This is a genomic window from Massilia sp. Root351 (assembly GCF_001425045.1).
GTDB lineage: Bacteria > Pseudomonadota > Gammaproteobacteria > Burkholderiales > Burkholderiaceae_D > Rugamonas.
On the sequence record NZ_LMDJ01000031.1, the window covers coordinates 340,275 to 397,144 of the forward strand.

Below are 56,870 nucleotides of genomic sequence, written 5' to 3' on the forward strand. Positions count from 1 at the left end.
TGGCGCCGGCTTCTACCTGATCGAATTTAACGTAAACGGCGTACAACGCGCCTACAGCGGGCAAACCGGCAATCTGCGCCGCCGGCTCCAGCAGCATGCGCTGTGCGGGCAGATGATGGGCTTGCCGCTGGCGTCGCACTCGGTCTACGTGGCCCAATCCAGCCTGCCCGAGCCGCAGCGCCGCGCCGTCGAATATCGCATCCACGACGACATGTTCCGCACCAGCGCCGGCGTGCTGACCAACCAGCGCCGCGAACTGGAAGCCGAGTTGTTCGGCAATGAATGGCGCTGACCGCAGAATCGACAAAGGAGAGCATCATGTACTGCAAACAATGCAACTGCACGTCCTGCCGCAGCACCACTGCCGGCGGCTTCGAAGTCATGGAATTTGGCGTGGCGCAGGAAGGCCCGTTCAACGAGGCGCAGGAAATGGAACTGGCGCTGGAGCTCATGTCGGTGACCAGCGAAGCCGAACTGGATCAGTTCCTGGGGGGGCTGTTCAAAGGCGCGCTGAAGGGCCTGAAGAAAGTCGGCTCGGCCATCGGCAAGGTGGCCAAGCCGCTGGGCGGCGCCTTGAAGGGCATCGCCAAGAAGGCGCTGCCTTTCGTTGGTGGCGCGCTGGGGTCGTTCATTCCGATACCCGGCGTGGGCACCGCAATCGGCTCCGCGCTGGGCGGGGCGGTGGCCAAGGCGCTGGAACTGGAATTCAGCGGCATGGAATACGAACAGCAGGAATTCGAAATGGCGCGCCGCTTCGTGCGCATAGCCGGGACGGCGGCGCAGCTGGCCGCATCCAGCGATGGCAGTCCGCAAGCGGTGCGCAAGGCGCTGGGCGAAGCGCTGGTGCAGCATGTGCCGCACTACGAACTGGCAGGCGAGGAGGAGGGTGAAGCCTACGGCGGGCGCTGGCGCAAGCGCCGCGCGCAGCGCGGGTATGGCTACGGCGGCGGCTACGGCACCCCCTACAATGGCGGCGACGGATGGTGAGGCTGCCGTGATCATCGACTGTCACTGCCATGCCGGCCCGGGAGACGGCTTGAGCGGGCCGTGGGACAGCAATGCCGGGCTGGGGCGCTACCTGCGCCGCGCCCGCGCTGCCGGTATAGAGCGCAGCGCGCTGCTGGCGACCTTCCATAGCGACTACGCGCGAGCCAACGCCGAGGTGGCACGGCTGGCCGCGGCGCGTCCGAAGCAGTTCTATGCCTACGCATTCGTGCACGCGGTGCGCGACCGGGGCCGGATCGCCGCCATGGTGCGCACGGCGGTGCAGGACTACGGCTTCATCGGCATCAAGGTGCACCGGCACGACGCGCGCATCAGCGGCGAAGTGTGCCAAGCGGCGCGCGTGTTCGGTGTGCCGGTGCTGTACGATCCGATGGGGGAGGTGGCGGTGGCGGAACTGCTGGCGGCGCAGTATCCGGACGTTAATTTCATCATCCCGCATCTGGGCAGTTTCGGTGACGACTGGGCCGCGCAACTGGCGCTGATCGACCACTTGGTGCGGCACAAGAACATCTACGCGGACAGCTCCGGCGTGCGGCGCTTCGACCTGCTGGAGCAGGCGGTGCGCCGCGCCGGAGCGCACAAGATGCTGTTCGGTTCGGACGGGCCATGGCTGCATCCGGGCCTGGAGCTGGAGAAGATCCGGCTGCTGCACCTGCCCGAGAGCGACGAACGGCTGATCCTGGGCGAGAATTTCATGCGTCTGACCGGGCAGGCTTAGCGCGGCGCGCCCTGCGGCTGCGGCGCGAGGCCTGCCGCCTCTCCCCAGGCCTTGCGCCGCAACTGCAGCGCGCGGTCGGTGACGCCCAGGCGCGCCGCCGCGCGCTGGTTGTTGTCGTGTTCCTGTTCCAGCACCATCTGGATCGCCATGTCGCCGGCTGCCTGCGTGATGCGCCCCAGTCCCATCCCCATATCGACCGCGTGCCGGATGGCGTTGGCGAAGCAGCTGTCCGGCCACGCGGGGGCGCCGCATGGGCGTTCGTCCGGCGGCACATCGCCTATCGTTACCGGCCCCGGGCCGCAATGCCGGTGCCAGATGCGCGCCACCGTCTGGCGCAGGTCGCGCACGTTGCCGGGATATTCGCGCGTGAGCAGGTAAGCCTTCACGGCGGGGTCCAGCTCGCAGCGCGCCCCGTCCTGCGCCAGCTGGCCGATAAAGTGCTCGGCCAGCGGCAGGATGTCGCTCTGGCGTTCGCGCAGCGGCGGCGGGCGGCAGCGCCAGCCCGCGATGCGGTAATACAGGTCGGCCCGGAAGCTGCCGTCGGCCACTCCCGCCTCGAGGTCGCGGTTGGTAGCGCAGACCAGGCGGAAGCGGGTGGGCTGCCAGGTGTTGCTGCCGAGCCGCTTGTACTTCTGCTCCTGTATCACGCGCAGCAGTTGCGCCTGCATGGCCAGCGGCAGCTCGCCCACCTCGTCCAGGAACAGCACGCCGCCGTCGGCCAGCGCGAAGGCGCCGTCGCGGGCGTTGGCCGCACCGGTGAAGGCGCCGCGCTCGTGGCCGAAGAATTCGCTGCCGGCCAGCTCGGCCGACAAGGTGGTGCAGTCCAGCACCACCAGCTCGCCGCGCGCACCGCTGAGCCGGTGGATCAGCTGCGCGATCTGCTCCTTGCCGGTGCCGGTTTCGCCCGTGATCAGCACCGACGACTGCGAGAACGCCGCCACCTCCACCACGTTGCGCACCAGCGCGCGCCAGGGCGGGCTGTCGCCGACCAGGCTGGCCTGCACGGTGCTCGACTCCATGATGCGCTGCACCGCCTGCCAGCGCCGCAGCCTGGCTGCGGCCTGTGCCGCGACAGCCTGCGCCAGCGCGGCCGTGCCTGTCGCAACAGTGCAGGCAAGCGGGGCAGGCGAGGCCGGCGCCGCGCCTGCCGGCCACTGCAGCAAATCGGCCGCCCCCGCCGCAAGCGCGGCCCACATTGCGTCCGGCGCCAGCGGTTCGCTTCCGCAAGCGATGGCCAGCACGGTGGCGCGGGCCGACAGCGCCGCCAGCTGCGCCGCGAGCGCGTCGTTCCACAGGCTGAACAGCACAATCCCAAGGCTGCCTGCCGGCACGGCCGGCAGCGTCCCCGGCTGCGCCCCGACGCCCAGCCTGTCAAGCTCAGCCACCAACGCCGGGCCAATATCCGCCTGTGTCTGTTCGACCATATGCAGCCACACGGCAAGCGCATCCAGGCGTTCCATAGCAGTTTCGGCGAGGCGAAGGCAGCACTATATGCCCATCCGCCCACCGTCGCTTTGACCGGCGCCAAACGTGCACGCCGCGCGCCGGGCCTGCCGCAAAGCAAAATGGGGTCAGGGTTAATTAAATAATCAACCCTGACCCCATTTGTCTTTACGGAAACTTACTGTTTATTGCTTGACGCAGTCGACGAAGTAGTCGCGCTTGCCGTTCACTTCACGCTTGACCAGGCCGTGCACGTCGGTCTCGAAGCCGGGGAAGCGTTCGTTGAAGTCGCGCGCGAAGCGCAGGTAGTCGACGATGGTCTTGTTGAAGCGCTCGCCCGGGATCAGCAGCGGAATGCCTGGCGGGTACGGCGTCAGCAGGATGGACGTGATGCGGCCTTCCAGCTCGTCGATCGCCACGCGCTCGATTTCGCGGTGCGCCATCTTGGCGAAGGCGTCCGACGGCTTCATGGCCGGGATCATGTCCGACAGATACATCTCGGTCGTCAGGCGCGCCACGTCGTACGCCTTGTAGAAGTCGTGGATCTGCTGGCACAGGTCGCGCAGACCCATCTGCTCGTAGCGCGGGTTCGCTTGCGAGAACTCCGGCAGGATGCGCCACAGCGGCATGTTCTTGTCGTAGTCGTCCTTGAACTGCTGCAGCGCGGTCAGCAGCGTGTTCCAGCGGCCTTTCGTGATGCCGATGGTGAACATGATGAAGAAGGAGTACAGGCCGCACTTCTCGACGATCACGCCGTGCTCAGCCAGGTACTTGGTCACGATCGAGGCCGGAATGCCGGTGTCGCCGAATTGGCCGTCCAGCGACAGGCCGGGGTTGACGATGGTCGCCTTGATCGGGTCAAGCATGTTGAAGCCCGGCGCCAGCTTGCCGAAGCCGTGCCATTCCTGGCTGTCGGCGCTGAAGATCCAGTCTTCCTGCGAGCCGATGCCTTCTTCGGCGAACTCGTTCGGGCCCCAGACCTTGAACCACCAGTCTTTGCCCCATTCTTCGTCGATCTTGCGCATCGCGCGGCGGAAGTCCAGCGCTTCCAGGATCGATTCCTCCACCAGCGCGGTGCCGCCGGGCGCTTCCATCATGGCCGCGGCCACGTCGCACGAGGCGATGATGGAGTACTGCGGCGAGGTGGACGTATGCATCAGGTAGGCCTCGTTGAAGGCGTCCTTGTCCAGCTTGACCGATTCCGATTCGCGCACCAGCACCTGCGAGGCCTGCGACAGGCCCGCCAGCAGCTTGTGCGTGGACTGGGTGGAGAAGATCATCGATTCCTTGGCGCGCGGACGGTCCTTGCCGATGGCGTGCATGTTCTTGTAGAAATCGTGGAAGGTGGCGTGCGGCAGCCACGCTTCGTCGAAGTGCAGGGTGTCGATTTTACCGTCCAGCATTTCGCGCAAGGTCTCGACGTTGTACACCACGCCGTCGTAGGTCGACTGGGTGATGGTCAGGATGCGCGGCTTCTTGTTCTTGGCGTCGCGTGCGAACGGGTTGGCGTCGATCTTGCGCTGGATGCTCTCCATCGAGAACTCTTCCAGCGGGATCGGACCGATGATGCCGAGGTGGTTGCGGGTCGGCATCAGGAATACGGGAATCGCGCCGCACATGATGATCGAGTGCAGGATGGACTTGTGGCAGTTGCGGTCCACCACCACGATGTCGCCCGGCGCCACCGTCGAGTGCCACACCATCTTGTTCGAGGTGGAGGTGCCGTTGGTGACGAAGTAGCAGTGGTCGGCGTTGTAGATGCGGGCGGCGTTGCGCTCGGAGGCGGCCACCGGGCCGGTGTGGTCCAGCAGCTGGCCCAGTTCTTCCACCGCGTTGCAGACGTCGGCGCGCAGCATGTTCTCGCCGAAGAACTGGTGGAACATCTGGCCGATGGGCGACTTCAGGAAGGCCACGCCGCCGGAGTGGCCGGGGCAGTGCCAGGAATAGGAGCCGTCGTTGGCGTAGTGCACCAGCGCGCGGAAGAAGGGCGGCGAAAGGCCGTCCAGGTAGGACTTGGCTTCGCGGATGATGTGGCGCGCCACGAATTCCGGGGTATCCTCGAACATGTGGATGAAGCCGTGCAGCTCGCGCAGGATATCGTTGGGGATATGGCGCGAGGTGCGCGTTTCGCCGTACAGGTAGATCGGGATGTCCGAGTTCTTGTAGCGGATCTCTTCGACGAAGGCGCGCAGCGACTTCAGGGCGTGGTCGGTTTCTTCCACCGTACCGCCGCCGAACTCCTCGTCGTCGATGGACAGCACGAAGGCCGAGGCGCGCGACTGCTGTTGCGCGAACTGGGACAGGTCGCCGTAGCTGGTTACGCCCAGCACTTCCATGCCTTCTTTTTCCATCGCGGCGGCCAGGGCGCGGATGCCCAGGCCGGACGTGTTCTCAGAGCGAAAATCCTCGTCAATGATGACGATGGGGAAACGAAATTTCATTACTTGTCTCCAAAAAGAAGAACCGCCCCGGGCTATCTATGGCCGGAGCGGGCTGGGCGAAAAAAAATAAGAACGGGATTCTCGCAGAAAATGCTGCCAACGGGGAAAAAAATTACGATGTTGGCAGCATCCTCTTTCATATCGATGCCTGGTGGTGCTTAATGGTGCCCGGCGGCCGCGCCGCCGCTCAGGAGCGCGCCGATCGGGTCGATGTGCAGGGCCGCGAACAGCCCCAGCGCGATCCCGGCGCCGGCCACCGCGTACGCAGTGTACAGCAGCCAGCGGCGATGCGTCAGAAGGGTGATCGCCGCCAGCGAAATGGCGATCTGTTCGGCCGTGGTGGCCAGCGCCCACTGGTGGTGCTGGTGCAGCGCGGCATCGGACTTCTGGTTCCACTCCGCCGAAGAGGCTTCCCACTTCTCGGCGTCTTTCTTGATCACTTCCTTCTCGCTGCGGTAGCGCGCCACCTCGGCCTTGAACTGCTCCGGGTTCACATTGGGCAAGGTCATGGCCAGTTCGGCCAGGTTCTGCTTGTTGGACTTGGCCTGGTAGTAATTCCAGCTGTTGGCGGCCTGGGTCTTGTCGATGGCGGCGTTATTCTTGTACAGGGCCGCTTCGTTCTGCGTGGCGCCGCCCTGGTAGCCGAACAGCGCGCCAAGCGTGGCCAGGATGGCAGTGGTAACGGCGATGTTGCCGGAGAATTTGTCGTTGCTGTGGGCGGCATGCTCCACAGCGTGGTCGTGCGGGCCGTGGACGTGAAAACCGTGTCCTGACATTGATGGTTCCTTTGTTGCTTGTTGATGAACAGGTAGTGCCTACCGCGGCCTGCGGCGCAAGGTGACGAATGCGTAGCGCAGGCCGCTGGCGGCGGTGTACTGCTGGCGCTCCATTTCCTCCCATTCTGCACCCAGCGGCGGGAAATGGGCGTCGCATTGGAAAGCCTGGCCGATTTCGGTCTGGATGACCTGGTCCGCCAGGCCTGCGGCCAGCGCCTCGGCGTAGATCTGGGCGCCGCCGATGATGAAGGCTTCGGCCGCGTCCTGCACCAGCGCGCGCGCCTGTTGCAGCGACTGCGCCGTCTCGACGCCGTCGGCGCGCCATTCGGCGCTGCGGGTGACCACGATGTTGCGGCGGTTGGGCAGCGGGCGGCCGATGGACTGGTAGGTTTTGCGGCCCATGATGACGGGGTGGCCGGTGGTCAGGCGCTTGAAGTGGGCCATGTCTTCCGGCAGTTTCCACGGCAGCGTGTTGTTGATGCCGATGCCGCGCTGGGCGTCGGTGGCGACGATGATGGTGAGCAGTGTCATGTGGCCTTGCAGGGCAGTGGGTGCTAGGCCCGACATTATAGCTGGCGGCCGCCGGGGCGTCTTCTTGCCGCGCGCCATTGAAATGGTAGTGGTGTAATTGGCGGGTTTGCCTTTTAATCAATGGCCGGACGCCGGTCCGCCGGATTTACCTTTCAGGAGGCATGATGAGCACATCGAAATGGACAGGGGCACTGTTTCTGGCGGCGGGCATGGCGCTGCCTGGCCCCGTGCATGCGGTATCCGCACGCGCCAGCGTGACAGGATTTGGCATACAGCTGATCGACTTGAACCCCACGGACGGCATCGCGCCGGCCTTGCGCATGGACGGCATTACCGTCGGCGCCTACATCAGTGCCTTTGGTCCCGCCGGACCGGATAGCGTCCAGGTGGAGGAGTATGGCTCGGTGCAGCGCGAATATTCATTTGGCAGCGCTTTCAGTTCCGCCGCGCCGGATACCTTCCTCAGCGAGATTTTGTTGGTGGGGCGCGGCTTCTATAACTCGGCGCACAGCAACCAGTTTGTTCTGGAGTTCGAGCTGACGCCTGACACGGCGGCGATATTCAGCGCCGGCCTGGCCATCAGCACGGACGGCGAGTATGGCTACGCCAGCTACGCCGATGCGTTCATGGGCGCGTACATCGATGGGACGGGGAACGTGGGCGGGAGTATCGATACGGACAATCTGAGCGGCGACGAGAGCCGCAGCGATACGGTCCGTTTCGAAGTACGCGCAGGCAGCCAGGCGCTGAAGGGGGGCTTCCTGAACGTGGGCACCTACGTCTATGCCAACGCCCTTCCGGTTCCCGAACCCGTTACCTGGACCATGCTGGCCGCGGGGCTGGGCGTTGTTGGCGCCGCGTTCCGCCGGCAAGGGCGCACGCCATGCTTTGCGCATTATCAAACACCGTATTTAATTGACGGGATTTTTCATTCCTCCGCTGATTAAATGGATGAGCACCGTCTTGCATTTTGCCTGGGCGGGCCAATCATTTTCCGGAGGAATTATGTTTAATAGAAACTCAGTATTGGCGGCGCTGTTCTGCGCGCTGGCCATGGGGAATGTTTTCGCGTCCTCGGCCCGTGCCGACATTACGGGATTCAAGATCGAATTAATCGATATGGATGCGTCGGACGGCATTGCGCCGGCGATCGCCTTTCCTTATGACCCATGGGTGCAGGCATTTATCGGTATTTACAACCGCAGCGACTATTACGAGGAATACAGCGGTTATTACGGCACGCTGCATGGCGCAAACGGGACGGGCATCGCCATCACCGCCGTCTTGCCCGACAGCGGCAGCAGCAGGGTGCAGGCATTTACCGCCGATTCGCTGGCCTACAGCAGCGGCAGCCAGACCATGCCGTTTGTGCTCACGCCCAATACCCTGGCGCTGTTCGGTGTGGAATTCGCGGTGGGCATGGACCGCGAAGCCGGCGATACGACCTACGCCATCGCCAGCCTGGAAGCGGATCTGATGGGAGAACAGCGCTTCAGCGGACGCCTGCGGACGGGCGACGGCCTGCATGAGGACGCGAGCCGCCTGTTCTATGGTGAACTGCTTAGCGGCGCCGGCGAGGGAGAGGGATCGTTCAGGCTGGATACCGTGGCCTCTGCCCTGAACGCGGTGGCGCCCGTGCCGGAGCCTGGCAGCTGGACCATGCTGACGGCGGGGTTGGCCGCGCTTGGCGGCGCACAGTGGTGCCGCCGGCGCGCACGGGAATGTGAGAAAAATCAACCATGACGCATTTTCATTTTTTTGAATTGGGAATATTGTCCAAGACGGGAATTGAATATCGCGCGACTATTCATTTGGCGCCCACGCCTGCATCGGCAAGATTGTCAGCGGGGCCAGTCTTTTATCAGGCGGGCAAATTAAATTAAAGTTTGATCAACGAACGTTGCGTAATTGCATCAAGGAAATAAGTTTGTTCAGGACGGTGCCCGGGATATTCCCCTGGGCGTGAGGATTGGAGAGAATTACCCTCGTCTTTTTCCCGTATTGTGACATCCAGCGGTAGCCGGCTTCCCACTTGGGCAAGCGAAAACCGAATGAATTGTTAAATGGATGTCATGGAGGAGACGGCAATGAAACATCCACTCAAGCATGCCTTGGGCGAAGTAGAACACGCGGTTCTGGCGCTTGCCGACGGAACTTTATTTCAAGGCGTTGCAATCGGCGCCGCAGGTCACACCAGCGGCGAAGTGGTGTTCAATACCGCGATGACGGGTTACCAGGAGATCCTGAGCGACCCCAGCTATAGCCGCCAGATCGTTACCCTGACCTATCCCCATATCGGCAACACCGGCGTGAACGGCGAGGATGGCGAATCGCCGCGCATCCACGCCGCCGGCCTGGTGATCAAGGATTTGCCGCTGCTGGCGTCCAACTTCCGTTCCTCGCAAAGCCTGTCCGAGTGGCTGCGCGTGCAGAACATCGTGGCCATCGCCGGCATCGACACGCGCAGGCTGACCCGCATCCTGCGCGAGGGCGGCGCCCAGAACGGCGCCATCGTCACCGGGCATGCGGAGGGCCAGCTGGCCGACCAGGCCATGGCGCTGGCGCGCGCCTTCCCGGGCTTGTCCGGCATGGACCTGGCACGCACCGTCAGCACCGACAGCGCCTACGAATGGCACGCGACCGAGTGGCGCCTGGGCAGAGGCTACGGCCGGGTGGACAATCCGCGCTTCCATGTGGTGGCGTACGACTATGGCGTCAAGACCAATATCCTGCGCATGCTGTCCGAGCGCGGCTGCCGCGTCACCGTGCTGCCGGCCGAGGCGGGCGCGCAGGCCGCGCTGGCGCTGAACCCGGACGGCATCTTCCTGTCCAACGGGCCCGGCGACCCGCAGCCCTGCGGCTACGCGATCGAGGCGGCGCGCGAGCTGATCGAGCGCGGTATCCCCACCTTCGGCATCTGCCTGGGGCATCAGATCATGGCGCTCGCCTCGGGCGCGCGCACCCTGAAGATGAAGTTCGGCCACCACGGCGCCAACCACCCGGTGCAGGACCTGGCCACCGGCAAGGTGATGATCACATCCCAGAACCATGGCTTCGCGGTGGACCCGGAGTCCCTGCCCGAGAATTGCCGCATTACCCATATCTCGCTGTTCGACGGCTCGCTGCAAGGCTTCATGCGTACCGACCGGCCGGCATTCTGCTTCCAGGGACACCCGGAAGCCTCGCCCGGTCCACACGACCTGGCGCCCTTATTCGACCGTTTCGTCAATCTGATGGGAGGCCAGCAGCATGCCTAAGCGTACCGACATCGACAGCATCCTCATTATCGGCGCCGGCCCCATCGTCATCGGCCAGGCCTGCGAGTTCGACTATTCCGGCGCCCAGGCGTGCAAGGCGCTGCGCGAGGAGGGCTACAAGGTCATCCTGGTCAACAGCAACCCGGCCACCATCATGACCGACCCCGATATGGCGGACGTTACCTATATCGAACCGATCACCTGGGAAGTGGTGGCGCGCATCATCGAACAAGACCGTCCGCAGGCCGTGCTGCCCACCATGGGCGGCCAGACTGCGCTCAACTGTGCGCTCGACCTGCACCGCCACGGCGTGCTGGAACAGTTCGGCGTGGAACTGATCGGCGCTACCCCGGAAGCCATCGACAAGGCCGAGGACCGCGCCAAGTTCAAGGCCTGCATGAGCAAGATCGGCCTGGAATCGGCGCGCTCGGGCATCGCCCACAACATGGCCGAAGCCTGGGCCGCGCAGGAGGAACTGGGCTTCCCGGTCATCATCCGCCCCTCGTTCACCATGGGCGGCAGCGGCGGCGGCATCGCGCACGACGCGGCCCAGTTCAACGAGATCTGCCTGCGCGGGCTGGAGCTGTCGCCCAGCTGCGAGCTGCTGATCGAGGAATCGCTGATTGGCTGGAAGGAATTCGAGATGGAGGTGGTGCGCGACAGGGCGGACAATTGCATCATCGTCTGCTCCATCGAAAACCTGGACCCGATGGGCGTGCACACCGGCGACTCCATCACGGTGGCCCCGGCGCAGACGCTCACCGACAAGGAATACCAGATCATGCGCAACGCCTCGCTGGCGGTGCTGCGCAAGATCGGCGTGGACACGGGCGGCTCGAATGTGCAGTTCGCCCTGAACCCGGCCGACGGCCGCATGATCGTTATCGAAATGAACCCGCGCGTGTCGCGTTCCTCGGCGCTGGCCTCGAAAGCCACCGGCTTTCCGATCGCGCGCGTGGCGGCCAAGCTGGCTGTCGGTTTCACTCTCGATGAACTGCAGAACGACATCACCGGCGGCGCCACCCCGGCGTCCTTCGAACCCTCCATCGACTACGTGGTGACCAAGGTGCCGCGTTTCGCCTTCGAGAAGTTCCCCGGCGCCGACGAGCGCCTGACCACGCAGATGAAATCCGTCGGCGAGGTGATGGCCATGGGCCGCACCTTCCAGGAATCGTTCCAGAAGGCCTTGCGCGGCCTGGACATCGGCCTGGACGGCCTGCGCCGCCCCAGCACGGGCGCCGCCGTCATTTCCGAGCAGCTGTCCTCGCCCGGCCCGCAGCGCATCTGGTATGTGGGCGAAGCTTTTGCCCAGGGCATGACGCAGGAAGAGGTGCACCGCCTGTCCGGCATCGATCCCTGGTTCCTGGCCCAGATCCACGACCTGGTGGAAGTGGAGCAGTGGGTGCAGACGCAAACCCTGGAGGGGCTGGACAAGCCGGTGCTGTTCCGCCTCAAGCAGCAGGGCTTCGGCGACCGCCGCCTGGCTGCACTGCTGGGCGTGGCCGAGCAGGCCGTGCGTACCCACCGCCAGCTGCTGGGCGTACGCCCGGTGTATAAGCGCGTGGACACCTGCGCCGCCGAATTCGCCACCCGCACCGCCTATATGTACTCGACCTACGACGAGGAATGCGAATCGCTGCCCACCGATGCGCGCAAGATCATGGTGCTGGGCGGCGGACCCAACCGCATCGGCCAGGGCATCGAGTTCGATTACTGCTGCGTACACGCGGCGCTGGCCATGCGCGAGGACGGCTACGAGACCATCATGGTCAACTGCAATCCGGAAACCGTGTCCACCGACTACGACACCTCCGACCGCCTGTACTTCGAATCGCTGACGCTGGAGGACGTGCTGGAGATCGTCGCCATCGAGCGCCCGGTGGGCGTCATCGTGCAGTATGGCGGGCAGACCCCGCTGAAGCTGGCGCTGGACCTGGAAGCGAACGGCGTGCCCATCATCGGCACCTCGCCGGACATGATCGACGCCGCCGAGGACCGCGAGCGCTTCCAGCAGCTGCTGCACCAGCTGGACCTGCGCCAGCCGCCCAACCGCACCGCGCGCACCGAGCAGGACGCGGTGATGCTGGCCGAGGAAATCGGCTATCCGCTGGTGGTGCGTCCTTCCTACGTGCTGGGCGGCCGCGCGATGGAGATCGTGCACGAGCGCGCCGACCTGGAACGCTACATGCGCGAAGCGGTGAAAGTGTCGCACGACTCGCCCGTGCTGCTGGACCGCTTCCTGAACGACGCCATCGAAGTGGACGTGGACTGCGTGTCCGACGGCGCCCAGGTGATCATTGGCGGCGTGATGGAGCACATCGAGCAGGCCGGCATCCATTCCGGCGACTCGGCCTGCTCGCTGCCGCCGTACTCGCTGGCGCACGACACCGTGGCCGAGATCAAGCGCCAGAGCGAGCGCCTGGCGCGCGGCCTGCACGTGGTGGGGCTGATGAACGTGCAGTTCGCGGTCCAGCGCAACAAGGTGGACGGCCGCGTGCGCGACCAGATCTTCGTGCTGGAAGTCAATCCGCGCGCTTCGCGCACAGTGCCCTTCGTGTCCAAGGCCACCGGCCTGGCGCTGGCCAAGGTGGCGGCGCGCTGCATGGCAGGCCAGTCGCTGGCGCAGCAGGGTGTCACGGCCGAAGTCGTGCCGCCGTATTTCAGCGTGAAGGAAGCCGTGCTGCCGTTCGCCAAATTCCTCGGCGTGGACACCGTCCTCGGCCCCGAGATGAAATCCACCGGCGAGGTGATGGGTTGCGGCCCGACCTTCGGCGAGGCGTATTTCAAGGCCTTGCTGGGCGCCGGCGTGCGCTTGCCGCGCGGCGGCCGGGCCTATCTGCGGGTGCGCAAGGGCGACCAGGCGCGCGCGGTGGGGCTGGCGCGCGACCTGTCGGCGCTGGGTTTTGAGCTGCTGGCCAGCCACGTGACGGCGCTGGTGATCGGCGCGGCCGAGATTCCGGTGCGCGAACTGCAGGACGAGCAAGCCATGGCCATGCTGGCCAACAAGGAAATCGGCCTGGTGGTGGTGACGGTGGACGAGAAACGCAGCGCCATCGGCGCCTCGCGCGCGCTGCGCGTGGCCACGCTGGCATCCGGTGCGGCCTACTTCACCACCATTGCCGCCGCCGAGGCGTCGCTGGACGCCATGCGGCACGCGGACGACAACACGCTGCACTCGCTGCAGGCCTTGCACCGGCAGGCCGCCAGGGCGCACCTGGAAGAGCATGTCGCGCAGGCCGCGCGCGACGCCATCGCCGTGGCCAGTTCGGCGGCGCGGGCGCGCCGCGAACCGGGCGCCGCCGACCTGGCCGCTGCTGCCGCCGAACTGCCCGAGCGGCGCGGCAGCGCGCGCGAGCGCAGCGTGGGCGTGCCGCCGCTGCGGCTGTTCATCCGCCAGCCGTTCACGGAATCGGACCAGCGGCAACAGCGCATGGTCGCCGACATCCTGGAACTGATCGACAGCGCCAACGGCCTGCCGCATCCGTTCCAGTACCTGACCGGCACCGAGGCCGAGAGCGCGGATACCTTCCGCATCTCGTTCGAACGCAAGCAGCAGCTGCCGTTTACGCCGAAGAACTTCCGCCGCCACCGGCTGCAGATGCTGCAGCAGGCGGATGTGATGATCAACATCCGCGTCGGCATGAGCGAAAGCAGCGCCTTCGAGCTGGCCTACCACATCTTCCAGGGCCGCCGCACGCCGGTGCTGTTCCTGGTGTGGAAGGGCGCGCCGATCAAGACCACCTTGCTGCGCGAGCTGGACGACCTGTGCGACGTGACCTACATCGAGTTCGACGAAGTGGAAGAACTGAGGAGCGGCTTGCACCGCTTCTTCGGCAATACGGCATTAAAAATCCAAGACTAAGCAAGGAGTATCACATGTTGGCTAATATGAAGATCAAGAACCTGGTCGTAATCGCGCTGGCCATTCTGATTTCACTGATCATGGCGATCGGCGCGATGGGTATCTACAGCGCCAATCGCTCGGTCAACCTGCTCAAGGACGTCACCCTGAGCGATCAGGCCAACGCCAACGAGCGCAACGCCATACGGCTGGATATGGAAACCAGCCGCAGCCAGATCCTGCAGGCGCTGCAGCACAACACCGCATTCGAATGGTCCAAGCTGCACGACCATGCGCTCACCGTCCACTGGGGCATCATCGACGATGCCTCGGCGCGCGTGGCCAGGCGCTGGGAGCACTACCTGGGCAGCATCAAGTCCGAGGAAGAGAAAAAGCTGGCGCAGGACTGGTACGAGAAAAGCGCGGGCCTGGGGCTGGAGCACATCAGGGCAGCCGCCACGGCGATCCGGGCCGACAAGTGGGATGACGCGGAGATGGTGCTGATCAAGAAGATCAACCCGTCTTACCGTGTCGGCGACGTGGCGCTGAAAGCGCTGGCCGAGTACAGCGACCAGCGCGGCAAGGTCAACGACGTGGCGGTGCAGGCGGGCCTGGACAGCGCGCGCACCACCACCATCGTGGTGCTGGTGGCGGGCGTGGCGTTGTCGGCGTTTGTCGGCATGCTGCTGGTGAAAGCCATTTCGGCACCGCTGCAGCAAGCCATGGATATCGCTATCCAGGTGGCCGACGGCGACCTGACCGGGCAGGTGGAACAGCGCAGCACCAGCGAGATTGGCTTGCTGCTGACGGCACTGGACAAGATGAAGACCAACCTGGCGGCCATCGTGGCAGAGGTGCGCGGCAGCACCGACACCATCTCCAGCGCCTCCGGCCAGATCGCCGCCGGCAATATGGACTTGTCGGACCGCACCGGCCAGCAAGCCGGTTCGCTGGAGGAAACCGCGTCGTCAATGGAGGAACTCACCGGCACCGTCAAGCAGAACGCGGAAAATTCTCGCCAGGCCAATTTGCTGGCGCAGTCGGCCTCGGAAGTGGCCATCAAGGGCGGCGTGGTGGTGTCGCAAGTGGTGGACACCATGGGCTCGATCAACGATTCGTCCAAGAAGATCGTCGACATTATCGGCGTCATCGACGGCATCGCCTTCCAGACCAACATCCTTGCATTGAATGCTGCGGTTGAAGCGGCGCGGGCGGGCGAGCAGGGCAGGGGCTTCGCGGTGGTGGCCTCCGAAGTGCGCAACCTGGCGCAACGTTCGGCGGCGGCGGCCAAGGAGATCAAGGCCCTGATCGACGATTCGGTGGACAAGGTGGGCAGCGGCGCCAAGCTGGTGGACCAGGCCGGCGCCACGATGCAGGAGATCGTGACCAGCATCCAGCGCGTGACCAGCATCATGAGCGAGATCACGCAGGCCAGCCAGGAGCAGACCATGGGACTGGACCAGATCCATGCCGCCATCACGCAGATGGATGGCTTGACGCAGCAAAACGTGGCGCTGGTTGAGGAGGCAGCAGCCGCAGCCGATTCCCTGAACGAGCGTGCCCAGGGCCTGACCCGCGTGGTCAGCGTGTTCAAGCTCGATGGCAGGCAGGCCGTTGCTTTTGCCCCTGCGGCTGGTTCGGTTCCCACCGCCAAGGTGCGCCCGCTGCCGGTCGCCAAGCCCGCCGCGCCGGTGCGCAAGCTGGCTGGCGGGCCGGTATCCAGGCCCGCCGCCAAGGCAATGCCGAAGCCGCGCGTCGCCAACGGCGCCGAAAGCGACTGGGAAGAGTTCTGACGCCCGGCTCAGAACTTGTGCGTAATGCCCACGCCGAAGCCTGACGGGTCCTGCCCGGCAGCCAAGCCCGGTACCGGGTTGGCGGACAGGTTGTACATGGCGCGGGCTTCGTTGCGCGTGCGGGTGTAGGCCGCCCAAAGCTCGCTGCGCCTGGACAAGGCATAGCCATAGCCTGCGGTGTACTGCGCCGCGCCCGTCCCCGGCCCTGGCTTGCCGGCGCCACCCACGCCCGTGGTGGCGTTGCCCTTGGTGTCCAGCGCGCGGGTCAGCGAGGCGCGCCAGATGTGCGGGCCGCTGTTGTGCGTGGCGGCCAGTTGCCAGGCGTTGCGGCTCAGGTGCTGGCCCGGCGCCGGCGCGTAGCGCAGCCGTTCGAAGGCGGCGCGCAGGCGGGTGCCGCCCAGACTGTAGGCCAGGCCCAGCTTGTGGCCGATGTCCTTGCCCTTGGTGGCGAAGTAGTCGCGGTGGCGTTCCACGCCATAGGCCAGGTAGAGTTTCTCATCCTCATACGTCACCAGGGCGGCCTCCATGCCGGGATTGGCGGCGCCATTCTTTTCTTCGCGCGCGCTGGCCGCCACGCGCGCATTCCAGCCCCTGTAGGACGGCGTCGAATACTGCACCAGGTTCTTCTGGCGGCGGTCGAACGAGGCCGGCACCACGGCGTTGGCCGCCGTGGCAAAGCCATTCCCCATGATGGCGTTGGAGGCGAAGATACCCGCTGCAAAAGGGTCTATCGCATACACCGACGCATAGCGGTAGGGGGATTCCCATATCCCCAGCAGCACCTGGCCGAAGCTGCCGCGCAGGCCGACGGCGGTGTTGCGCGTGAAGTCCCCGCCGCCGCCGGTATCGACCGCCACCGGCATTTCTATCTGGAAGAAGCCTTGCAGACCGCCGCCCAGGTCTTCCGTACCACGGAAACCGAGCACCGACAAGTCGTTCGATACCCGCTGCTGGCGGGCGCCGCCCGCAGCCACGCTCTCCACGTTGACTTTCAGGAAGCCGTAGATGCGCATGTTGTCCGCTGCGCGTGCGCCGCAGCTTGCGAATGCCGTTGCGCCTGCCAGCGCCGCGATGGCCCATCTCGTCATGTTGTCCTCCATTGATGTTGGTGACCGCGATCATAGACGCTTGCTTTTCATCTGTATACATATAAGTGTCCATGTATTTAAATGTATACATATAAATTTCACCTCGTTAGAATGGAGCGGCAGATCAACCACAACACTGGAGAAACCATGAGCACCAAGCTGCGCCACATCGCCATTTCCGTTCCCGATCCATGGAAGACGGCCGAGTTTTACATCAACGCTTTCGGCTTCCGCAAGGTGGGCGAAACCGATTCCTCGCTTGCGCGCGGGGTGTACCTGAGCGACGGCGTGATGTCGATCGCGCTGCTGAACTACAAGACCGACGAGGCGGCGGGGGAGCGCGGCCGCGACTTCGTGGGCCTGCACCACATCGGCATGTGGGTCGACGAAATCGGCGCCGCGCGCGCCAGCGCGGAGGCAGCCGGCGGCACCTACTACATGGGCGAAGTGCCGGTGAAGGGCAATATCTTCTATGAAGTGAAATACCGCGATCCGAACGGCGTGATCGTCGACCTGACCGACCATGGCTGGGGCGGCGCTGTGAAGGACGTGGGCGCCGACGCGAGCAGTGCCGGCCCCGCGTTGCGCAATCCGGACCTGGTTGCGGACCGCGCCGGGATCGTTGGCGGCGCTACGTAAGCGCGTGCCGCAAGGCGCCGCCGGCGAAGTGTGCGGCGAGGTTGGCCAGCAGGACTTCATGCTGCGCCAGCTGCGCTTCCGGCGAGCGGCCCGAGATGTGCGGCGTCAGGATCAGCGTATCCAGCAGGGCTGCTCCCGGCGGCAGTGCCGGTTCGTTCTCGATCACGTCCAGCGCCGCGCCGGCGATGGTTCGCCGCTCGAGCGCCTGCATCAGCGCCGCGGTATCCACCACGCTCCCGCGCGCGATATTGACCAGGAAGCCCTGCGGCCCAAGCGCTTCCAGAACGTTGGCATTCACCAGGTGCCGCGTGGCGGCGCCGCCGGGGCAGGCCAGCACCAGGTAATCGCTCGCGCGCGCCAGTTCCAGCACGCTGGCCACGTGCCGGTAAGGCAGCTGCGGCCTGGCGCTGCGCGTGGTGTAGGCGATCTCCATGTCGAATGCCGCTGCCCGCCGCGCAATCAGCGCGCCGATATTCCCCATGCCGACAATGCCCAGCCGCTTGCCGTGCACGGCGGGCCGCGCCATGCGGTGCGCCAGCCAATGGCCTTCCTTCACGGCCCGGTCCAGGCCCGGAAGGCCGCGCGCGCTGGCGAGCATCAGCGCCAGCGCATGGTCCGCCACGGTGGCGTTGTTCACGCCCGGCGCATGCGTCACCGCGATCCCGCGCGCATCGGCTGCCGCCAGGTTGATGTTCTCGTAGCCGGCGCCGTAGCTGCACACCAGCCGCAGCGCCGGCAGCGCGTCCATCTGCGCCGCCGACAGGCCCGTGCTGCCGTTGGTGATGACCACGCGCACGCCCGCCAGTTGCGCGGCAGTGTCGCGCGCCAGCCGCTCCAGCGCGGCCGCTTCCGGCAACACGGCCATGGGCCAGCAGCTCTGTATTTGTTCCACAAACGGCGCCGCCATGCTGATCAGCAGGAGCACCTGCGGCTTCATCGCCAAGTCCATTTTCATCCCCCATGTTTTAAGTGAGGAAAATTTTCACACATTTAACTTGCTATGTATACGGATAGATATTATCGTATTCCTATCAACAACAAGGAGGCAGACAATGTGGCATGCAATCGCAAGATATGAACTGAAGCAGGGCGGAGCGGGCGCCAAGCTGGCGCTGGTGGTGGGCGGGGCGCTGTACGACGTCGGTCAGTTGGTGGAGGCGGGGGCGCTGGGCGTGGCCGGCAACCAGCCGCGCGTGGCGGCGGACCTGAACGCTGCGCTGGCCGACTGGAGCGCGGCCGCGCCGCTGTTCAGCCAGATGGCGCATGCCTTGCCCGAGCTGCTGCGCGCGGGCCGCGTGGCGGCGCTGCCGCCGCAGTCCTACCGCATTGGCGTGCCGTACACGCCGGGCCGCATCTTCGGCGCCGCGTCCAACTTTTACGAGCACGCCCGCGAAATGGGCACCGAACTGGCACCGCGCGAGGAAAGCGCGCCGTTTTGCTTCATGAAGGCGGAAACCAGCATTACCGCCACCGATACCGACGTGGTCATGCCGGCCGATACGGAGAAGCTGGACTGGGAAGTGGAACTGGGCGTCATCATTGGCAAAACCTGCCGCAACGTCAGCGTGGAAGAGGCATACGACACCATCGCCGGCTACACGGTGTTCAACGACGTCACCGCGCGCGACCTGAACCGCCGCAGCGACTACCCCTTCAAGCACGACTGGTTCCGCGGCAAAAGCCACGACACTTTCGGCCCCATCGGCCCCTGGGTGGTGCCGCGCGCCTGCATCGAACGTGCGCAAGGCCTGCGCCTGCAGCTCTCTGTGAACGGCGAGATGATGCAGGACGATACCGCCGACGCCATGATCTTCAACATTGCCGAGCAGATCGCCTACCTGTCCGGCATGCTGACGCTGAAGCCGGGCGACCTGCTGGCCACCGGCACGCCGAACGGCGTGGGCATGGGGCGCGGGGTCTACCTGAAACCCGGCGACGAGATGGTGGCGACCATCGAAAGCATCGGCAGCATTCGCAACCGCGTGGTTGCGGCGCCTGCGCGCAAGGAGGCCGCATGAGGTCCCGGCGCCTGCTGCGCCGCGCCGTCACGGCTACGGCCGCCGCTGCCGCCATGGCCGGCGCCGCGCCTGTGCTGGCAGCGGACACGGTGCGCTTCAACCTGGCCTGGCTGCCGCAGGGCAGCACCAGCGGCGTACTGGTGGCCATCGCCAAGGGCTATTACGCCGAGGCGGGGCTGGACGTGAGCGCCACGCGAGGCTACGGCGGCCAGCGCACCGTGAATGAGGTGGACCAGGGCCTGTTCGAGTTCGGCTACGGCGATCCGATCAGCGTGATGCTGAACCGCGCGCAGGGCGGCAAGACCGTCATGGTTGGCGCCATCAACACGCGCTGGCCTGCGGCGCTGTGCTACGTCGAAAAGCCGAACCGCAAGATCAAGACCATCGCCGACCTGAAAGGCCTGGTCATCGGAGGCGGCGCCGCATCGCCGCTGCACAACGTCATTCCGGCCTGGCTGGCGGCCAATAACCTGCCGCCGGAGCACGTAAAGCTGCTGCGCCTTGATCCCGCCGTCATCAACACGGCTTTCCTGGACGGCTCGATCGACCTGGCCGAATGCTGGGAAGGCGCCAACAAGCCGGTGCTGGAGCGGATGGCGCAGAAGAACGACATCAGGATCGGCGCGCTGCGCTACCGCGACTTCAAGCTGAACTTGTACGGCAACGGCATCGTCACCAGCGAAAAGCTGATCGCTTCCAATCCGGACCTGGTAAAGCGCTTCGTGGCGGCCACTTACCGGGGCTACGAGTACCAGGCGAAGAACCCGGCCGAGGCAGTGGAGTTGATCGCCCGCCAGCAGAAGCTGATCGACAAGTCCGTGCTGCGCCAGCAGATCGAGGAGACCAGCGAATTGATGCATGCGCCGGAAGCGGGCGCGAAGAAGACCGGCTGGATGCACGACGAGCGCATGCAGGCCACCGCGGACTTCGTGAAGAAAGCTTTCAGCGTGACCGCACCGGTGAAGACGTCCGAAATCTATACCAACCGTTTTGTAGGAGAGTGAGATGGAAAAGCTGCGTCCCAAAAAACTCGGGCACCTGGTGCTGATGGTGCGCGACATCCACAAGTCCGCGCGCTTTTATACGGAAGTGGTGGGCCTGACCGTGTCCGACTGGATCGGCGACCAGATGGTGTTCCTGCGTGCAGGCCAGGACCACCACGACCTGGCGCTGTCGCAAATCCCGCCCGGTTCGCCCGGCATGGACGACCTGCCGCACTATGGCCGTCCCGGCATGGAGCACTTCTCCTATCTGGTGGAAGACCGTGCCGAGATCGACCGCACGGTGGAAGTACTGAAGGCGCACGGCGTGGAGATCGTGCGCGGCATCGGCAAGCACGGCCCGGGCGAGAACCTGTTCCTGGTCTTCAAGGACCCGGACGGCAACAACGTGGAAGTGTATTGCGAAATGACGCAGATTGCCCCAGGCAGCGGGTACGAAGCCAAGGTCTGGGAGCGCACCATCGAGTCCTTCGACCAGTACCGTTTCAAGCATTTCGTGGTGCCGCCGCCGCAGGCGGTGGTGGATGCGAAGTCCGGCAAGAGCTGAGGAGGGCACATGAAACGGACCATGGAAACGGTGCTGTTCTGGGGCGCGTTCGCGCTCCTGTGGGAATACGGCGTGGCGCTGAGCGGCGTGCGCAGCTACCTGATGCCGCCGCTGAGCAAGGTATTGGCGGCGGGCTGGGAGCAGCGCGAGCTGCTGCTGGCCGAATGCTGGGTCACGCTGCTGGAAGTGCTGGCCGGCTTCGCGCTGGCCGTGGTGGGCGGCGTGGTGCTGGGCGTGGCGATCCATTTCAACGGCTTCGCGCGGCGCACGCTGTATCCCTTCATCACGGCGCTGCAAAGCATGCCGAAGATTGCGCTGGCGCCGCTGATGATCGTGTGGTTCGGCTACGGCTTCGCGTCAAAGCTAGCATCCACCTTCCTGTTCGCCTTCTTCCCGCTGGTGATCGCCACCCTGGGCGGACTGTCGGGCATTGCCGCCAACCTGGACGAGCACTTTCGTGCACTGGGCGCGTCGCGCTGGGACACCTTGCTGCGCCTGCAGTTGCCGTCCGCGCTGCCCAGCTTCGTGGACGGCGTGAAGATCGCCATGCCGCTGGCGGTGATCGGCGCCATCGTCGGTGAGTTCATTGGCGCGGAAAAGGGACTGGGACACTTGATGACGCTGGCCACGGCCAACGCCCAGACGGATCTGATGTTTGCCGCCATCCTGGCGATCACGCTGCTGGCCAGTTTGCTGTACTGGGCGGTGGAAGTGGCGTCGCGCGCGGTGTGGTGGAGGGGGAAAGCGGTATGAACCTGAAGATAATGAACAAGCCGGATGAGCTGGCGCAGGCGGCGGCCGGCGCGGCCTGCCAACCGGAAGTCATACGGGTGGCCAATGTGGTGAAGCGCTTTCCGGGCAAGCAGTCGGTCAACGCGCTGGAGGACGTGTCGCTGGCGGTACGCGACCGTGAGTTTGTCTCCATCCTCGGCCCCAGCGGCTGCGGCAAAAGCACCTTGCTGCGCATCGTGGCGGGCCTGGTGCCGCACAGTGAAGGGCTGGTGCAAGTGTGCAACCGCGCCATGGTGCAGCCGGTGCCGGAGATCGGCGTGGTTTTCCAGGCCAGCAATATGCTGCCATGGCTGACCGTGGAGCAGAACATGCTGCTCGGCGCGGAGTTGCGCAAGCTGCCCCGAGAGGCGCTGGCCGCCAAGGTGCGCGAGCTGGTGCGCACGCTGGGCCTGTCCGGTTTCGAGAACAGCTATCCGCACCAGCTGTCGGGCGGCATGCGGCAGCGCGCCTCCATCGGCCAGATCCTGGCGCTGGACCCGAAGATCTTGCTGATGGACGAACCGTTCGGCGCGTTGGACGCCTTGACGCGCGACCTGCTCAACGTGGAGCTGCTGCGCATCTGGCAGGAGCACATGAAGACGGTGCTGCTGGTCACGCACAGCATCCAGGAGGCGGTGTTCCTGTCGGACCGGGTGCTGGTGATGTCCGGTCGTCCGGGCCGCATCATCCACGATATCCGCATCGACCTGCCGCGCCCGCGCAGGCCGGAGCACGTGAAAACCAACCCGCGCTATGGCGAATACATCGCCCAGCTGAGCCAGATCATGGGGGTGTATTGATGCGGCCATTCGAAGGCCTGCCGGCTGCGGAGGCGGCGGTGCTACGAGCCATGGGGCCGGTGTGGGCGGACGACATCAACCGACACCGCAAACAGGTGGTGGAGATCTACACGCCGCTGCTGTCCGCAGCAGACCGTGCCGGCATCACCGTCGATGCGGGGCTGGCTTATGGCGGCCACGCCCGGCAGCGGCTGGACATCTACCGCAGCGCAGCGACGCCGCTGCGCGGCGCGCCGGTAGCGGTATTCGTGCACGGCGGCGCGTTCATGCGGGGCGAGATGAACAGCAATGCCGAAATCTACGGCAACGTTGCGCGCTATCTGGCGCGCCATGGCTACGTGGGGGTGAACCTGGAATACCGGCTGGCGCCCGAAGCGCCATTCCCCGGCGGCGCGGACGACGTGGCGCTGGCAATGGCCTGGCTGCGCACCCATATCGGCGGCTATGGCGGCAATCCCCGCCACATCGTGCTGATCGGGCATTCGGCCGGCGGCGCCCACGCGGCCAGCTACGCGCTGGATATTGGCGGCAGCGGCGGCATTGGAGGCGCAGGCGCGGGCCACGGGCTGGCCGGCCTGGTGCTGGTCAGCGCGCGGCTGCGGGCGGATGCGTTGCCGAGTAACCCGAACGCGGCGGGCGTGCGGGCCTACTGGGGGGACGACGCCGCGCTTTACGAGCAGCGTTCGCCCGTCACCCATGCCTGGCGCCTGGACCTGCCCACGCTGGTCGCCATCGCCGAATATGAGAACCCGCACCTGGACGCTTACGGCGCCGAATTCTTCCACCGCGCGCTGCAGGCCGGCGCGCAGGGACTGCGCTTCGCGCAAGTCCCCGGCCACAACCATACCTCCATCGTCGCCCACCTGGACACGGCGGACCGCAGCTTCGGCCCAGCGCTGATCGACTTCCTCGACAGCACGCGCCCAACTATATAAACAGGAGAGATCACCATGGCAGCACCACGGCTGAGCGGCGCCTTCGCGCCCGCCGTCACCCCTTTCACACCCAGCCTGGAAGTCGACTTCGACGCCTACGCCGCGCACTGCCTCTGGCTGCAGCGGCACGGTGCGGGACTGGCCATCTTCGGCACCAACAGCGAGGCCAACTCGCTGTCGCTGGCAGAACGCATGATGCTGCTGGACCGCCTGAGCGGGCGCGGCATCGACTTGTCCCGCACCTTGCCCGGCACCGGCGGCTGCGCGCTGCCGGATACCGTGGCGCTCAGCCGCCATGCGCTGCTGCACGGCTGCGCCGGCGTGCTGGTGCTGCCGCCATTTTTCTACAAGGGCGTGAGCGACGACGGCCTGTTCGCCTACTACTCGGAACTGATCGAGCGGGTGGCCGATGCGAACCTGCGCCTGTTCCTGTACCACATTCCCGCCTTCTCGGGCGTGCCGATCAGCCTGGGCCTGATCGAGCGCCTGGCCAGGCATTACCCGGATCAGATCGCGGGCGTGAAAGACAGCAATGGCGACTGGGCCAACATCGAAGCCATGCTGCGCAATTTCCCGCAGCTGTCCATCTTTCCCGCTTCCGAGAGCTTCCTCACCCGTGCCATGCCGCTGGGTGCTGCCGGCTGCATCTCCGCCACCATCAACGTCAATCCGGCCGCCATCTCGGCGCTGTGCGCCAATTGGGCGGCGCCGGGCGCCGCAGCGGCGCAGCAGCAGGTGGACCGCATCCGGCAGATCTTCCAGAAGTACCCGATGATCGCTGCGCTGAAATGGGCCATTGGCCATGGGCGCGGCCAGCAGCAGTGGCAGGTGCAGCGTCCGCCGCTGTCGCCGCTGAGTGCGCAGCAGCAGGCGTCGCTGCGGGCCGAGCTGGCGGCCGCCGGCTTCGCCATGGCCGCGCTGGAGCAGCCGTGAGCGCGGCCGTGCAGCGCATCGCGCCGCTGGGACGCTACCCGGCATATTGCCGCGCGGGAGACTTCATCCATGTCTCGGGCATGAGCGCGCGCCAAGCCGACGGCAGCATTGCCGGCGTGCGCCATTTGCCGCAAGGCGGCGTGGTGTTCGACGCGGCGCACCAGACCCGCGTCGTGATCGCCAAGGTGGAGGCGGCGCTGGCGCAGGCGGGCGCCCGCCTTTCCGATTGCGTGGCGGTGACGGCTTACCTGACCGACATGGCGGACTTCCAGGCCTATAACGCCATCTACGCCGAACACTTCAACGGCCGCGCCGCGCGCACCACGGTGGCCGTGCACCAGCTGCCGCATCCGCACATGGTGGTGGAGTTGACGGTGGTGGCCTACAAGCCGCAAGCCGGGGAGGGCGCATGACCGCCGCGCCAAGCCGGGTGGCGGAAGACGCCCTGGACCTGCTGTTCCGCCATGCACGCTCGCACAACGCCTGGCTGCCGCGCGCGGTTGACGACGCGCTGCTGGTGCAGCTGTACCAGCTGGCCAAGCTCTGTCCCACCAGCGTGAATGGCTGCCCGGCGCGCTTCCTGTTCCTGCGCACGGACGAGGCCAAGGCGCGCCTGCTGCCGGCACTTAGCCCCGGTAACGTGGAAAAGGTGCGCAGCGCGCCCGTGGCGGCGGTAATCGCCTACGACACGCGCTTTTACGAACACCTGCCGCAGCTGTTCCCGCACAGCCCCGGCGCAGGCGCCATGTTCGAAGCCAGTGCGGCGCTGGCCGAAGCCACTGCCTTCCGCAACAGCAGCCTGCAGGGGGCCTGGCTGATACTGGCTGCGCGCGCGCTCGGCCTGGACTGCGGTCCGCTGTCCGGCTTCGATGCGGCGGCCGTCAACCGCGAGTTCTTCCCGGACGGCCGCCTCAAGGTCAATTTCGTTTGCAACCTGGGCTACGGCGACCCCGCCGGACTGTTCCCCCGCAGCCCAAGGCTGGATATCGGCCAGGCCTGCACCTTTTTATAGAAACCATGGACATCCTCTTATACATCGCGCTCGGCGCCTGCGCCGGCGTACTGGCCGGGCTGCTTGGCGTCGGCGGCGGCACTGTCATCGTGCCGGTGCTCACCTTCGTCTACACCGCCCATCATTTTCCGCCCGAGTACACGCTGCACCTGGCGCTGGGCACCTCAATGGCGTCCATCCTGTTCACCTCGGTGGCCAGCCTGCGCTCGCACCACAAGCGCGGCGCGGTGGACTGGATGGTGGTGCGGCGGCTCACGCCCGGCATCGTCGCCGGCACACTGGCGGGCGTCTGGCTGGCGGCCGGCATGTCCACCAAGGTGCTGAAGCTGATCTTCGTTTGCTTCGCCTACTTCGTCGCGGCGCAGATGCTGCTGAACATCAAGCCCAAACCCAGCCGGCAGCTGCCAGCAACAGGCGGCATGCTGGCCTCGGGCGGCGCCATCGGCGTGGTGTCGAGCTTCGTCGGCATAGGCGGCGGCACCTTGTCCGTGCCCTTCATGACATGGTGTAATGTACCGCTGCATACCGTGATCGGCACCTCGGCCGCGCTGGGCTTCCCCATCGCCGCCGCCGGCGTGGCGGGTTATGTGCTCAACGGCTGGCGCGTGGCGGCGCTGCCCGAGCACAGCCTGGGCTTTGTCTACCTGCCCGCGCTGGCCGCCATCGCCGTCGCCAGCATGCTGACCGCGCCGCTGGGCGCGCGCATGGCGCACGCGCTGCCGGTGGCCAAGCTGAAGAAACTGTTCGCATGCCTGTTGCTGCTGGTCGGCACCCGGATGCTGGTATCGTTGTTTTGAAAGGATGAATATGCAAGCCCTGTTTCCCTTCCACCTGGCCTTCTTCGTGCGCGACCTGGACGAGGCGCGCGCCTTCTACGGCGGCGTACTCGGTTTTACCGAAGGCCGCAGCACCGAACGCTGGGTCGATTTCGACTGCATGGGCCACCAGCTCTCGCTGCACTTGAAGCCGGATCTGCAGCCGGCCGCCGGCAGCGGCCAGGTGGACGGCGATGCCGTGCCGATTCCGCACTTCGGCATCGTGCTCGACATGCCGCACTGGAACGCGCTGGCCGAACGCGCCCGCGCCGCGCGCCTGAGCTTCGTGGTAGAGCCGCACGTGCGCTTTGTTGGCCAGCCCGGCGAACAGTCCACCATGTTCTTCTGCGACCCGTCCGGCAACGCGCTTGAGTTCAAAGGACTGGCTGCCCTGAACCGCCTGTTCGCGATATAGTGTGGGGCGGACGATATTCACCAAAACAACAAGATCAGAGAACCATGGAAACCATTTCGATGCGGCTTTATCGCATCCTTGCAGACGAAATCATCAACGGCGCCGTGGAACCGGGTGCGAGCCTGGAGGAAAACGCCATTTCCGAGCGCTTCAAGGTGTCGCGCACGCCGGTGCGGCAGGCATTCCGCGAACTGGCCAACGCCGGCCTGATCGAACTGCGGCCGCGCAAGGGCGGCATCGTGGTCAGCATCAGCCTGGAGGAGCTGGCCGATACGCTGGAGGCGCTCGGCGAGCTGGAGGCGCTGTGCTGCCGTATCAGCGCCGAGCGCATGAGCGCGGTGCAGAAGAAGCAGCTCGAGCTGTTCCATTTGCAGGGCGTGGAGTGCATGGAGCACGGCGACGAGGACGGCTACCTGGAGATCAACGCCAAGTTCCACCAGCTGATCTGCACCGGGGCGCACAACCGCAGCCTGGCCGAGAGCATCGACAAGCTGCGCGCCAAGCTGAACCAGTTCCGCGCCGCGCAGGGCGGGGTGGAGCGGCGCCTGGCGCAGTCGCACGATGAGCACGAGGCCATCGTCAATGCGATCCTGGCCTCGGACGCGGAGCGCGCCTACCTCGCCATGCGCAACCACGCCAACCGCCTCAGCGTGCACGTGCTGGAAGTGATACGCGAACGCCAGGCAGGCCATGGAAGCTGACGACCGCCAGCCGCCTGCAACGGACTTGTCGCGGCCGAACATGCCGCTGGCCGACGGCATGCTGCGCCGCCTGAAGCTCAAGCCCTTGCTGATCTTCGACCGCGTGCTGGCCTCGCACTCGATTGCGCGCGCGGCCAAGGAGCTGAACCTCACCCAGCCCGCCGTCACCAAGGCCATCCAGGAACTGGAAGGCGACCTGGGCGTGGAGCTGTTCGAGCGCACCAACCGCGGCGTGGTGCCGACTTGCTACGCCACCCTGCTGGGGGCGCGCGTGAAGTCCGTGATCGCCGAGCTGCGCTACCTGACCGACGAGTTGAACGCGTTCCGCAGCGGCGATTCCGGCCACGTGGTGGTCGGCACGCTGATCTCCGCCTCGGCGCGGCTGCTGCCGCTGGCCATCTCAAAGCTGAAGGCCGAGCGGCCAGGCATCCTGGTGACGGTGCGGGAAGGCCCGCTGGACCGCCTGTTCCCGGCGCTGGCTACCGGGGAGCTGGACCTGGTGGTGGGCCGGCTGCCGGAAGCGGACTTGCCGCTGGCGCGCATGTACAGCTTCCACCACGCGGAACTGTTCAAGGAGGCGCTGTGCGCGGTGGTGTGGAGCGAGCACCCGCTGGCGCAGCGCACCAGCATCGACCTGCGCGAACTGATGGCCTGGCCCTGGCTGCTGCCGCCGATGGAGTCGCCGGCGCGCATCACCGCCGAGCGCCTGTTTTCGGACGCCGGACTGGCCATGCCGGGCAATATCGTGGAGTCGCTGTCGCTGCTGACCAATATCGGCTTGATGCAGGCCATGCAGGCCATCAACCTGATGCCGCGCGCGGTGGCGCAGCACTTCGCGCAACTGAAGCTGCTGGCGATCCTGGAGATGGGCGACATCGGCGCCTTCGGCCGCATCGGCTACTCGGTGCGCGAAGACCGCGCCAGCACGCCGGCCGCCGCGCGCTTCATCGCCTGCCTGACGCAGGCCGCCGCAGAGCTCTAAGGCACCCCTGGCCGGGCGCGCGCCTGGTCAGCCGCGCTCGATTGCAGGATCAGCCACAGGCTCTGATATTAAAATTAGGCATGTCCAGAGCATAATTATTCATTATATTTTATTGCCAGGTCTTCTTATACTCGTTTCCAAGTTGTACACGAGAACATAGGAGACCGACTTGAAACCTGCATCGCCAGCACTGCTGCGCAACTATGTCGACGGTGAATTCGCCGGCAGCGCGGCCACCTTCGACAACATCAATCCGGTCGACGGCAGCCTGATTAACCGGGTCTGCGAAGCGGACCGTGCCACCGTGGAAGCGGCTGTCGCTGCCGCGCGCCGCGCCCTGCAAGGGCCTTGGGGCGCCATGAGCGTGCAGCAGCGCGCCGCCATGCTGCACAAGGTGGCTGACGGCATCGCCGCCCGTTTCGACGAATTCGTGGCTGCCGAAGTGGCCGACACCGGCCGCCCGGTCGAGCAGGCGCGCCAGCTCGACATCGCACGCGGCATCGCCAACTTCCGCACCTTCGCCGACCTGGCCGCCGGCGCCAACACGGACGCCTTCGAGATGGCCACCGCCGACGGCGCCGGCGCGCTGAATTACACGGTGCGCAAGCCGCTCGGCGTGGTCGGCATCATCGCGCCATGGAACCTGCCGCTGCTGCTGCTGACCTGGAAAGTGGCGCCGGCGCTCGCCTGCGGCAACGCGGTGGTGGCCAAGCCGTCCGAAGAATCGCCGTCCACTGCGACGCTGCTGGCCGAGGTGATGCACGGCGCCGGGGTGCCGCGCGGCGTGTTCAACCTGGTGCACGGCTTCGGCGCCGATTCGGCCGGCCAGTTCCTCACGCAGAGCGCCGGTATCGACGCCATCACCTTCACCGGCGAGTCGCGCACCGGCAGCACCATCATGAAGGCGGTGGCGGACGGCGTGAAGGAGGTGTCCTTTGAGCTGGGCGGCAAGAACGCTGCCGTGGTGTTTGCCGACGCCGACTTCGACGCGGCCGTGGCGGGCGTGATGCGCTCCTCCTTCACCAATTCCGGCCAGGTGTGCCTGTGCTCCGAGCGCGTCTACGTCCAGCGGCCCATCTTCGAGCGCTTTGTCGCCGCCATCAAGGCCCGGGTGGATGCGCTGAAGATCGGCTATCCGGGCGACGAAGGGGTGGACATGGGCCCGCTGATCTCGCACGGCCACCGCGACAAGGTGCTGGGCTACTACCGCCTGGCGCTGCAGGAGGGCGCCACCGTGGTGGCGGGCGGCGGTGTGCCGCATTTCGGCGACGCGCGCGACCGGGGCGCCTACGTGCAGCCTACCGTCTGGACCGGCCTGCCTGACAGCGCACGCTGCGTGACGGAAGAGATTTTCGGCCCGGTGTGCCACATCGCTCCGTTCGACACGGAGGAGGAAGTGGTGCAGCGCGTGAACGCCAGCGACTACGGCCTGGCCTGCGCGCTGTGGACCACCAGCCTGTCGCGCGCGCACCGCGCGGCGCGCCGCATTCACGTCGGCCTGGTGTGGGTCAACACCTGGTACCTGCGCGACCTGCGCACGCCGTTCGGCGGCGTCAAGCTGTCCGGCCTGGGCCGCGAGGGCGGCCGCTATTCGCTCGATTTCTATTCGGATGTTGCCAACATCTGCATCAAACTGTGAGGTCCCACATGAATCGCATCACCGTGCAATCGCCCGCCATCGCGGCGCCGCGCTTCCGCTACAGCCCTTGCGTGCGCATCGGCGGCACCGTCCAGCTGTCCGGCATGATCGCGCTGGACTCGGCCAGCGGCGAACTGGTGTCCGGCGGGCCGGGCGCCGAAGCCGCCGCCATCCTGCGCAGCCTGCAGCGCGCGCTGCCGGACTACGGCGTGTCGCTGGACGAGCTGCTCATCGCCCGCATCTACACCACCCGGCTGGACCTGTTCGGCGAGATCAACGCCGCCTGGGAAGCCGTGTTCACTGCCGACACCATCCCTCCGGCGCGCACTTCCATCGGCGTGAGCGCGCTGCCGCTGGGCGCCTCGGTGGAAATCGAGTTCACTTTCGTGCAGGCGGGGCGGGCATGAGCGCGAACATACAACAGGCGGCGGACCTGCTCTGGGACGCGCACCAGTACGGCGAGCCATGCCAGCCGGTGCGCGCGCTGCTCGGCGACGGTGGCGTGGAAGCGGCGTACGCGGTGCAGAAACTGAACACGGACCGCTGGCTGGTGCGCGGCCGGCGCCTGGTGGGACGCAAGATCGGCCTGACCTCGCTGGCGGTGCAGAAGCAGCTGGGCGTCGACCAGCCGGATTTCGGCATGCTGTTCGCCGACATGGCGCTTTGCGACGGCGAGGAAGTGGCCCCGGGCCGCGTGCTGCAGCCCAAGGTGGAAGCGGAAATCGCGCTGGTGCTGGAACGTTCGCTGCCGCATGAGCGCAATACGGTGGCCGACATCCTGCGCGCCACGGCCTATGCCTTGCCGTCGATCGAAATCGTCGGCAGCCGCATCGCCAACTGGGACATCAAGCTGGCCGACACCATCGCCGACAACGCCTCCAGCGGCTTGTTCGTGCTGGGTTCCCGGCCGGTGAAGCTGGACGCCTTCGACGTTGCCGGCTGCGGCATGGTGATGGAGCGGCGCGGCGAGCAGGTGTCGGTCGGTGCGGGCGCCGCCTGCCTGGGCAATCCGCTGCGTGCGGCGATCTGGCTGGCCGACACCATGGCCCGCCTCGGGAGCCCGCTGCAGGCGGGCGACATCGTGATGACCGGCGCGCTGGGTCCGATGTGCGTGGCGCAGGCCGGCGACGTGTTCGAAGCGAATATCGAAGGACTCGGCAGCGTGCGCGCCGCGTTCGGCAGCTAAAAAATGCAACTGGAGACACTCATGTCACTCATGGAAAACACACAACTGGACGACCGGCGCTGGCCGGTGGCCATCATCGGCTCCGGCAATATCGGCACCGACCTGATGATCAAGGTACTGCGCAATGCCAAGCACTTGAAAATGGGGGCCATGGCCGGCATCGACCCCGAATCGGACGGCCTGGCCCGCGCGGCGCGCCTGGGCGTGCCCATCACCCACGAGGGCGTGGCGGGCCTGGCCGCGCTGCCCGGCTTCGACAAGATCAAGCTGGCCTTCGACGCCACGTCGGCCGGCGCCCACGCGGAGCACAACCGCCTGCTGCAATGGCACGGCGTGCGCGTGATCGACCTCACGCCCGCCGCCATCGGCCCCTATGTGGTGCCGGTGGTGAACCTGGAACAGCACCTGCACAGTCCCAACCTGAACATGGTCACCTGCGGCGGCCAGGCCACCATCCCCATCGTGCGCGCCGTGTCGCAGGTGGCGAAGGTGCATTATGCCGAGATCGTGGCGTCCATTGCCAGCAAATCGGCCGGTCCGGGCACGCGCGCCAATATCGACGAGTTCACGGAAACCACTTCCCGCGCCATCGTCTCGGTGGGCGGCGCGGAGCAGGGCAAGGCCATCATCGTGCTCAATCCTGCCGAGCCGCCGCTGATGATGCGCGACACCGTGTTCTGCCTGGCCGACGCCGCCGCCAGCGAGGACGATGTGCGCGCCTCGGTAGAGGCCATGGTGCGGCGTGTGAACGCCTACGTACCCGGCTACCGCCTGAAGCAGCAGGTGCAGTTCGAGCGCATTCCGGCCACGCGCCCGCTGAATATCCCCGGCATCGGCATGATGCACGGCTTGAAGGTGTCGGTATTTATCGAAGTGGAAGGCGCGGCGCACTACCTGCCGGCCTACGCGGGCAACCTGGACATCATGACGTCGGCGGCGCTGGCCACGGCCGAGCAGATTGCCGCCAGCGCGCTGGCGCAGTAAAGGAGCAGACATGAGCAATAACAACCGCAAAGACGGCAAGATCTACGTCTCCGACGTGACCCTGCGCGACGGCATGCATGCCATCCGCCACCAGTATTCGCTGGAGCAGGCGGTCGCCATCGCCAGGGCGCTGGACGCGGCCAGGGTGGACAGCATAGAAATCGCCCACGGCGACGGCCTGCGCGGCTCCAGCTTCAACTACGGCTTCGGCGCCCACACCGACCTGGAATGGATAGAAGCGGTGGCCGATGTCCTGCAGCACGCCCGCATCGCCACGCTGCTGCTGCCCGGCATCGGTACCGTGCACGACCTGGACGCTGCCTACAGCGCCGGCGCGCGCATCGTGCGCATTGCCACCCACTGCACCGAGGCCGACATCTCGCGCCAGCACATCGAGCATGCGCGCAAGCTGGGCATGGATACCGTGGGCTTCCTGATGATGTCGCACATGACCACGCCGCAGGCGCTGGCGCGCCAGGCCAAGCTGATGGAGTCTTACGGTGCGCAGTGCGTGTACGTGGTCGATTCCGGCGGCGCGCTGTCGATGACCGACGTGGCAGAGCGCTTCTGGGCCTTCAAGGACACGCTGCGCCCCGAAACCCAGACCGGCATGCACGCCCACCACAACCTGTCGCTGGGCGTGGCCAACTCCATCGTGGCGCTGGAAAACGGCTGCGACCGGATCGACGCCTCGCTGGCCGGCATGGGCGCGGGCGCCGGCAACGCGCCGCTGGAAGTGTTCATCGCCGCCGTGGACCGCATGGGCTGGCAGCATGGCACCGACTTGTTCGCGCTGATGAACGCGGCCGACGACCTGGTGCGCCCGCTGCAGGACCGCCCGGTGCGGGTGGACCGCGAAACCCTGGCGCTGGGCTATGCCGGCGTGTATTCGAGTTTCCTGCGCCACGCCGAGGCGGCTGCCGCGCGCTACGGCGTACCGGCCATCGACATCCTGGTGGAGCTGGGCAAGCGCCGCATGGTGGGCGGGCAGGAGGACATGATCGTGGATGTCGCGCTGGACCTGCTGCGCCGTGGCGGCCAGGAGGTGGCGGCATGAGCGGCGCGGCAGAAATGCTGCGCGGCGCGGACTGGCAGGGCGTGCGCGCCGGCCTGGTCGCCGGGCTGGCTGCCACGCTGGACGATGCTGCCCGCCTGCGCCGGGAGACCGACCCGCTGGCGCCGGTGCACGGCTTCACGCTGGCACAGGCTTACGAGATCCAGCGTGCCTCCATCGCGCTGCGCCACGGGCGCGGCGAACAGCCGGTGGGCGTGAAGCTGGGCTTTACCAGCCGCGCGAAGATGGTGCAGATGGGGGTGGACAGCCTGATCTGGGGCCTGCTGACGGACGCCATGCTGTACGAGGAGGGCGCCACGGTGCCGCTGGAGCACTTCATCCACCCGCGCGTGGAGCCGGAGCTGTGCTTTCTCACCAGCCGCGCCATCGACCGGCCGCTGACCTTGCTGGAGGCCGCAGGCTACCTGGCCGGGGTGGCGCCGGCCATGGAAATCATCGATTCGCGCTTCCGCAATTTCAAGTTCAACCTGGAAGACGTGGTCGCGGACAACTGCTCGTCGGCCGGCGTGGTGGTGGGCGAGTTCTCGCCGGATGTGGGCAACCTGGCCAACCGGGGCGTCACGATGCGCTTTAACGGCCGTCCGGTGGCCATGGGCAGCACCGGCGCCATCCTGGGCAACCCGCTGCGCAGCGTGGTGCAGGCCAGCCGCCTGGCCAGCGCCGCTGGCTTGACGCTGCCCGCCGGTTCGCTGATCATGGCAGGCGCCGCCACGGCGGCCGAGGCGCTGGCGCCCGCGCTGCACGTAAGCGTGGAAATCGGCGGCCTTGGCCGCGCGGAATTCTCGACCGGAGGCGCAGCATGAGCCATGGCACGAATCACGGCACCGCCACCCAGGCACACCTGGTCGAGGGCAAGGCGCGCCCGCGCGGCAAGTTCCCGCACCTGAAGCGCGCAGGCGATTTCCTGTTCGTGTCCGGCACCAGTTCGCGCCGGCCCGACAATAGCCTGGCCGGCGTGGAAGTGGACGCCATGGGCACCACCCGGCTCGACATCCGCGTGCAGACCCGCGCGGTGATCGAGAACATGCGCGACATCCTGGCCAGCGCCGGGGCAGGGCTGGACGACATCGTCGAAATCAGCACCTTCCTGGTCAACATGAACGATTTCGGCGGCTATAACGATATCTACGGCGAGTACTTCGACTACGACGGCCCCACCCGCACCACGGTGGCGGTGCACCAGCTGCCGCACCCGCACCTGCTGATCGAAATCAAAGCCATCGCCTACAAGCCTGCATAATGGACGCAACCATGTACAAATACGGCAAACCATTCAATTTCCAGCAGTGGATCGCGGAGCACGCGCACCTGCTCAAGCCTCCCGTCGGCAACCAGCAAGTGTGGCAGGACGCGGACTTCATCGTCACCGTGGTCGGCGGCCCTAACCAGCGCACCGACTACCATGACGATCCGCTGGAGGAGTTCTTCTACCAGTTCAAGGGCAACGCCTACCTGAACATCATGGACGGCGGCCGAATCGAGCGCATCGAGCTGAAAGAAGGCGACATCTTCCTGCTGCCGCCGCATGTGCGCCATTCGCCGCAGCGCCCCGAGGCGGGCAGCCTGTGCCTGGTGATCGAACGCCAGCGGCCGCAGGGCATGCTGGACGCCTTCGAGTGGTACTGCCTGTCGTGCAACCACCTGGTGCACCGCGTGGAGACGCAGCTGCAGAGCATCGTCAAGGACCTGCCGCCGCTGTTCGAGCGCTTCTACGGCGACGCCAGCCTGCGCGTATGCCCGCAGTGCGGCGAAGTCCACCCCGGCAAGCTGGGGGCCAAATGACGCAAGCGAACCAGGTAATCGACATCCACAGCCACTTCTTCCCGCCCATCACGCAAGCCGAAGCGGCCGCGCTGGACAAGCACAAGGCGCCCTGGCTGCGCGTGGAGGACAACGGCCACGGCATGATCATGACCGGCGACCAGCCCTTCCGGCCGGTGTATTCGGCGCTGTGGGACCCGGCGCGCCGGGTCGAGGAAATGGACCGCTCCGGCGTGGACGTCCAGCTGATGTGCGCCACGCCCGTGATGTTCGGCTACAGCTACCCGATCGGCCTGGCGCTGCCGTGGGCCGAGCGCATGAACGACTACGCGCTGGAGCTGTGTGCGCACAATCCGCAGCGGCTCAAGGCGCTGGCGCAGGTGCCGCTGCAGGACATCGACGCGGCCTGCCGCGAAGCGAGCCGCGCCAAGGCCAACGGCCATGTGGGGGTCCAGATCGGCAACCACCTGGGCAACCTGGACCTGGACGACGAGGGCTTGCTGCGCTTCCTCGCCCATTGCGCGCACGATGGCATTCCGCTGCTGGTGCACCCGTGGGACATGATGGGCGGCGACGCGCGCATGAAGAAATGGATGCTGCCCTGGCTGGTGGCCATGCCGGCCGAGACCCAGCTGGGCATCCTGTCGCTGATCATGTCCGGCGCCTTCGAGCGCTTGCCCGAGTCGCTGAAGATCTGCTTCGCCCACGGCGGCGGCAGCTTCGCCTTCCTGCTGGGCCGCGTGGAAAACGCCTGGCACCAGCGCGACATCGTGCGCGAAAACTGCCCGCAGCCGCCGTCGTCCTACGTCAAGCGCTTCTACGTGGACTCGGCCGTGTTCGACCAGCGCGCCCTGGGCCTGCTGGTGGACGTGATGGGCGAGCAGCGCGTGATGCTCGGCTCGGACTACCCCTATCCCTTGGGCGAGCAGGAGGTCGGCAAGCTGATACGCGATTCCGATTTCAGCGCGCAGCGCAGGGCCAGGCTCCTGGGCGGCAACGCCAGCGAGTTCTTCGGCATCTGACCCTACACCCCACAAGAGCCGCGCGCACCCTGCGCCAAGCGGCCAACTGGAGACACACATGACACACCCTGACAGCGGCTTCGCCGCGATCGCCGCGCGCGAGGACGGTTTGCAGCGCGGCCTGACCAGCGGCCAGATGTCGATGATCGCCATCGGCGGCGCCATCGGCACCGGCCTGTTCCTCGGCAGCGGTTTCGCCATCGGCTTTGCCGGTCCCAGTGTGCTGGTCAGCTACGCCATCGGCGCGCTGATCGCCATCCTGCTGATCGGCTGCCTGGCCGAGATGACCGTGGCCCACCCCACCGCCGGCTCCTTCGGCGCCTACGCCGAGCACTATGTCAGCCCCTGGGCCGGCTTCGCGGTGCGCTATGCCTACTGGGCCTCCATCGTGCTGGCGGTGGGCACGGAGGTCACGGCGGTGGCGCTGTACATGCAGTACTGGTTCCCCGGCACGCCGGCGTGGATGTGGATCGCGCTGTTTTCGGCCGCGCTGGTGTTCGTCAACGCCATGAGCGTGGACGTGTTCGGCAACGTCGAGTACCTGTTCTCGACCATCAAGATCGCCGCCATCGTCGCCTTCATCGTCATCGGCTCCTGGCTGGTGTACGCGGCGCCGGCGGCGGGGCCGATCGGCTTCAAGAACTACCTGCAGCACCAGGGCTTCTTCCCCAACGGCGGCGCCGGCATGTGGACCGGGGTGATCGTCTCCATCTTCAGCTACCTCGGCATCGAGATGGTGGCGGTGGCGGCCGGCGAGGCGAAAGACCCGCAGCGCGCCATCACCGGGGCGTTCAAGGCGGCCATGCTGCGCCTGGTGGTGTTCTACATGCTCACGCTGGGCCTGATGCTGGCCATCGTGCCGTGGACGGCGGCGGGCAACGGCCACAGTCCCTTCGTGATGGCGATGGAAGCGCTGCACGTGCCCGGCGCGGCGGGACTGATCAACTTCGTGATCCTGGTGGCGGCGCTGTCGGCCATGAACAGCCAGCTGTACATCACCACCCGCACCATGTTCAGCCTGTCGCGCGCAGGCCAGGCGCCGGAGCGCTTCGGGCGCCTGAGCAAGCGCGGCGTGCCGGTAGCGGCGCTGTCGCTGTCGTGCGCCGGCATCGCCATCGCGGCGGCGCTCAGCGTGCTGTATCCGAAGGGCTCCTTCATGCTGATGATGGCCATCTCCATGTTTGGCGCCATGTTCACCTGGCTGATGATCTTCGTCACCCACTACTGCTTCCGGCGCCGCTGGGGCAGGGAAGGGCAGCCCAGGCTGGCCTTCCGCATGTGGGCCTTCCCCTGGCTCACCTTGCTGGGTGCGGCGCTGATGCTGGCCATTATGGCAACCACCGCCTTCACCCGCGAGTTTGAAATGACCTTGCTCACCGGCGTGCCCTTCATGCTGGCCCTGAGCGCCCTGTATTACCTGCGCTACCGCAAGCGCTGATCCCTGCTCCAGCCGCGCCTTGGCCGCAGCCTTGCGGCGGCCCTTGCACGCCCCGTTCTGGAATAAAGAACTGGAATAGCTGGAGCCGAATTATTCATTTTCGCTTATTGCAACACCTCTGCATACTAGATTCATCGATAGGAGCAACTGTAATGAAATTGACCAAGCAAGACTGCATCGACCTCGATGCCCGCGACCAGCTGGCCGCGTACCGCAGCAAGTTCACCCTGCCGGAGGGCGAGGTTTACCTGGACGGCAATTCCCTGGGCGCCATGCCCGCCAGCCTGCCGGCCCGCATGCAGGAAGCCGTGGCCAGGGAATGGGGCCAGGGCCTGATCCGCTCCTGGAACGACGCCGGCTGGATCGACCTGCCGCAGCGCGTGGCGGCCAAGGTAGCGCCGCTGATCGGCGCCGGCGCCGACGAAGTGATGGTGGGCGACTCCACCTCCGTGAACCTGTTCAAGGCGCTGGCCGCCGCGCTGCGCATCAACAGCGGCCGCACGGTGATCCTCACCGAAAAGGGCAACTTCCCCACCGACCTGTATATCGCCCAGGGCGTGGCGGAGCTGTTCGGCAGCGAGATCCGTTACGTGGATTCGGACGCCTCGGCCATCGCAGACGCGCTGGACGACAGTGTGGCCGTGCTGATGCTGACCCACGTGAACTACCGCAGCGGCGCCGTCTACGACATGGCCGCGCTGACCCGCAAGGCGCAGGCCGTGGGCGCGCTGGTGATCTGGGACCTGGCGCACAGCGCCGGCGCGCTGCACGTGGAGCTGGACGAGGTCAACGCCGACTTCGCGGTCGGCTGCGGCTACAAATATCTGAACGGCGGCCCCGGCGCACCGGCCTTCGTGTACGCCGCGCGGCGCCATCTGGAGCAGGTGCGCCAGCCGCTGTCCGGCTGGCACGGCCACCAGAAACCGTTCGACTTCGTGCAGCAGTACCAGCCCGCGCCCGGCATCAACCGCATGCAGTGCGGCACGCCGCCGCTGTTGTCCATGCTGGCGCTGGACGCGGCGCTGGATGTCTTCAGCGGCATCGACATGCAGCAGCTGCGCAACAAGAGCAAGGCGCTGGGCGACCTGTTCATCCGCCTGGTGGACGCGCGGCTGTCCGAGTACGGCTTTGGCATCGGTTCGCCGCGCGACTGCAACCAGCGCGGCAGCCAGGTGGCGCTCACCCATCCGCAAGGCTACGCCATCGTGCAGGCGCTGATCGCGCGCGGCATCACCGGCGACTTCCGCATGCCCGACATCCTGCGCTTCGGCTTCGCGCCGCTGTATGTGCGCTATATCGACGTCCATCACACGGTGGACACCCTGCAACAGATCATGGCCAGTGGAGAGTGGAACCAGGAGAAATTCTTGACCAAAAAAGCAGTGACGTGAGTTTTTTAGCTTGCCCTTGATACAAAATATAAAACGAGGAGACAAAGATGCAACTGAAAGCAACGGGAGTGGCAGTACTGGCGGCGCTGTCCGCCATGGCGGCCGGCGCGCAGCGGGCCGAGGCCAGCAACGTGACGATATCGGGCGTCATCGACATCAACGTGGAGCGGCTGTCCACGCCCAAGGAAAGCGTGACGCGCGTTTCCAGCGGCGGCTTGAGCAACTCGCGCCTGGAGTTCAGCGCGACGGAGGACCTGGGGAACGGCAACCAGGCCTTCTTCCTGCACCAGATGCAGCTGGCGGCCGACACCGGCGGCGGCCCGACCCCGCGCGAAACCTACGTGGGCATGCGCGGCAAATGGGGCCAGTTTGCGCTGGGCCGCCAGAACACGCCGTCCTACTGGATCGTCGGTTACGCGGACCCCAGCTGGTCGGGCGACTACAGCCGGGTGAGCAACAACCAGTATTTCTACGCCCCGTGGCGCGAAAGCAATGCCATCTCCTACAACACGCCGGTACTCGGCGGTTTCAAGGGCCGCTTCATGGTCACCACCGGGCAGGAAACGGCGGACCACAACGGCCGTGTCATCAGCACCGGCGTGGAGTACCGCAGCGGTCCGCTGTACCTGGGCTTCGTGTCCGACCACAAGGACATCAGGAACATCGCCAGCCCGAAGATGGAAAGCTCGCGCGACAACTACCTTTCCGCCACTTACCGCTTCGGCAGCGTGGAGCCGACCTTCATTTACCACACCTACAACGGCTACTACGCCTATCCGCCCTACGTGGGCTTCCAGACCCGGGGCTGGGACATGCAAGTGGGCGCGCGCTGGAAGAGCGGCGGCCCGCACGGCGCCTACATCAGCGTGGTGCGCCGCCACGACGACGTGGGCAGGGACCTGACCGACGCCAACAGCTTCCTGGCCGGCTACAACTACCGCTTCTCCAAGCGCACCGACGTGTATATCAACCATGGCCGCGTCATCACCAAGGGCAATCCGAAAGTGCCGTACCCGCTCACCTTCAACTACAACGGCAGCGCCAACCCCGAACGCGGTACGCAAGTGGGCCTGCGCCACTCGTTCTGATCTCCGACTAACCTGAATAGAAAGCCCACGCTATGAAGACGAAGTTTTTGCCCCGCCTGACCATCACCCTGTGCGCCGCCGCCGTTGCCGGCAGCGTACTGGCCCAGCAGCCGCGCAGCGGCGCCAACCTGAACGCGCCGGACGCACCCGGCCCGAACACCAAGGAGATCAAGCTGCTGCCCGGCGAACCGCCGCTGCCGGCGCCCGGCTCATGGGGCTACGATGAAAAGACCGGCAAGTTCAAGAGCCCGGACATGACGCCGGACGTATACGGCGCGCACCCGGTGGCGGGCAGCCTGAGCTACCTGGACCAGAACCAGTACGCCAAGAACGTGAAGCTGGAAGGCTTCATTCCCGAGGTGGCGGGCGCCGGCCACAGCTGGCAGGCCACACTGGACTGGGAAGGCCGGCGCTATCTGTACGACTACGAGACCTGGATGTACAACCTGTTCGACATCACCGATCCGAAGAACGTAAAGGTGGTGCAGAAGAAGACCTTCAAGACCAAGGAAGGCGAGCACCAGTTCGGCCCCTTCAACGTGAAGTTCAACAAGAAACTGAACAAGATGATCGCGGTGCAGTGCTACGAGATTTCGCGCTACGGCCTGATCTGGAACAAGTACACCAATCCCGAGCAGGTGGAGAACGCGCGCAAGAAACCGATGCTGCGCGGCTTCCGCATCTACGAGGTGACCAGCCCGCAGTGGACCGACTGGAAGCTGCTGTCCGAGACCGCGCTGGACGAAAGCCACTCGGCCAAGGATCCGGTGCAGGAAGGCTCCGGCTGCCAGGACGTGCCGGTGTATAACGGCGATCAATACCTGTTCGTGGCCGGCGCGCCGGACAACAGCTTCGCCAACACCGAGTACAAGACTTATCTGCACGCCGGTGCGCAGCTGGTGTACGACGTGTCCGACCCCGCCAAGCCGAAACGCCTGTCGATGTGGTGGGCGCCGGGTTCCCGCGTGGGCGAGGAAGAGGAATATAAGAAGAACCCGCGCGCCGGCAACAAGACTTCGTGGATGGGCGCGCGCATGCCGCTGTTCATTCCCAAGCCGGTGGAGCAGGGCGGCAAGTACGGTTACGCGGCAATGGGCGGCTTCGGTTTCTACGTGATCGATATTTCCGATCCGAAGAACATGAAGCAGGTGGCGCATATCGACATGCCGGTGAGCGTGACCGGCACCGAGGGCGACAACATCGACGTGACCAAGGTGGAATCGACCGGCATGGTCTACTACAGCGGCTACCCGATGTCCGAGGACTGCTACGAGCCGCTGAAGGCGATCTACTCGATCGACGTGCGCGACCCGCTGCGGCCGAAGATCGTCAACGTGCTGCCGACGCCGACTCCGCCGAAGGAGGCGCCGTTTACCGACTACTGCCAGCGGCGCGGCAGCTTCGGTCCGAAGCGCAGCGGCTACACGGCGATCCAGCCGGGCACGCCGAGCCCGCGCTACATGCCGTACTCGTACTACAACGCCGGCCTGCAGATCTTTGACGTGAAAGACCCGCTGAAACCGGTCATTGCGGGCTACTTCGTGCCGAAGATGGTCGATGCCGGGAAGAAGACCACCGATGGCCAGACGCTCTCCATCCGCGCGCTGCCCAACCCGGTTCACAGCATCTTCGTAGAGTGGGACCGCAACCTGGTGTGGGTGTTCTCGAACCACGGCATTTACACGGTGTCCACCGAACTGCTGGGCAAGCCGGTATTCGGCATGCCGCCTAAGAAGTAGTCCCCCCCCCCCCGCGCTGCCCCTGCCTCCGTTGCCGACAGCGGCAGGGGCAGCGCTCAACTTTCCCCAATTTCCCATGTTCGCTACCCTGCGCGGCCGGCTGATCGGCCTGTGCGTGTCCATCGTCGTGCTGGCCATGCTGGCCGTGGTGGCCGCCAACTATTTCACCACCCGCAGCCGCATGGCCGCGTCGCTGGACAATCAGATGCGCCAGCTGGCTGCAAGCCAGGCGGCCGGCATTGGCGAATGGGTCGGCTCGCGCCGCGCCATCGTGGCATCCCTGCGCGTCGCTGCCGCGAGCGCCGACCCCGTGCCGGTGCTGAAGGCCGCCGCGCTGGCCGGCGGCTTCGACAACGCTTACATAGGCTACGCGGACAAGCGCCTCGCCTCGTCGCGCGATGAAGCCGCGCCGCCCGGCTACGATCCCACCGCGCGGCCCTGGTACCAGCTGCCGGTGGCGGCGGGCGCGCCCATCGTCACCGCGCCCTACGTGGACGCGGGACGCGGCCAGCTGGTGGTCACTTTCGCCGAAGCGGCGCTGTTGCCTGGTGGCGGCGATGCGCGCGGCCAGGCCTTGCAAGCCGTGCTGGCGGCGGACGTGGCGCTCACCGCCGTGGTGCGCCAGGTGCGCGCGCTCCATCCCACACCCAACAGCTATGCCTTTCTGGCCGACAGCGACGGCCGCCTGATCGCCCATCCGGACGCCAGCCTGGCCATGCGCCCGCTGGCGGCACTGGGCGCCGGCCTGGAACCCGGCTTGCCGGGGCGCGCCGGCGGCGTGTCCGCCCGCCTCGGCGGACGCGATACGCTGCTGCACGCCGCCGCCATTCCCGGTACCGGCTGGACCCTGGTGCTGGTGCTGGACCGCGCGGACGCTGCGCAGGATCTCGACGCGCTGCTGCGCAGCTCGGCCGCCGCCTCGCTGCTCGCTGCCGCCGCCGCGTCCATGCTGCTGCCGCTGCTCATCAGGCGCATGCTGCGCCGCCTGCAGCAAGTGCGCGATGCGCTGATCGGCATTGCTGACGGTGAAGGCGACGTGACGCGCCGCCTGGATGAAAGCGGCAGCGACGAGCTGGCGGCGATCGCGCGCGCCTTCAACCGTTTCGCCGGCAAGATCGGCAGCGTGCTGCTGCACATCCGCGCCGCCAGCGAGGAGGTGCGGCGGACCGCCGCCGAAATCGCCGGCGGCAACAACGACCTGTCCTCGCGCACCGAAGTGCAGGCGGCCTCGCTGCAGCAAACGGCCGGCGCCATGCAGACGCTGACCGGCGCGGTGCGGCAAAACACGGACAACGCGCGCCAGGCCGACCAGCTGGCGCGCCGCGCCTCCGAGGTGGCGGCGCGGGGCGGCGAGGCGGTAGCCCAGGTGGTCGATACCATGGGCTCGATCAACGAGTCCTCGCGCAGGATCGTGGACATCATCGCCGTCATCGACGGCATCGCCTTCCAGACCAACATCCTGGCGCTGAACGCGGCCGTGGAAGCGGCGCGGGCCGGCGAGGACGGGCGCGGCTTCGCGGTGGTGGCGGCCGAAGTGCGCAATTTGGCCCAGCGTTCCGCAGCCGCCGCGCAGGAGATCAAGGCCCTGATCGGCGACTCGGTCGGCAAGGTCGGCAGCGGCGCCAGGCTGGTGGACCAGGCTGGCGCCACGATGCAGGACATCGTCGCCAGCATCCAGCGCGTGGCCGGCATCATGAGCGAAATTACGCAGGCCAGCCTGGAGCAGAGCACCGGCCTGGAGCAGATCCATGCCGCCATTGTGCTGATCGATGGCCTGACGCAGCAGAACGTGGCGCTGGTGGAGGAAGCCGCCGCCGCCGCCGATGCGCTGAGTGAGCGCGCCCAGGGCCTGGCCCGCGCCGTCAGCGTGTTCAAGCTCGATGGCCAGCGCGCCACGCACGGTTGAGCTGGCTGCCGGCGCTTGGCATGCCAGTTTGTGATTTAATTAATTTTATTTTAATAAAATTAATTATAAGGGTATTAATATGAAAGCGAAAAAGCTGGTCGGGTTGATGCTGATATTGGGCTTTTCCTGTTTGTCAGTAGTAAATGTTCATGCTGCTACGGCAAAATCAGAATTAAACAAGTTCAAAATGGAGATCATCGATCTGAATTTGTCGGACGGCATCGTTCCTTCTATTACGTTCAGTCAAGCCCAAGGGAATGTCGCCCAGGCTGGCTATGCTGTGTCAGGCAGGGGAGCCGATGCGACGGAGTTCATCTCCGGATTCGGTTCCGTTGGACGGGAATATGGGGGCGGCAGCGTCAGCAGCATGGTATCGGCCGCCGGTCTGGCCACCCAGGCCTACGCGCCGGGCGCCGATTTATGGTTCCAGGCAAGCAGCAGCTGGCGTGGCGATTTCATACTGTCGCCGAACACCGCGGTCATTTTTACGGCGTGGGCAGAGGTAGGCTCGGCATTGGAGGGCGGCCATATTGCGCAAGGACAGGCCAGCATGGAGGGCCGGCTTACCGGGGGACCAGGCTTCGGCGATCGGCTGTCGACCAGTTTTGCGCTGCCCAGCGATTACGCCGAAGGCGTTTTGTTCGGGGAGCTGCATAGTGGCGCCAGCGAGGCAGCGGGCTCGGTGTCCCTCTGGTCGGCAGCGTACGCGTCGGTCGAGGCCATGCCGCCGGTGCCCGAGCCTGGCACCGGCGCGATGCTGGCGGCAGGGCTGGCGCTTTTGGCTGCCGTAGCGCTGCGGCAGCGCCGCGCGAGGCGGGTGAGCGGGGCGGCGCTGCTGGCCACCATGACCTTGGTAGGCGGAAACGCAACGGCGGCAGGAGGCGGGATGGTGGATTTGTCCGCATGGCGCTATGCGCTGATTGATCTGGCGCCACAGGATGGCATTTCACCCAGCATCGTGATTTCCGAACTGAGCAATGGTCTCAGTTATCGCAGCAACATCCTGTACCAATCCGGCTCCGAGCAGACGTGGGGCTCGCTGCCGTTGAGCTGGACGGGCCCGGGCGGCAGTGCCTCGGCGGTCAGTTCCGCCTCAGGCATGGCGCTGGCGGTGCACACGACAGGCCCGCGTGCCAGTGCAAGCGGGGAGCGCAACTATGAATTCAGTTTGTCGCCGAATACAGCGCTCCAGCTGTATCTGGACGGCCGCGCCAGCGCTGACTGGGACGACGCAACCACGGTGCAGGTCTCTGCCTCCATGCGGGCCCGGCTGGATTCCACGCATGCCGACGGGTTCACGGTCGATAGCATGACGCTGACCGTGCCTGGCAGCCGCGACTTTGTGTTGTTCGGCTCGCTCGCCTCGAAGGGCGAGCAGGCAAGCGGCATTATCTCGCTGGATGCATTGGCCTTCGCCTGGCCCACCCCTTTGCCGGCCGTGCCCGAGCCTGGAAGCTACGCGATGCTGCTGGCAGGGCTGGGCATAGTGGGGGCGAGCTGCCGGCGCAGGCGCTATCCTGGCTAGCCGCCGCGTGAGCGAGGCGCTGTCCGAGCCAGCTGAGCGGTCCCCAATTTAAGATCGTGATTTAATTGACCTCCATGTTTTGCGGGTCAATTTGTTGCGTTCATAAATGATTTATCAGGGGACATTATGATTAATCTGAAATGCACTAAGACGCTGGTGGTTGGCGCCTTACTGGCCGTTACCAGCCTTTCCATGACTCAAGCCAGGGCCGACCGCGCCAAGGCCGAGATCAGCGGTTTTACGATACAGTTGATCGACGTGGACCTGGCCGACGGCGTTAGCCCGAGCTTTGCTTTCCTGTCGCAATCCCAGCACGCCTATTACAGCCTGGTGCGGGACGGCATAATCGACGCCGATGAGATATACGGCCATGGCAGCGTGGGTCGTAACGACGCCGGAGCAGTCCTTTCCAGTTCCGTCGGCGGCGACGCCCTGTCCAGCACGGTCGATGCCACCGTGGGCGGCACCTCGTTCCTTGCGAGCAGCGACTGGTCCGCCCGGTTTCACCTTTCGCCTGCCACCGCCGTCATCTTCCGCGCATTGACGCGGGTCGATGCGGTGCTGGGGCTGGGGGGCGAGGCCTTGTCCCAGGCGGGCATGAGCGGCGATCTTGTAGACGTGGGCGTCCCCGGCAGCAGCGGCGGCTTCTATAGCTGGCTGGTGGGCAATGGCGCCGCGCCGCCGTCAGCCAGCGAGGGGCTGCTGTACGGCGAGCTGCGGTCCGGCAGCGGCAGCGCGGGGGCCGACGGCTATCTGTCGATGTACACCAGCGCCAGGGTTGTCACCTCGGCGGTCGCCTCGCCGGTGCCCGAGCCGGGCAGCGCCGCCATGCTGCTGGCCGGGCTGGCGGTAGTGGCAGGGCTGGCGCTGCGGCGCCGGCTGGACGGGCCACGGAAAGGGGGGCTGCGGCAACAGGGCAGGCGGGCCAAGCGCTTACGTCTGCAGGCTCCCGGGCTTGCGGCCGCACTGGCGCTGGCCGCCGGCGGTGCAGCGGCGCAAAGCAGCGCTTCCGTCAGCCTGACGCCCTGGCGCTACACGCTCACCGACCTGGCGCCGCTGGACGGCATCGCGCCCAGTATCACGCTGGCGCCGCCGGCCGGTTCGCCGGCATACCAGAGCATCGCGTGGCACGGCCGTCCGTTGGTGGAAGGCGCGGACTGGGAAGGCGAAACCGACGATACCGGCGCGCCCCTTTACTGGGAGCGCGGCGGCAATACGTCTGCCGCCTGGAGCCTGCCGGCTGGCATCGAAGCTGCCGTGTACAGCGAGGGAACGCCGGTGCTGGCGTACGGCAAGCGGGAGTTCTCATTCACCCTGTCGCCCTTTACGCAAGTGTCCTTCTTCCAGGACGGACACCAGGCCAGTTCCGGCCTGCTCGGCGCACCCGGAGCGCGCGCCCGCCTGGCCGTGACGCTGAACGGCTACCCGAGCGGCGCCGCCGGCTGGGACGAATCGGAGCTGGCCGGCGACCAAGGGGAAAGGGATTTCACGCTGTTCGCCGCAGCGGCATCGCAAGGCGCAAGCGTGACCGGCGCCGTGGTGGTCCAGGCCACCAGCTACGTGCTGGTGCCGATACCCGAGCCGGAGCAGTATGCGATGCTGCTGGCCGGACTGGCGCTGCTGTTCGGCGCCGGGCGGTATGGCCGGCGCAACGCTACCGGTCCGGCACCTCTATCATCTCGCGCATGATGTTGAGGAAGACCTGCAGCACGGGCGAGGGATCGTCCTTGCGGTAGGTGGCATACAGCGTGGTGCCCGGCGCCGGCTGCGCCAGCGTGCGGTACACCACGCCCGCGTGCCCGAACTGCCCGGTCGAGGCGGGCAGCAGGCCGATGCCCAGGCCCGCGCGTACCAGGCTAAGCAGGGTCTGCACCTCCACCACCTGCTGGTATACGTGCGGCGTAAAGCCCGCTTCGATGCAGCTCTGGTACAGGTAGGCCGCAAAGCGCGACTGGTCCAGCTTGAATGAAATGAAGCGCTCCTCGGCCAGGTCCTTCAGCGCCACCCGGGTGCGCTTTGCCAGCCGGTGCTGCTGCGGCAGCACCACCGCGATTGCCTCGCTCGACAGCGGCTCGCTGGTCAGCTCCGGGTCGTTCGGCCCCATGCGGTAGAAGCACAGGTCCAGCCTGCGCTCCTTCAGCGCCGCCTGCTGCGCCGCCGGCTGCAGCTCGTGCAGCGTCCATTTCACGTCCGGGTAGCGGTCCTGGAAGATGCGCAGCGCCTGCGGCAGCAGGCCCACCATCAATGAACTGATCATCCCGATTTCCAGCGTACCCCAGTGGCCGCGTCCCGCCTGCCGCGTCAGGTCCACCGCGCGCTCCATCTGCGCGAATACCAGCGCCGCCTGTCCCTTCAGCGCCACACCGGCCGCCGTCAGTTCCACCCGCCGCTGCGTGCGGGTAAACAGCGGCGTGCCCAGTTCCGTCTCGAGCAGCTTGATTTGCTGGCTGAGCGGCGGCTGCGACATGTGCAGCCGGGTGGCGGCGCGGCCGAAGTGCAGTTCCTCGGCCAGGACGGTGAAGTAGCGGAGCAGGCGCAGATCCATATTCCCTCGATATCAATCGGTACTCAAGAATATATTGTACAAATAATTCGGCGCTCACCATACTCATTTCAACAACAAGACTTTGGGAGACGGAGATGCAACTGGATGTCAACGATGAAGTGCGCAACGTGAAGGTGTCGGGAGACACGCCCCTGTTGTGGGTGCTGCGCGACCAGCTGGACCTGACCGGCACCAAGTTCGGCTGCGGCGCGGCGCTGTGCGGCGCCTGCACCGTGCACCTGGACGGCGAACCGGTGCGCTCGTGCAGCACGCCGGTGTCGGCCGCCGTGGGCCGCAAGGTCACCACCATAGAAGGTCTGTCGGAGAAAGGCGACCACCCGCTGCAGCAAGCCTGGCTGCAGGAAGACGTGCCCCAGTGCGGCTATTGCCAGTCCGGCCAGCTGATGTCTGCCGCCGCGCTGCTCAGGCGCAGCCCGAAGCCGAGCGACGACGAAATCACCAATGCCATGTCCGGCAACATCTGCCGCTGCGGCACCTACGAGCGCATCCGCCGCGCCATCCACGTTGCGTCCGCCATGCCGGTCGCCGCCGCGCCAGCCGCGCAGGAGAAGCCATGAACACCCGTCTGCAGGCTGATAACGCCGGCGCCAGCGCACCATCGCGCCGCAACTTCCTCAAATCGGCCGCCGCCCTCGGCGCCGGGCTGGCGGTGGGCTTCGTGGTGCCTGGCGCGGGCGCCGCGCAGGCTGGCGCCGCCGGGCCGCTGTCGCCGAACGCCTTCGTCCGGGTGTTCCCGGACGACACCATCAAGCTGGTGGTGCACAAGCACGATTCCGGCACCGGCACCCGCACCGCCCTCGGCCTGGTGCTGGCCGAAGAGCTGGAAGTGGACCTGGATCAGGTGGAAATCATCACGCCCGAGCACCCCTTCTTCAAGGACTATATGCACCCGCAGTGGCATGTGTTCTCGACCGGCGGCAGCACCAGCGTCATGCTGGAATATGAAACCCTGCGCAAGGCCGGCGCCAGCGCGCGCATGATGCTGGTGCAGGCTGCGGCGAACCGCTGGCAGGTGCCGCTGGCCGAATGCAGCGCGCAGGGCGGCAAGGTGCTGCATGCGCCCACCCGCCGCCAGCTCGGCTACGGCGCCCTGGCCGGCGAAGCTGCGCTGCTTGAGCCGCCCAAGGAACCGGTGCTGAAAGCGCCGCAGGATTTCCGCCTGATCGGAAAGCTCAGCCGCAAGCTCGATGCGCGCGCCAAGGTGACCGGCAAGCAGCGCTACGGCATCGACGTGAAGCTGCCGGGCATGCTGGTGGCGGTCATTCTGCACGCGCCGGTGATCGGCGGCCGCGTCAAGCGCATCGACGCCAGGAAGGCGCTGGCGATGCCGGGCGTGCGGCAGGTGCTGAAGGTGCCCGCGTCGCCGGCCGCTCTGCTGGGCGGCAACCAGGAGGGCGTGGCCGTGCTGGCGGACAGCTACTGGGCCGCCAAGCTTGGGCGCGACGCGCTGCAAGTGCAGTGGAACGACGGCGCTTTCGCGCGCTTCAACAGCAAAGACCTGCCCGCCATCCAGCGCGCCTACCACACCAGGCCGGACGCGCAGCTGGTACGCACCGTCGCGAAGGGCGACGCGGCGCAGGCGCTGAAGCAGGGCGCAAAGGTCTTGAGCGCCGAATACACCATGCCGTACAAGGTGGCGCAGCCGCTGGAGCCCGAGTGCGTGGTGGTGGAGATCAAGGATGGCACAGCCACCTACTGGGGCGGCTTGCAAGTACCCAGCAATGTTCAGGTGGCGGCCAAGGAGGTGGCCGGCATCGCCGAGGACAAGCTGGTGCTGAAGGAGCTCACCGGCGGCGGCAGCTTCGGTGCGCGCGAGTCGCGCCACTGGCTGCTGGAGGCCACCTGGCTGGCCAAGGTCACCGGCAAGCCGGTCAAGCTGATGTACAGCCGCGAGGACGCAACGCGCGGGCTGTTCTACCACGCCGCCAGCTACACCAAGGTGTCCGGCGCGCTGGACGCGCAAGGCCGGCTGACCGCCTTGCAGCTGCGCGCCGTGTCCCCCGCCTCGCCCGAGGAGTGGGAGCCGGGCTACTACGACCGCAAGGACAAGATGGACTACAGCACCACGGAATCCATCAACAAGTGGGACTTCGCCTACCAGCCGGACCACGTGGACGCGGGCTGGGTGCGGCACGAAACCGGCATGCCCACCGGCTGGTACCGCGCCGTGAGCTTCATCCCCAACGTGTTTGCCACCGAGAGCTTCATGGACGAACTGGCGCACGCAGCTGGCAGGGACAGGCTGGCCTTCCGCAAGGAGTACATGAAGGGGCGGCCGCGCCACGTGGCGGTGCTGGAGCAGGCGGCAGCCAGGGCCGGGTGGGGCAAGCCGCTGGCGGCCAACCGGGCGCTGGGGCTGTCCACCAACCAGGCCTATAACAGCTACATCGCCATCGTGGCCGAGGTGGAGAAGGTGGACGGCACGGTGAAGGTGCGCCGCATCACCTGCGTGGCGGACTGCGGCCTGGCGGTGCATCCGGGCAGCGTGCAGGAGCAGCTGTACGGGGGCATCATGTGGGGACTGGGCCACGCGCTGTACGACAAGCTCGACATCGTGAAGGGCCGCGTGGTGCAGGCCAACTTCCACGACTATCCGGTGATGCGCATGTCGGACATGCCGGAGGTGGATATCACCATCGTCCAGGGCGACGTGAACAAGCCCAGCGGGGTGGGAGAACTGTCCAATCCCGGCGTGGCGCCCGCCATCGCCAATGCGCTGTTCGCGCTCACCGGCAAGCGGCAGCGCAGCACGCCGCTCGACTTCTCGGCATAGCGGAGGCGGCCATGAAAAAGCGCCTGGTCATCGCCATCACCGGCGCCAGCGGTGCCATCTACGGGGTGCGCATGCTGGAGGCGCTGGCGCAACTGGACGAATGGGAGAGCCACCTGGTGCTGTCCGCGTCCGGTGCGCTCACCGCCATGCACGAGCTGGACATGGGCAAGGCCCGCATCGAGGCGCTGGCGGACGTGGTGCACAGCGTGAAGGACATCGGCGCCAGCATCGCCAGCGGCTCCTTCCTGTGCGAGGGCATGGTGATCGCGCCGTGCTCCATGCGCACCCTGGCTGCGGTGGCCCACGGCCTGGCGGACAACCTGGTGACGCGGGCGGCGGACGTGATGCTCAAGGAGCGCCGCAGGCTGGTGCTGCTGGCGCGCGAGACGCCGCTCAACCTGGCGCACCTGCGCAACATGACGGCGGTAACGGAACTGGGCGGCATCATCTGCCCCCCGGTGCCCGCGTTCTACAACCGCCCGGTATCGATAGAAGACATTGTGGCCCACACCGTGGGCCGCACGCTGGATCTGTTTGGCGTACCGCACGAAGGGATGGTGCAGCGCTGGCAGGGTATCACTGCATAACAACTCGGAGACAATATGAATCACAATAATATGATGCATAGCACCGGCGCGGCAGGCTTGATCCCGGTGACGATACTGACGGGCTTTCTCGGCTCGGGCAAGACCACGCTGCTGAACTACATCCTGACGGAGAAGCACGGCATGCGCATTGCCGTCATCGAGAACGAGTTCGGCGAGGTGGACGTGGATTCGGACCTGGTGCTGGCCTCGGACGAGGAAATCTTCCAGATGACGAACGGCTGCATCTGCTGCGTGGTGGACGTGCGCAAGGACCTGGTGCGCATCCTGCAGGCGCTGCTGGCCAGGCCGGAGCAGTTTGACCACATCATCGTGGAAACCAGCGGACTGGCCGATCCCACGCCGGTGGCGGCCACCTTCTTCATGGACAACGACGTGGCGCACCGGCTGCGGCTGGACGGCGTTGTCACGCTGGTGGACGCGCTGCACATCGAGCGGCACCTGGACGACCCCGAGCTGGAAGGCGTCGACAACCAGGCGGTGGACCAGATTGTGGCGGCCGACCGCATCATCATCAACAAGACCGACCTGGTGGACGCGGACGTTTTGCCTGCGCTGGAGCTGCGCATGCGCCGCATCAACCAGGGCGCGCAGGTGCTGCGCTCCAGCCACGCGCAGGTGGATCTGAACTTGATACTTGGCATCGGCGGTTTTGATTCGGGCGCCGCGCTGATTGATCCGCATTTCCTGGACGAGCACCATGGCCATGGCAAAGACGGCCACGAATGCAGCGAGCGTTGCGGGCATACCGCCACCGCTGCCGCCGCACCGGAAGGGGTGTGCGGCTTGCCCGGCAACGGCGGCGATGGACGCGGCCACGCGCACGACCCCGCGGTGGAATCGGTCTCGCTGACCTTCTCCGCCCCGTTCGACCGCCGCCAGCTGGACGCCTGGCTGGCGCAGCTGCTGGCCGCGCAGGGCGACGACCTGTTCCGCCTGAAAGGCATCCTGGCCATTGCCGGCGACAGCCGCCGCTACGTGCTGCAAGCCGTGCACCGCGTGCTCGATTTGCGCCCCGCCGACGCATGGCCCTACGGCGAGCCTCACCTGAGCAAATTCGTCTTCATCGGCCGCAATCTGGAGCGCGACACGCTGAAATCGGGTCTGGACTGGTGCCTGGCGCTGCCTCAGCTGCAGACTCCGCCGCAGCCGCAGCTGCAGGAGGCCTGAGATGAGCACCATCAATAATACGCCCCGGCTTGCGCTGCGCAGCATCAGCAAGGTCTATCCGTCGGTGGTCGCCAACGACGGCGTGGACTTGCGCGTCATGCCGGGCGAAATCCACGCGGTGCTGGGCGAAAACGGCGCCGGAAAATCCACGCTGATGAAGATCATCTACGGCGTCACCCAGCCGACGTCGGGCGAAATGCACTGGGAAGGCGAGGCGGTGCGCGTGGCCAGCCCTGCGCATGCGCGCAGCCTGGGCATCGGCATGGTGTTCCAGCACTTCTCCCTGTTCGAAACGCTGACGGTGGTGGAGAACGTGGCGCTGTCCTTGCCCGGCAAGCCGGACCTGGGCGACCTGGCGAGCCGCATCCGCGCGGTTTCGCAGCGCTACGGCCTGCCGGTCGATCCCTGCCGCCTGGCGCACGGCCTGTCGGTCGGCGAGCGGCAACGGGTGGAGATCATCCGCTGCCTGCTGCAGAATCCCAAGCTGCTCATCATGGACGAGCCGACCTCGGTGCTCACGCCGCAGGCGGTGCGCACGCTGTTCAACACCTTGCGCCAGCTGGCGGCCGAAGGCTGCAGCATCCTGTACATCAGCCACAAGCTCGATGAGATCAAGGAGCTGTGCCACCGCGCCACGGTGCTCAGGGCGGGCAAGGTCAGCGGCGGCTGCGTGCCGGCGCAGGAATCGCTGGCGTCGCTGGCGCGCCTGATGATAGGCAAGGAGCTGCCAAAATGCGCGCGCGGCGCCGCCGCAGAGGACGGCGAGGTGCGCCTGAGCGTACAGGCGCTGTCGCAGGAGTCGCTCGATCCCTTCGGCGTGGAGCTGAAGAATATCGGACTGGAGGTCAGGGCGGGTGAAATCGTCGGCATCGCGGGCGTGTCCGGCAACGGCCAGCAGGAGCTGCTGTACGCGCTGTCGGGCGAGGCGCCGCTGAAGGACGCGCAGGCGATCCGCATCTGCGGCGTCGCGGCCGGGCGCATGCCGCCGGGACGCCGCCGTGCGCTCGGCCTGTGCTTCGTGCCGGAAGAGCGGCTGGGGCGGGGCGCCGTGCCGCGCATGTCGCTGGCCCGCAACGGCCTGCTCACCGCGTATGGCAGCGGCCTGCTGAAGTACGGGCTGATACGTTTTGACGCCATGCGCCAGCTGGCGCAAAACTGCATCGAGAAATACAACGTGAAATGCGGCGGGCCGGACGCCCAGGCGCGCTCGCTGTCCGGCGGCAACCTGCAGAAGTTCATCGTGGGCCGCGAGATCATGCAGTGTCCCAAGCTGCTGATCGTGGCGCAGCCCACCTGGGGCGTCGATGTTGGCGCGGCAGCCTTCATTCGCCAGGCACTGCTCGACCTGCGCAGCGCGGGGACGGCGGTGCTGGTGATTTCGGAGGAGCTGGACGAGCTGTTCGAGATTGCCGACCGCATCGCCGTCATCGCGGGCGGGCGCCTGTCGTCCGCCACGCCGGTGCAGCAGACCAGCGTGGAGGAGGTCGGCATGCGCATGAGCGGCGTGTGGGCCGAAGGCGCCGCCGCCGTTGCGGACCCCGGTGCCGCCGTCCATGCCGGTGCGGTCCCGGCCGGAGCGCTGCCCGGCGAGCCGATGGCCGGCGAGCTGTCGCCCTGGGCGCAGAAGACGCACGGGATGCACGGGCCGCACGGGGCACATTCGGCGCGGCCGGCCGGAAAGGAGCGCATCCATGCTGCTTAAACTCGAAGCGCGGCCGGCCGCGTCGGCCCGCATGCGCTACTGCTCGCCGCTGGCTGCGGTGGCGCTGACACTGCTGGCCAGCCTGTTCCTGTTCGCCGCCCTGGGCAAAGACCCGTTCACCGGCTTCAAGGTGTTCTTCCTCAATCCGCTGCGCGACACCTATGCGCTGACCGAATTGCTGCTCAAGGCCACCCCGCTGATGCTGATCGGGATCGGCCTGGCCGTTGGCTACCGCGCCAATGTGTGGAACATCGGCGCCGAGGGCCAGTTCATCATGGGCGCCATCGCCGCCACCGGCGTCGCTTTGCAAGCCGGCGAAGGCGGCCCCCGGACCTGGATCCTGATGCTGGCGGCCGGCGCGCTGGGCGGCGCCCTGTGGGCTGCGGTACCGGCACTGCTGCGCACGCGCTGGCGCGCCAACGAGATCCTGGTCACGCTGATGATGGTCTACATCGCGCAGTTCGCAGCGTCGTGGCTGGTGCACGGCCCGTGGAAAAATCCGGAGGGCTTCAACTTCCCGCAGACCCGCATGTTCGCCGACGGTGCGCTGCTGCCCATCCTGGTCGAGGGCACGCGCCTGAACGCCGCCTTCCTGGTGGCGCTCAGCGCGCTGGCGGTGGGTTACGTGTTCCTGGAGCGCAGTTTCTACGGCTACCAGATGCAGGTGGCCGGCGAGGCCGACGCGGCGGCGCGCTACGCCGGCTATTCGGCCAGCCGCGCCATCTGGATCGGCATGCTGGCCGGCGGCGGCATGGCGGGACTGGCAGGAGTGGCGGAAGTGGCGGGGCCCATGGGCCAGCTCACCGAGTCCATCTCCAGCGGCTACGGCTTCGCCGCCATCATTGTCGCCTTCGTGGGACGGCTGCACCCGGTGGGCATCTGCCTTGCCAGCCTGCTGATGGCGCTGCTGTTCCTGGGCGGTGAACAGGCGCAGCAGTTCATCAACCTGCCGTCTTCCATCTCCAAGGTGTTCCAGGGGATGCTGCTGTTCTTCCTTCTCGGAGCGGACCTGTTCATCGGCTACCGCCTCCGTATCGACCGCAATGCCAGCCTGGGGAAACTGCTATGGAAACCAATCTGATCGCCTCCATGCTGGCTGCCACCATCATCTCCGGAACGCCGCTGATCCTGGTCGCCATGGGCGAGCTGGTGACGGAGAAGGCCGGGGTGCTCAACCTGGGCGCCGAAGGCATGATGTCGATCGGCGCGGTGACTGCCTTCGCGGTTGCCTTCTCCGGCGGCGGCGCGGTGCTGGCCGTGGCGGCCGGCATGGCTGCCGCGTGCGCCATGTCGCTGGTGTTCGGCTTCCTCACGCTGACGATGATGGCCAACCAGGTGGCATCCGGCCTTGCGCTGGCGCTGTTCGGCGTCGGCCTGGCGGCGTTCATCGGCAAGCCGTTCGAATCGACTCCGTTGCCGATGATCGCGCCATTGCCCATCCCCCTGCTGGCGGACATCCCGCTGATCGGGCCGGCGCTGTTCAACCAGCAGTTCATGGTCTATCTGTCCTGGGCGGTGGTGGCGGCGGTGCTGTACTTCCTGTACCGCAGCCGCTGGGGCCTGGTGCTGCGCGCGGTGGGCGAGTCGCCGTCGTCCGCGCACGCCGTGGGCTACCGTGTGATCGCGCTGCGCTATGCCGCAGTGGCCTTCGGCGGCGCCATGGCGGGCATGGGCGGCGCCTTCATGTCGGTGTTCTACACACCGCTGTGGGCCGAAGGCATGGTGGCGGGGCGCGGCTGGATCGCCCTGGCGCTGGTGGTGTTTGCCACGTGGCGGCCGCTGCGCGTGGTGCTCGGCGCCTACCTGTTCGGCGGCGTGATGATCTCGCAGCTGTTCGTGCAAGGCTCGGGCTTGCGGCTGGACGTGCCGCCGCAGCTCATGTCTTCGCTGCCTTATCTGGCAACCATCGCTGTACTGGTTCTGATTTCACGCAACGCCCACACCATCAGGCTGCATTCGCCCGCCTCGCTGGGGCAGCCATTCCGGCCGGACGCCTGAACACTACAATAAAGGAGACCCATCATGCCGTACAAATTCACCCGGGCCAAAGCCGCAGCGCCCATGCTGCTGGCAAGCCTGGCAATGTCCGCGCAGGCGGCAGAGCCCATGAAGACCTGCTTCCTGTATTCGAACCCCATCGGCGAGAGCGGCTGGACCTACCAGCACGAACTGGCGCGCCGCGCGCTGGCCGCCAGCATGGCCGACAAGATCACCACCAAGTACGTGGAAAATGTGGCGGAAGGCCCGGACGCCGAACGCGTGATCCGCAACTTCGTGCAGGAAGGCTGCAAGCTGATCTTCACCCCGTCGTTCGGCTTCATGGAGCCTACCATCAAGGTCGCCAGGCAGGCGCCCAAGGTGATCTTCATGAACGGAACCGGCTACAAGACGGCGCCCAACGTCGGCGCCTACAACGCCCGCTATTACGAGGGCCGCTACCTGGAAGGCGTGCTGGCCGGGCATGTGAGCAAGAAGGGACTGGCCGGCTATGTCAGCGCCTTCCCCATTCCGGAAGTGCTGCAAGGGCTGAACGCGTTCACGCTGGGCATGCGCAGCGTGAACCCCAATGCGCAGGTCAAGCTGATCTGGGTGAACGCCTGGTACGACCCGGGCAAGGAGCGCGAAGCGGCCAACACGCTGGCCACGCTGGGCGTGGACCTGCTGACCTACGACACGTCCTCGGTGGCGGTGGTGACGGCCGGCGAGGAGAAGGGCATTCCGACGGTGGGCTATTACTCGGACATGTCGCGCTTCGGCCCCAAGACCAACCTGACCTCCGTGGTGCAGACCTGGACCGGCTATTACACCAGGGTGATCGAGGACGTGCTGGCCGGACGC

Annotated in this window: 53 protein-coding genes (2 of these 53 cut by a window edge); 46 read left to right on the forward strand and 7 right to left on the reverse strand. The window is 66.4% G+C overall.

Annotation, left to right across the window (positions count from 1 at the left end):
• The 3 genes in view from ASD15_RS32950 to ASD15_RS21565 are tightly spaced (at most 26 nt apart) and all read left to right on the forward strand, a layout consistent with a single transcriptional unit that may run on beyond the window.
• Positions 1-292 carry the final stretch of a hypothetical protein gene (locus ASD15_RS32950; protein WP_057157064.1) on the forward strand. 659 nt of this gene lie to the left of the window's left edge, so 292 of the gene's 951 nt are visible here — the last part of the coding sequence; its start codon lies off the left edge, out of view; it ends in the stop codon at positions 290-292.
• Positions 293-318: 26 nt separating this feature from the next.
• A complete protein-coding gene (locus ASD15_RS21560; RefSeq protein ID WP_157201068.1) occupies positions 319-987 on the forward strand; it encodes a hypothetical protein in 669 nt (222 codons plus the stop codon).
• 7 nt (positions 988-994) lie between these two features.
• Positions 995-1,723 (forward strand): amidohydrolase family protein, encoded by a 729-nt coding sequence (locus tag ASD15_RS21565; RefSeq protein WP_057157335.1) that lies wholly within the window; start codon positions 995-997, stop codon positions 1,721-1,723.
• Here ASD15_RS21565 and ASD15_RS21570 read toward each other — a convergent pair.
• The 4 genes from ASD15_RS21570 to ASD15_RS21585 form a co-directional block, all read right to left on the reverse strand.
• Entirely contained in the window at positions 1,720-3,183 is a 1,464-nt protein-coding gene (locus ASD15_RS21570; protein WP_057157066.1) for a sigma 54-interacting transcriptional regulator, read from the reverse strand. The genes ASD15_RS21565 and ASD15_RS21570 overlap by 4 nt on opposite strands.
• A 168-nt stretch (positions 3,184-3,351) precedes the next feature.
• A complete protein-coding gene (locus ASD15_RS21575) occupies positions 3,352-5,607 on the reverse strand; it encodes an arginine/lysine/ornithine decarboxylase (protein WP_057157067.1) in 2,256 nt (751 codons plus the stop codon).
• Between the two features lie 158 nt (positions 5,608-5,765).
• Positions 5,766-6,383, reverse strand: a complete 618-nt coding sequence (locus tag ASD15_RS21580; protein WP_057157068.1) for a DUF4337 domain-containing protein — start codon at positions 6,381-6,383, stop codon at positions 5,766-5,768.
• Between the two features lie 39 nt (positions 6,384-6,422).
• A complete protein-coding gene (locus tag ASD15_RS21585; protein WP_057157069.1) occupies positions 6,423-6,914 on the reverse strand; it encodes a dihydrofolate reductase in 492 nt (163 codons plus the stop codon).
• Positions 6,915-7,075: 161 nt separating this feature from the next.
• On the opposite strand from ASD15_RS21585, the gene ASD15_RS21590 reads away from it, so the two are divergent.
• From ASD15_RS21590 to ASD15_RS33695, 5 genes are all read left to right on the forward strand, one after another.
• Positions 7,076-7,861, forward strand: coding sequence for a PEP-CTERM sorting domain-containing protein (locus ASD15_RS21590; protein WP_057157070.1), 786 nt, complete (start codon positions 7,076-7,078; stop codon positions 7,859-7,861).
• Between the two features lie 4 nt (positions 7,862-7,865).
• On the forward strand, positions 7,866-8,657 hold the full coding sequence (locus ASD15_RS21595) for a PEP-CTERM sorting domain-containing protein (protein ID WP_082552030.1): 792 nt from the start codon (positions 7,866-7,868) through the stop codon (positions 8,655-8,657).
• Between the two features lie 344 nt (positions 8,658-9,001).
• Complete coding sequence (gene carA / locus ASD15_RS21600) at positions 9,002-10,171, forward strand: glutamine-hydrolyzing carbamoyl-phosphate synthase small subunit (RefSeq protein WP_057157072.1); 1,170 nt, start codon at positions 9,002-9,004, stop codon at positions 10,169-10,171.
• The gene (gene carB, locus ASD15_RS21605) at positions 10,164-14,033 is read left to right on the forward strand and encodes a carbamoyl-phosphate synthase large subunit (RefSeq protein WP_057157073.1); all 3,870 of its coding nucleotides are present in this window, start codon (positions 10,164-10,166) and stop codon (positions 14,031-14,033) included. The genes carA and carB overlap by 8 nt, the downstream gene beginning before the upstream one ends.
• Before the next feature lie 14 nt (positions 14,034-14,047).
• Positions 14,048-15,805 (forward strand): methyl-accepting chemotaxis protein, encoded by a 1,758-nt coding sequence (locus ASD15_RS33695; protein WP_082552031.1) that lies wholly within the window; start codon positions 14,048-14,050, stop codon positions 15,803-15,805.
• An 8-nt stretch (positions 15,806-15,813) separates the two neighbouring features.
• On the opposite strand, the gene ASD15_RS21615 is transcribed toward ASD15_RS33695, so the two are convergent.
• Entirely contained in the window at positions 15,814-16,893 is a 1,080-nt protein-coding gene (locus tag ASD15_RS21615; protein ID WP_082552079.1) for a porin, read from the reverse strand.
• 147 nt (positions 16,894-17,040) lie between these two features.
• On the opposite strand from ASD15_RS21615, the gene ASD15_RS21620 reads away from it, so the two are divergent.
• The gene (locus ASD15_RS21620) at positions 17,041-17,532 is read left to right on the forward strand and encodes a VOC family protein (protein ID WP_057157074.1); all 492 of its coding nucleotides are present in this window, start codon (positions 17,041-17,043) and stop codon (positions 17,530-17,532) included.
• Here ASD15_RS21620 and ASD15_RS21625 read toward each other — a convergent pair.
• On the reverse strand, positions 17,525-18,481 hold the full coding sequence (locus tag ASD15_RS21625) for a 2-hydroxyacid dehydrogenase (protein WP_229418291.1): 957 nt from the start codon (positions 18,479-18,481) through the stop codon (positions 17,525-17,527). The two genes, ASD15_RS21620 and ASD15_RS21625, sit on opposite strands and share 8 nt — an antisense overlap.
• A gap of 103 nt (positions 18,482-18,584) precedes the next feature.
• Between ASD15_RS21625 and ASD15_RS21630 the strand changes: the two genes are divergently transcribed.
• From ASD15_RS21630 to ASD15_RS33365, 29 genes are all read left to right on the forward strand, one after another.
• Positions 18,585-19,550: a fumarylacetoacetate hydrolase family protein gene (locus tag ASD15_RS21630; RefSeq protein WP_057157075.1), complete on the forward strand. Its 966-nt coding sequence runs from the start codon at positions 18,585-18,587 to the stop codon at positions 19,548-19,550.
• A complete protein-coding gene (locus ASD15_RS21635) occupies positions 19,547-20,554 on the forward strand; it encodes an ABC transporter substrate-binding protein (RefSeq protein ID WP_057157076.1) in 1,008 nt (335 codons plus the stop codon). Before ASD15_RS21630 ends, ASD15_RS21635 begins: the two co-directional genes overlap by 4 nt.
• A 1-nt stretch (position 20,555) precedes the next feature.
• On the forward strand, positions 20,556-21,098 hold the full coding sequence (locus tag ASD15_RS21640; protein ID WP_057157077.1) for a VOC family protein: 543 nt from the start codon (positions 20,556-20,558) through the stop codon (positions 21,096-21,098).
• 9 nt (positions 21,099-21,107) lie between these two features.
• Positions 21,108-21,851, forward strand: a complete 744-nt coding sequence (locus ASD15_RS21645) for an ABC transporter permease (protein ID WP_056391102.1) — start codon at positions 21,108-21,110, stop codon at positions 21,849-21,851.
• Between the two features lie 11 nt (positions 21,852-21,862).
• Entirely contained in the window at positions 21,863-22,669 is an 807-nt protein-coding gene (locus ASD15_RS21650; protein WP_057157338.1) for an ABC transporter ATP-binding protein, read from the forward strand.
• On the forward strand, positions 22,669-23,604 hold the full coding sequence (locus tag ASD15_RS21655) for an alpha/beta hydrolase (RefSeq protein ID WP_057157078.1): 936 nt from the start codon (positions 22,669-22,671) through the stop codon (positions 23,602-23,604). The genes ASD15_RS21650 and ASD15_RS21655 overlap by 1 nt, the downstream gene beginning before the upstream one ends.
• Before the next feature lie 15 nt (positions 23,605-23,619).
• A complete protein-coding gene (locus ASD15_RS21660) occupies positions 23,620-24,537 on the forward strand; it encodes a dihydrodipicolinate synthase family protein (RefSeq protein ID WP_057157079.1) in 918 nt (305 codons plus the stop codon).
• Positions 24,534-24,950, forward strand: coding sequence for a RidA family protein (locus ASD15_RS21665; RefSeq protein ID WP_057157080.1), 417 nt, complete (start codon positions 24,534-24,536; stop codon positions 24,948-24,950). The genes ASD15_RS21660 and ASD15_RS21665 overlap by 4 nt, the downstream gene beginning before the upstream one ends.
• The gene (locus tag ASD15_RS21670; protein ID WP_057157081.1) at positions 24,947-25,549 is read left to right on the forward strand and encodes a malonic semialdehyde reductase; all 603 of its coding nucleotides are present in this window, start codon (positions 24,947-24,949) and stop codon (positions 25,547-25,549) included. The genes ASD15_RS21665 and ASD15_RS21670 overlap by 4 nt, the downstream gene beginning before the upstream one ends.
• Positions 25,550-25,554: 5 nt before the next feature.
• Entirely contained in the window at positions 25,555-26,346 is a 792-nt protein-coding gene (locus ASD15_RS21675) for a sulfite exporter TauE/SafE family protein (RefSeq protein WP_057157082.1), read from the forward strand.
• 10 nt (positions 26,347-26,356) lie between these two features.
• On the forward strand, positions 26,357-26,779 hold the full coding sequence (locus ASD15_RS21680) for a VOC family protein (protein ID WP_057157339.1): 423 nt from the start codon (positions 26,357-26,359) through the stop codon (positions 26,777-26,779).
• A gap of 44 nt (positions 26,780-26,823) precedes the next feature.
• Positions 26,824-27,480, forward strand: a complete 657-nt coding sequence (locus ASD15_RS21685; RefSeq protein WP_057157083.1) for a GntR family transcriptional regulator — start codon at positions 26,824-26,826, stop codon at positions 27,478-27,480.
• Positions 27,470-28,462, forward strand: a complete 993-nt coding sequence (locus ASD15_RS21690; RefSeq protein ID WP_057157084.1) for a LysR substrate-binding domain-containing protein — start codon at positions 27,470-27,472, stop codon at positions 28,460-28,462. Before ASD15_RS21685 ends, ASD15_RS21690 begins: the two co-directional genes overlap by 11 nt.
• Before the next feature lie 169 nt (positions 28,463-28,631).
• The gene (locus tag ASD15_RS21695; RefSeq protein WP_057157085.1) at positions 28,632-30,101 is read left to right on the forward strand and encodes a 2-hydroxymuconic semialdehyde dehydrogenase; all 1,470 of its coding nucleotides are present in this window, start codon (positions 28,632-28,634) and stop codon (positions 30,099-30,101) included.
• An 8-nt stretch (positions 30,102-30,109) separates the two neighbouring features.
• Positions 30,110-30,508 carry a RidA family protein gene (locus ASD15_RS21700; RefSeq protein ID WP_057157086.1) on the forward strand — a complete coding sequence of 133 codons (399 nt, stop codon included), beginning with the start codon at positions 30,110-30,112 and terminating at the stop codon, positions 30,506-30,508.
• Positions 30,505-31,287: a 2-keto-4-pentenoate hydratase gene (locus tag ASD15_RS21705; RefSeq protein ID WP_057157087.1), complete on the forward strand. Its 783-nt coding sequence runs from the start codon at positions 30,505-30,507 to the stop codon at positions 31,285-31,287. The genes ASD15_RS21700 and ASD15_RS21705 overlap by 4 nt, the downstream gene beginning before the upstream one ends.
• A 21-nt stretch (positions 31,288-31,308) precedes the next feature.
• The gene (locus tag ASD15_RS21710; protein ID WP_307188295.1) at positions 31,309-32,271 is read left to right on the forward strand and encodes an acetaldehyde dehydrogenase (acetylating); all 963 of its coding nucleotides are present in this window, start codon (positions 31,309-31,311) and stop codon (positions 32,269-32,271) included.
• A 10-nt stretch (positions 32,272-32,281) separates the two neighbouring features.
• On the forward strand, positions 32,282-33,328 hold the full coding sequence (dmpG, locus tag ASD15_RS21715; protein WP_056391062.1) for a 4-hydroxy-2-oxovalerate aldolase: 1,047 nt from the start codon (positions 32,282-32,284) through the stop codon (positions 33,326-33,328).
• Positions 33,329-33,342: 14 nt separating this feature from the next.
• Entirely contained in the window at positions 33,343-34,149 is an 807-nt protein-coding gene (locus ASD15_RS21720; RefSeq protein WP_057157340.1) for a 2-keto-4-pentenoate hydratase, read from the forward strand.
• On the forward strand, positions 34,146-34,586 hold the full coding sequence (locus ASD15_RS21725) for a RidA family protein (protein WP_057157089.1): 441 nt from the start codon (positions 34,146-34,148) through the stop codon (positions 34,584-34,586). Before ASD15_RS21720 ends, ASD15_RS21725 begins: the two co-directional genes overlap by 4 nt.
• An 11-nt stretch (positions 34,587-34,597) precedes the next feature.
• Positions 34,598-35,128, forward strand: a complete 531-nt coding sequence (locus tag ASD15_RS21730; protein ID WP_057157341.1) for a 3-hydroxyanthranilate 3,4-dioxygenase — start codon at positions 34,598-34,600, stop codon at positions 35,126-35,128.
• Positions 35,125-36,129, forward strand: a complete 1,005-nt coding sequence (locus ASD15_RS21735; RefSeq protein WP_057157090.1) for an amidohydrolase family protein — start codon at positions 35,125-35,127, stop codon at positions 36,127-36,129. The genes ASD15_RS21730 and ASD15_RS21735 overlap by 4 nt, the downstream gene beginning before the upstream one ends.
• A gap of 58 nt (positions 36,130-36,187) precedes the next feature.
• Complete coding sequence (locus ASD15_RS21740; protein WP_057157091.1) at positions 36,188-37,567, forward strand: amino acid permease; 1,380 nt, start codon at positions 36,188-36,190, stop codon at positions 37,565-37,567.
• A gap of 152 nt (positions 37,568-37,719) precedes the next feature.
• The gene (kynU, locus tag ASD15_RS21745) at positions 37,720-38,958 is read left to right on the forward strand and encodes a kynureninase (protein ID WP_057157092.1); all 1,239 of its coding nucleotides are present in this window, start codon (positions 37,720-37,722) and stop codon (positions 38,956-38,958) included.
• Positions 38,959-39,005: 47 nt separating this feature from the next.
• Positions 39,006-40,046: a porin gene (locus ASD15_RS21750; RefSeq protein WP_057157093.1), complete on the forward strand. Its 1,041-nt coding sequence runs from the start codon at positions 39,006-39,008 to the stop codon at positions 40,044-40,046.
• Positions 40,047-40,078: 32 nt separating this feature from the next.
• Positions 40,079-41,785: an LVIVD repeat-containing protein gene (locus tag ASD15_RS21755; protein WP_057157094.1), complete on the forward strand. Its 1,707-nt coding sequence runs from the start codon at positions 40,079-40,081 to the stop codon at positions 41,783-41,785.
• Between the two features lie 76 nt (positions 41,786-41,861).
• On the forward strand, positions 41,862-43,691 hold the full coding sequence (locus tag ASD15_RS33700; RefSeq protein WP_057157095.1) for a methyl-accepting chemotaxis protein: 1,830 nt from the start codon (positions 41,862-41,864) through the stop codon (positions 43,689-43,691).
• A 79-nt stretch (positions 43,692-43,770) separates the two neighbouring features.
• The gene (locus ASD15_RS33360) at positions 43,771-45,216 is read left to right on the forward strand and encodes a PEP-CTERM sorting domain-containing protein (RefSeq protein ID WP_082552033.1); all 1,446 of its coding nucleotides are present in this window, start codon (positions 43,771-43,773) and stop codon (positions 45,214-45,216) included.
• A 192-nt stretch (positions 45,217-45,408) separates the two neighbouring features.
• Entirely contained in the window at positions 45,409-46,905 is a 1,497-nt protein-coding gene (locus ASD15_RS33365) for a PEP-CTERM sorting domain-containing protein (RefSeq protein ID WP_229418293.1), read from the forward strand.
• Here the strand turns inward: ASD15_RS33365 and ASD15_RS21775 are convergent.
• Entirely contained in the window at positions 46,871-47,761 is an 891-nt protein-coding gene (locus tag ASD15_RS21775; protein WP_057157098.1) for a LysR family transcriptional regulator, read from the reverse strand. The two genes, ASD15_RS33365 and ASD15_RS21775, sit on opposite strands and share 35 nt — an antisense overlap.
• A gap of 95 nt (positions 47,762-47,856) precedes the next feature.
• Here ASD15_RS21775 and ASD15_RS21780 point away from each other — a divergent pair, with 95 nt between their 5' ends.
• The 8 genes in view from ASD15_RS21780 to ASD15_RS21815 are tightly spaced (at most 24 nt apart) and all read left to right on the forward strand, a layout consistent with a single transcriptional unit that may run on beyond the window.
• Positions 47,857-48,339: a (2Fe-2S)-binding protein gene (locus ASD15_RS21780; protein WP_057157099.1), complete on the forward strand. Its 483-nt coding sequence runs from the start codon at positions 47,857-47,859 to the stop codon at positions 48,337-48,339.
• Entirely contained in the window at positions 48,336-50,555 is a 2,220-nt protein-coding gene (locus ASD15_RS21785) for a xanthine dehydrogenase family protein molybdopterin-binding subunit (protein ID WP_057157100.1), read from the forward strand. Before ASD15_RS21780 ends, ASD15_RS21785 begins: the two co-directional genes overlap by 4 nt.
• Positions 50,556-50,566: 11 nt before the next feature.
• A complete protein-coding gene (locus ASD15_RS21790; RefSeq protein ID WP_057157101.1) occupies positions 50,567-51,142 on the forward strand; it encodes a UbiX family flavin prenyltransferase in 576 nt (191 codons plus the stop codon).
• A gap of 15 nt (positions 51,143-51,157) precedes the next feature.
• Positions 51,158-52,330: a GTP-binding protein gene (locus ASD15_RS21795; RefSeq protein ID WP_057157102.1), complete on the forward strand. Its 1,173-nt coding sequence runs from the start codon at positions 51,158-51,160 to the stop codon at positions 52,328-52,330.
• 1 nt (position 52,331) lies between these two features.
• Positions 52,332-54,032, forward strand: a complete 1,701-nt coding sequence (locus tag ASD15_RS21800; protein WP_082552034.1) for an ABC transporter ATP-binding protein — start codon at positions 52,332-52,334, stop codon at positions 54,030-54,032.
• The gene (locus ASD15_RS21805) at positions 54,025-55,113 is read left to right on the forward strand and encodes an ABC transporter permease (protein WP_057157342.1); all 1,089 of its coding nucleotides are present in this window, start codon (positions 54,025-54,027) and stop codon (positions 55,111-55,113) included. The genes ASD15_RS21800 and ASD15_RS21805 overlap by 8 nt, the downstream gene beginning before the upstream one ends.
• The gene (locus ASD15_RS21810; RefSeq protein WP_057157103.1) at positions 55,098-56,030 is read left to right on the forward strand and encodes an ABC transporter permease; all 933 of its coding nucleotides are present in this window, start codon (positions 55,098-55,100) and stop codon (positions 56,028-56,030) included. The genes ASD15_RS21805 and ASD15_RS21810 overlap by 16 nt, the downstream gene beginning before the upstream one ends.
• Positions 56,031-56,054: 24 nt before the next feature.
• Positions 56,055-56,870, forward strand: partial view of a BMP family ABC transporter substrate-binding protein gene (locus tag ASD15_RS21815; protein WP_057157104.1) — the 5' portion only. 264 nt of this gene lie beyond the right edge of the window; the window shows 816 of its 1,080 coding nt (coding positions 1-816); it begins with the start codon at positions 56,055-56,057; its stop codon lies beyond the right edge, outside the window.

Bases quoted from the DNA above. Each gene is read 5' to 3' on its own strand.
- ASD15_RS21560 (WP_157201068.1), top strand. From the start codon at position 319: ATGTACTGCAAACAATGCAACTGCACGTCCTGCCGCAGCACCACTGCC.
- ASD15_RS21570 (WP_057157066.1), bottom strand. From the start codon at position 3,183: ATGGAACGCCTGGATGCGCTTGCCGTGTGGCTGCATATGGTCGAACAG.
- ASD15_RS21575 (WP_057157067.1), bottom strand. From the start codon at position 5,607: ATGAAATTTCGTTTCCCCATCGTCATCATTGACGAGGATTTTCGCTCT.
- ASD15_RS21580 (WP_057157068.1), bottom strand. From the start codon at position 6,383: ATGTCAGGACACGGTTTTCACGTCCACGGCCCGCACGACCACGCTGTG.
- ASD15_RS21585 (WP_057157069.1), bottom strand. From the start codon at position 6,914: ATGACACTGCTCACCATCATCGTCGCCACCGACGCCCAGCGCGGCATC.
- ASD15_RS21590 (WP_057157070.1), top strand. From the start codon at position 7,076: ATGATGAGCACATCGAAATGGACAGGGGCACTGTTTCTGGCGGCGGGC.
- ASD15_RS21595 (WP_082552030.1), top strand. From the start codon at position 7,866: ATGAGCACCGTCTTGCATTTTGCCTGGGCGGGCCAATCATTTTCCGGA.
- carA (WP_057157072.1), top strand. From the start codon at position 9,002: ATGAAACATCCACTCAAGCATGCCTTGGGCGAAGTAGAACACGCGGTT.
- carB (WP_057157073.1), top strand. From the start codon at position 10,164: ATGCCTAAGCGTACCGACATCGACAGCATCCTCATTATCGGCGCCGGC.
- ASD15_RS33695 (WP_082552031.1), top strand. From the start codon at position 14,048: ATGTTGGCTAATATGAAGATCAAGAACCTGGTCGTAATCGCGCTGGCC.
- ASD15_RS21615 (WP_082552079.1), bottom strand. From the start codon at position 16,893: ATGACGAGATGGGCCATCGCGGCGCTGGCAGGCGCAACGGCATTCGCA.
- ASD15_RS21620 (WP_057157074.1), top strand. From the start codon at position 17,041: ATGAGCACCAAGCTGCGCCACATCGCCATTTCCGTTCCCGATCCATGG.
- ASD15_RS21625 (WP_229418291.1), bottom strand. From the start codon at position 18,481: ATGGACTTGGCGATGAAGCCGCAGGTGCTCCTGCTGATCAGCATGGCG.
- ASD15_RS21630 (WP_057157075.1), top strand. From the start codon at position 18,585: ATGTGGCATGCAATCGCAAGATATGAACTGAAGCAGGGCGGAGCGGGC.
- ASD15_RS21635 (WP_057157076.1), top strand. From the start codon at position 19,547: ATGAGGTCCCGGCGCCTGCTGCGCCGCGCCGTCACGGCTACGGCCGCC.
- ASD15_RS21640 (WP_057157077.1), top strand. From the start codon at position 20,556: ATGGAAAAGCTGCGTCCCAAAAAACTCGGGCACCTGGTGCTGATGGTG.
- ASD15_RS21645 (WP_056391102.1), top strand. From the start codon at position 21,108: ATGAAACGGACCATGGAAACGGTGCTGTTCTGGGGCGCGTTCGCGCTC.
- ASD15_RS21650 (WP_057157338.1), top strand. From the start codon at position 21,863: ATGAACAAGCCGGATGAGCTGGCGCAGGCGGCGGCCGGCGCGGCCTGC.
- ASD15_RS21655 (WP_057157078.1), top strand. From the start codon at position 22,669: ATGCGGCCATTCGAAGGCCTGCCGGCTGCGGAGGCGGCGGTGCTACGA.
- ASD15_RS21660 (WP_057157079.1), top strand. From the start codon at position 23,620: ATGGCAGCACCACGGCTGAGCGGCGCCTTCGCGCCCGCCGTCACCCCT.
- ASD15_RS21670 (WP_057157081.1), top strand. From the start codon at position 24,947: ATGACCGCCGCGCCAAGCCGGGTGGCGGAAGACGCCCTGGACCTGCTG.
- ASD15_RS21675 (WP_057157082.1), top strand. From the start codon at position 25,555: ATGGACATCCTCTTATACATCGCGCTCGGCGCCTGCGCCGGCGTACTG.
- ASD15_RS21680 (WP_057157339.1), top strand. From the start codon at position 26,357: ATGCAAGCCCTGTTTCCCTTCCACCTGGCCTTCTTCGTGCGCGACCTG.
- ASD15_RS21685 (WP_057157083.1), top strand. From the start codon at position 26,824: ATGGAAACCATTTCGATGCGGCTTTATCGCATCCTTGCAGACGAAATC.
- ASD15_RS21690 (WP_057157084.1), top strand. From the start codon at position 27,470: ATGGAAGCTGACGACCGCCAGCCGCCTGCAACGGACTTGTCGCGGCCG.
- ASD15_RS21700 (WP_057157086.1), top strand. From the start codon at position 30,110: ATGAATCGCATCACCGTGCAATCGCCCGCCATCGCGGCGCCGCGCTTC.
- ASD15_RS21705 (WP_057157087.1), top strand. From the start codon at position 30,505: ATGAGCGCGAACATACAACAGGCGGCGGACCTGCTCTGGGACGCGCAC.
- ASD15_RS21710 (WP_307188295.1), top strand. From the start codon at position 31,309: ATGTCACTCATGGAAAACACACAACTGGACGACCGGCGCTGGCCGGTG.
- dmpG (WP_056391062.1), top strand. From the start codon at position 32,282: ATGAGCAATAACAACCGCAAAGACGGCAAGATCTACGTCTCCGACGTG.
- ASD15_RS21720 (WP_057157340.1), top strand. From the start codon at position 33,343: ATGCTGCGCGGCGCGGACTGGCAGGGCGTGCGCGCCGGCCTGGTCGCC.
- ASD15_RS21725 (WP_057157089.1), top strand. From the start codon at position 34,146: ATGAGCCATGGCACGAATCACGGCACCGCCACCCAGGCACACCTGGTC.
- ASD15_RS21730 (WP_057157341.1), top strand. From the start codon at position 34,598: ATGTACAAATACGGCAAACCATTCAATTTCCAGCAGTGGATCGCGGAG.
- ASD15_RS21735 (WP_057157090.1), top strand. From the start codon at position 35,125: ATGACGCAAGCGAACCAGGTAATCGACATCCACAGCCACTTCTTCCCG.
- ASD15_RS21740 (WP_057157091.1), top strand. From the start codon at position 36,188: ATGACACACCCTGACAGCGGCTTCGCCGCGATCGCCGCGCGCGAGGAC.
- kynU (WP_057157092.1), top strand. From the start codon at position 37,720: ATGAAATTGACCAAGCAAGACTGCATCGACCTCGATGCCCGCGACCAG.
- ASD15_RS21750 (WP_057157093.1), top strand. From the start codon at position 39,006: ATGCAACTGAAAGCAACGGGAGTGGCAGTACTGGCGGCGCTGTCCGCC.
- ASD15_RS21755 (WP_057157094.1), top strand. From the start codon at position 40,079: ATGAAGACGAAGTTTTTGCCCCGCCTGACCATCACCCTGTGCGCCGCC.
- ASD15_RS33700 (WP_057157095.1), top strand. From the start codon at position 41,862: ATGTTCGCTACCCTGCGCGGCCGGCTGATCGGCCTGTGCGTGTCCATC.
- ASD15_RS33360 (WP_082552033.1), top strand. From the start codon at position 43,771: ATGAAAGCGAAAAAGCTGGTCGGGTTGATGCTGATATTGGGCTTTTCC.
- ASD15_RS33365 (WP_229418293.1), top strand. From the start codon at position 45,409: ATGACTCAAGCCAGGGCCGACCGCGCCAAGGCCGAGATCAGCGGTTTT.
- ASD15_RS21775 (WP_057157098.1), bottom strand. From the start codon at position 47,761: ATGGATCTGCGCCTGCTCCGCTACTTCACCGTCCTGGCCGAGGAACTG.
- ASD15_RS21780 (WP_057157099.1), top strand. From the start codon at position 47,857: ATGCAACTGGATGTCAACGATGAAGTGCGCAACGTGAAGGTGTCGGGA.
- ASD15_RS21785 (WP_057157100.1), top strand. From the start codon at position 48,336: ATGAACACCCGTCTGCAGGCTGATAACGCCGGCGCCAGCGCACCATCG.
- ASD15_RS21790 (WP_057157101.1), top strand. From the start codon at position 50,567: ATGAAAAAGCGCCTGGTCATCGCCATCACCGGCGCCAGCGGTGCCATC.
- ASD15_RS21795 (WP_057157102.1), top strand. From the start codon at position 51,158: ATGAATCACAATAATATGATGCATAGCACCGGCGCGGCAGGCTTGATC.
- ASD15_RS21800 (WP_082552034.1), top strand. From the start codon at position 52,332: ATGAGCACCATCAATAATACGCCCCGGCTTGCGCTGCGCAGCATCAGC.
- ASD15_RS21810 (WP_057157103.1), top strand. From the start codon at position 55,098: ATGGAAACCAATCTGATCGCCTCCATGCTGGCTGCCACCATCATCTCC.